56 protein-coding genes, 14 tRNA genes, 1 riboswitch and 1 other annotated feature (1 of these 72 only partly in view) are annotated in these 49433 nt (G+C 42.1%); of the genes, 21 read left to right on the forward strand and 49 right to left on the reverse strand.

Annotated features, from left to right (window positions below; translation table 11 throughout):
* Both leuS and C6347_RS17840 read right to left on the reverse strand, forming a co-directional pair.
* Nucleotides 1-1578 carry the 5' portion of a leucine--tRNA ligase gene (gene leuS, locus C6347_RS17835; protein WP_034665405.1) on the reverse strand. 837 nt of this gene lie to the left of the window's left edge, so 1578 of the gene's 2415 nt are visible here — the first part of the coding sequence; it begins with the start codon at nt 1576-1578; its stop codon lies off the left edge, out of view.
* A gap of 97 nt (nt 1579-1675) precedes the next feature.
* Nucleotides 1676-1897, reverse strand: a binding site (T-box leader).
* A 103-nt stretch (nt 1898-2000) separates the two neighbouring features.
* The gene (locus C6347_RS17840) at nt 2001-2330 is read right to left on the reverse strand and encodes a DUF4257 domain-containing protein (RefSeq protein ID WP_223249904.1); all 330 of its coding nucleotides are present in this window, start codon (nt 2328-2330) and stop codon (nt 2001-2003) included.
* Nucleotides 2331-2756: 426 nt separating this feature from the next.
* Between C6347_RS17840 and ytvA the strand changes: the two genes are divergently transcribed.
* Together ytvA and C6347_RS17850 are read left to right on the forward strand one after the other, a co-directional pair.
* Complete coding sequence (gene ytvA / locus C6347_RS17845) at nt 2757-3560, forward strand: YtvA family blue-light photoreceptor (protein ID WP_060597051.1); 804 nt, start codon at nt 2757-2759, stop codon at nt 3558-3560.
* Between the two features lie 84 nt (nt 3561-3644).
* Nucleotides 3645-4346: a coiled-coil domain-containing protein gene (locus tag C6347_RS17850; RefSeq protein ID WP_106048480.1), complete on the forward strand. Its 702-nt coding sequence runs from the start codon at nt 3645-3647 to the stop codon at nt 4344-4346.
* Between the two features lie 62 nt (nt 4347-4408).
* Here the strand turns inward: C6347_RS17850 and C6347_RS17855 are convergent, their stop codons facing one another.
* From C6347_RS17855 to C6347_RS17885, 7 genes are all read right to left on the reverse strand, one after another.
* On the reverse strand, nt 4409-5719 hold the full coding sequence (locus C6347_RS17855) for an ABC transporter permease (protein WP_060597052.1): 1311 nt from the start codon (nt 5717-5719) through the stop codon (nt 4409-4411).
* A complete protein-coding gene (locus C6347_RS17860; RefSeq protein ID WP_106071948.1) occupies nt 5709-6407 on the reverse strand; it encodes an ABC transporter ATP-binding protein in 699 nt (232 codons plus the stop codon). Before C6347_RS17860 ends, C6347_RS17855 begins: the two co-directional genes overlap by 11 nt.
* A 20-nt stretch (nt 6408-6427) precedes the next feature.
* The gene (locus C6347_RS17865) at nt 6428-7414 is read right to left on the reverse strand and encodes an ABC transporter permease subunit (RefSeq protein ID WP_106036990.1); all 987 of its coding nucleotides are present in this window, start codon (nt 7412-7414) and stop codon (nt 6428-6430) included.
* Nucleotides 7408-8286, reverse strand: coding sequence for an ATP-binding cassette domain-containing protein (locus tag C6347_RS17870; RefSeq protein WP_060597055.1), 879 nt, complete (start codon nt 8284-8286; stop codon nt 7408-7410). The genes C6347_RS17865 and C6347_RS17870 overlap by 7 nt, the downstream gene beginning before the upstream one ends.
* Nucleotides 8279-8671: a GntR family transcriptional regulator gene (locus C6347_RS17875; RefSeq protein ID WP_034665384.1), complete on the reverse strand. Its 393-nt coding sequence runs from the start codon at nt 8669-8671 to the stop codon at nt 8279-8281. The genes C6347_RS17870 and C6347_RS17875 overlap by 8 nt, the downstream gene beginning before the upstream one ends.
* 17 nt (nt 8672-8688) lie before the next feature.
* Nucleotides 8689-8868 (reverse strand): hypothetical protein, encoded by a 180-nt coding sequence (locus C6347_RS17880; protein WP_034665379.1) that lies wholly within the window; start codon nt 8866-8868, stop codon nt 8689-8691.
* Nucleotides 8869-9010: 142 nt separating this feature from the next.
* Entirely contained in the window at nt 9011-9286 is a 276-nt protein-coding gene (locus C6347_RS17885; RefSeq protein ID WP_034665376.1) for a YtzC family protein, read from the reverse strand.
* A gap of 152 nt (nt 9287-9438) precedes the next feature.
* Between C6347_RS17885 and mnmL the strand changes: the two genes are divergently transcribed.
* A complete protein-coding gene (gene mnmL / locus C6347_RS17890; protein ID WP_003217704.1) occupies nt 9439-10404 on the forward strand; it encodes a tRNA modification radical SAM protein MnmL/YtqA in 966 nt (321 codons plus the stop codon).
* Complete coding sequence (gene mnmM / locus C6347_RS17895; protein ID WP_060597056.1) at nt 10401-10976, forward strand: tRNA 5-(aminomethyl)-2-thiouridylate-methyltransferase MnmM; 576 nt, start codon at nt 10401-10403, stop codon at nt 10974-10976. The genes mnmL and mnmM overlap by 4 nt, the downstream gene beginning before the upstream one ends.
* Before the next feature lie 215 nt (nt 10977-11191).
* On the opposite strand, the gene C6347_RS17900 is transcribed toward mnmM, so the two are convergent.
* Nucleotides 11192-12271, reverse strand: coding sequence for a tetraprenyl-beta-curcumene synthase family protein (locus tag C6347_RS17900; RefSeq protein WP_060597057.1), 1080 nt, complete (start codon nt 12269-12271; stop codon nt 11192-11194).
* A gap of 30 nt (nt 12272-12301) precedes the next feature.
* The gene (locus tag C6347_RS17905) at nt 12302-13081 is read right to left on the reverse strand and encodes an alpha/beta hydrolase (protein WP_034665364.1); all 780 of its coding nucleotides are present in this window, start codon (nt 13079-13081) and stop codon (nt 12302-12304) included.
* A gap of 45 nt (nt 13082-13126) precedes the next feature.
* On the opposite strand from C6347_RS17905, the gene C6347_RS17910 reads away from it, so the two are divergent.
* On the forward strand, nt 13127-13642 hold the full coding sequence (locus C6347_RS17910) for a gamma carbonic anhydrase (protein WP_106031925.1): 516 nt from the start codon (nt 13127-13129) through the stop codon (nt 13640-13642).
* A gap of 142 nt (nt 13643-13784) precedes the next feature.
* Here C6347_RS17910 and asnB read toward each other — a convergent pair whose 3' ends face one another.
* Both asnB and metK read right to left on the reverse strand, forming a co-directional pair.
* Nucleotides 13785-15683, reverse strand: coding sequence for an asparagine synthase (glutamine-hydrolyzing) (gene asnB / locus C6347_RS17915; protein WP_060597058.1), 1899 nt, complete (start codon nt 15681-15683; stop codon nt 13785-13787).
* A gap of 147 nt (nt 15684-15830) precedes the next feature.
* Nucleotides 15831-17033: a methionine adenosyltransferase gene (gene metK, locus C6347_RS17920; protein WP_034665356.1), complete on the reverse strand. Its 1203-nt coding sequence runs from the start codon at nt 17031-17033 to the stop codon at nt 15831-15833.
* A gap of 195 nt (nt 17034-17228) precedes the next feature.
* Nucleotides 17229-17363: riboswitch (SAM riboswitch) on the reverse strand.
* Between the two features lie 226 nt (nt 17364-17589).
* Here metK and pckA point away from each other — a divergent pair.
* On the forward strand, nt 17590-19176 hold the full coding sequence (gene pckA, locus C6347_RS17925) for a phosphoenolpyruvate carboxykinase (ATP) (RefSeq protein WP_060597059.1): 1587 nt from the start codon (nt 17590-17592) through the stop codon (nt 19174-19176).
* A gap of 45 nt (nt 19177-19221) precedes the next feature.
* Here the strand turns inward: pckA and C6347_RS17930 are convergent, their stop codons facing one another.
* From C6347_RS17930 to C6347_RS17955, 7 genes are read right to left on the reverse strand one after another with little or no spacing between them, the layout of a single operon-like run.
* Nucleotides 19222-19464, reverse strand: coding sequence for a DUF2584 domain-containing protein (locus C6347_RS17930; protein ID WP_003217584.1), 243 nt, complete (start codon nt 19462-19464; stop codon nt 19222-19224).
* A gap of 39 nt (nt 19465-19503) precedes the next feature.
* On the reverse strand, nt 19504-20298 hold the full coding sequence (locus C6347_RS17935) for an alpha/beta hydrolase family protein (RefSeq protein ID WP_060597060.1): 795 nt from the start codon (nt 20296-20298) through the stop codon (nt 19504-19506).
* 31 nt (nt 20299-20329) lie between these two features.
* Nucleotides 20330-21808, reverse strand: a complete 1479-nt coding sequence (locus C6347_RS17940; protein ID WP_106031924.1) for a phytoene desaturase family protein — start codon at nt 21806-21808, stop codon at nt 20330-20332.
* Nucleotides 21805-22227 (reverse strand): hypothetical protein, encoded by a 423-nt coding sequence (locus C6347_RS19525; RefSeq protein ID WP_258182086.1) that lies wholly within the window; start codon nt 22225-22227, stop codon nt 21805-21807. The genes C6347_RS17940 and C6347_RS19525 overlap by 4 nt, the downstream gene beginning before the upstream one ends.
* A gap of 3 nt (nt 22228-22230) precedes the next feature.
* The gene (locus C6347_RS19530) at nt 22231-22932 is read right to left on the reverse strand and encodes a glycosyltransferase family 2 protein (RefSeq protein WP_258182087.1); all 702 of its coding nucleotides are present in this window, start codon (nt 22930-22932) and stop codon (nt 22231-22233) included.
* Complete coding sequence (locus tag C6347_RS17950) at nt 22917-23663, reverse strand: lysophospholipid acyltransferase family protein (RefSeq protein WP_106071949.1); 747 nt, start codon at nt 23661-23663, stop codon at nt 22917-22919. Before C6347_RS17950 ends, C6347_RS19530 begins: the two co-directional genes overlap by 16 nt.
* Nucleotides 23632-24360, reverse strand: a complete 729-nt coding sequence (locus C6347_RS17955; protein ID WP_060597064.1) for a carotenoid biosynthesis protein — start codon at nt 24358-24360, stop codon at nt 23632-23634. The genes C6347_RS17950 and C6347_RS17955 overlap by 32 nt, the downstream gene beginning before the upstream one ends.
* A gap of 173 nt (nt 24361-24533) precedes the next feature.
* On the opposite strand from C6347_RS17955, the gene C6347_RS17960 reads away from it, so the two are divergent.
* The 3 genes from C6347_RS17960 to C6347_RS17970 are packed head-to-tail and all read left to right on the forward strand — an operon-like array spanning nt 24534 to nt 27102.
* Nucleotides 24534-25535 (forward strand): ABC transporter substrate-binding protein, encoded by a 1002-nt coding sequence (locus C6347_RS17960; RefSeq protein ID WP_060597065.1) that lies wholly within the window; start codon nt 24534-24536, stop codon nt 25533-25535.
* Nucleotides 25536-25550: 15 nt separating this feature from the next.
* Nucleotides 25551-26321 (forward strand): ABC transporter ATP-binding protein, encoded by a 771-nt coding sequence (locus C6347_RS17965; RefSeq protein ID WP_034665342.1) that lies wholly within the window; start codon nt 25551-25553, stop codon nt 26319-26321.
* A gap of 34 nt (nt 26322-26355) precedes the next feature.
* Complete coding sequence (locus C6347_RS17970) at nt 26356-27102, forward strand: ABC transporter permease (protein WP_370876318.1); 747 nt, start codon at nt 26356-26358, stop codon at nt 27100-27102.
* 33 nt (nt 27103-27135) lie between these two features.
* Here the strand turns inward: C6347_RS17970 and ytkD are convergent, their stop codons facing one another.
* Complete coding sequence (ytkD, locus tag C6347_RS17975; RefSeq protein WP_034665337.1) at nt 27136-27612, reverse strand: RNA deprotection pyrophosphohydrolase; 477 nt, start codon at nt 27610-27612, stop codon at nt 27136-27138.
* A 249-nt stretch (nt 27613-27861) separates the two neighbouring features.
* On the opposite strand from ytkD, the gene C6347_RS17980 reads away from it, so the two are divergent.
* Together C6347_RS17980 and C6347_RS17985 are read left to right on the forward strand one after the other, a co-directional pair.
* Entirely contained in the window at nt 27862-28515 is a 654-nt protein-coding gene (locus tag C6347_RS17980; protein WP_060597067.1) for a TerD family protein, read from the forward strand.
* A 22-nt stretch (nt 28516-28537) separates the two neighbouring features.
* Nucleotides 28538-29329, forward strand: coding sequence for an AIM24 family protein (locus C6347_RS17985; RefSeq protein WP_034665541.1), 792 nt, complete (start codon nt 28538-28540; stop codon nt 29327-29329).
* A 28-nt stretch (nt 29330-29357) separates the two neighbouring features.
* On the opposite strand, the gene C6347_RS17990 is transcribed toward C6347_RS17985, so the two are convergent.
* The 4 genes from C6347_RS17990 to C6347_RS18005 form a co-directional block, all read right to left on the reverse strand.
* Nucleotides 29358-29666, reverse strand: a complete 309-nt coding sequence (locus tag C6347_RS17990) for a hypothetical protein (RefSeq protein ID WP_034665329.1) — start codon at nt 29664-29666, stop codon at nt 29358-29360.
* Between the two features lie 43 nt (nt 29667-29709).
* On the reverse strand, nt 29710-30114 hold the full coding sequence (locus C6347_RS17995; RefSeq protein WP_060597096.1) for a phage holin family protein: 405 nt from the start codon (nt 30112-30114) through the stop codon (nt 29710-29712).
* 156 nt (nt 30115-30270) lie between these two features.
* On the reverse strand, nt 30271-30462 hold the full coding sequence (locus tag C6347_RS18000) for a hypothetical protein (RefSeq protein ID WP_034665322.1): 192 nt from the start codon (nt 30460-30462) through the stop codon (nt 30271-30273).
* Between the two features lie 121 nt (nt 30463-30583).
* Nucleotides 30584-31021 carry a Dps family protein gene (locus C6347_RS18005; RefSeq protein WP_003217576.1) on the reverse strand — a complete coding sequence of 146 codons (438 nt, stop codon included), beginning with the start codon at nt 31019-31021 and terminating at the stop codon, nt 30584-30586.
* Between the two features lie 133 nt (nt 31022-31154).
* Here C6347_RS18005 and ytzI point away from each other — a divergent pair, with 133 nt between their 5' ends.
* A complete protein-coding gene (ytzI, locus tag C6347_RS18010; protein WP_034665318.1) occupies nt 31155-31301 on the forward strand; it encodes a YtzI protein in 147 nt (48 codons plus the stop codon).
* A gap of 7 nt (nt 31302-31308) precedes the next feature.
* Here the strand turns inward: ytzI and C6347_RS18015 are convergent, their stop codons facing one another.
* Together C6347_RS18015 and C6347_RS18020 are read right to left on the reverse strand one after the other, a co-directional pair.
* Nucleotides 31309-31743 (reverse strand): FixH family protein, encoded by a 435-nt coding sequence (locus tag C6347_RS18015; RefSeq protein WP_060597098.1) that lies wholly within the window; start codon nt 31741-31743, stop codon nt 31309-31311.
* 114 nt (nt 31744-31857) lie between these two features.
* Entirely contained in the window at nt 31858-32331 is a 474-nt protein-coding gene (locus C6347_RS18020) for an S-ribosylhomocysteine lyase (protein ID WP_003217624.1), read from the reverse strand.
* Between the two features lie 126 nt (nt 32332-32457).
* Between C6347_RS18020 and yidD the strand changes: the two genes are divergently transcribed.
* Nucleotides 32458-32682 carry a membrane protein insertion efficiency factor YidD gene (gene yidD, locus C6347_RS18025; protein ID WP_003217666.1) on the forward strand — a complete coding sequence of 75 codons (225 nt, stop codon included), beginning with the start codon at nt 32458-32460 and terminating at the stop codon, nt 32680-32682.
* Nucleotide 32683: 1 nt separating this feature from the next.
* Here the strand turns inward: yidD and C6347_RS18030 are convergent, their stop codons facing one another.
* Nucleotides 32684-33250, reverse strand: coding sequence for a beta-class carbonic anhydrase (locus tag C6347_RS18030; protein WP_034665310.1), 567 nt, complete (start codon nt 33248-33250; stop codon nt 32684-32686).
* Between the two features lie 212 nt (nt 33251-33462).
* Here C6347_RS18030 and C6347_RS18035 point away from each other — a divergent pair, with 212 nt between their 5' ends.
* On the forward strand, nt 33463-34452 hold the full coding sequence (locus tag C6347_RS18035) for a metal ABC transporter substrate-binding protein (protein WP_106036998.1): 990 nt from the start codon (nt 33463-33465) through the stop codon (nt 34450-34452).
* Between the two features lie 72 nt (nt 34453-34524).
* On the opposite strand, the gene C6347_RS18040 is transcribed toward C6347_RS18035, so the two are convergent.
* Complete coding sequence (locus C6347_RS18040; RefSeq protein WP_034665302.1) at nt 34525-34767, reverse strand: type B 50S ribosomal protein L31; 243 nt, start codon at nt 34765-34767, stop codon at nt 34525-34527.
* Nucleotides 34768-34942: 175 nt separating this feature from the next.
* Between C6347_RS18040 and C6347_RS18050 the strand changes: the two genes are divergently transcribed.
* The 4 genes from C6347_RS18050 (at nt 34943) to C6347_RS18065 (ending at nt 37786) form a co-directional block, all read left to right on the forward strand.
* Complete coding sequence (locus C6347_RS18050) at nt 34943-36274, forward strand: cytochrome ubiquinol oxidase subunit I (RefSeq protein WP_066030510.1); 1332 nt, start codon at nt 34943-34945, stop codon at nt 36272-36274.
* A gap of 21 nt (nt 36275-36295) precedes the next feature.
* Nucleotides 36296-37342: a cytochrome d ubiquinol oxidase subunit II gene (locus tag C6347_RS18055; protein WP_181185487.1), complete on the forward strand. Its 1047-nt coding sequence runs from the start codon at nt 36296-36298 to the stop codon at nt 37340-37342.
* 68 nt (nt 37343-37410) lie between these two features.
* A complete protein-coding gene (locus tag C6347_RS18060) occupies nt 37411-37569 on the forward strand; it encodes a DUF1540 domain-containing protein (protein WP_008360682.1) in 159 nt (52 codons plus the stop codon).
* A gap of 25 nt (nt 37570-37594) precedes the next feature.
* Nucleotides 37595-37786, forward strand: a complete 192-nt coding sequence (locus C6347_RS18065; protein WP_034665287.1) for a hypothetical protein — start codon at nt 37595-37597, stop codon at nt 37784-37786.
* Nucleotides 37787-37892: 106 nt separating this feature from the next.
* Here the strand turns inward: C6347_RS18065 and menC are convergent, their stop codons facing one another.
* From menC to C6347_RS18095, 6 genes are all read right to left on the reverse strand, one after another.
* Nucleotides 37893-39017, reverse strand: a complete 1125-nt coding sequence (gene menC, locus C6347_RS18070) for an o-succinylbenzoate synthase (protein ID WP_106071950.1) — start codon at nt 39015-39017, stop codon at nt 37893-37895.
* Entirely contained in the window at nt 39004-40464 is a 1461-nt protein-coding gene (locus C6347_RS18075) for an o-succinylbenzoate--CoA ligase (RefSeq protein WP_106071951.1), read from the reverse strand. Before C6347_RS18075 ends, menC begins: the two co-directional genes overlap by 14 nt.
* A 71-nt stretch (nt 40465-40535) precedes the next feature.
* Nucleotides 40536-41354 (reverse strand): 1,4-dihydroxy-2-naphthoyl-CoA synthase, encoded by an 819-nt coding sequence (gene menB / locus C6347_RS18080; RefSeq protein ID WP_034665273.1) that lies wholly within the window; start codon nt 41352-41354, stop codon nt 40536-40538.
* Between the two features lie 14 nt (nt 41355-41368).
* On the reverse strand, nt 41369-42193 hold the full coding sequence (gene menH / locus C6347_RS18085) for a 2-succinyl-6-hydroxy-2,4-cyclohexadiene-1-carboxylate synthase (protein ID WP_106037001.1): 825 nt from the start codon (nt 42191-42193) through the stop codon (nt 41369-41371).
* A complete protein-coding gene (gene menD / locus C6347_RS18090; RefSeq protein ID WP_106037002.1) occupies nt 42178-43920 on the reverse strand; it encodes a 2-succinyl-5-enolpyruvyl-6-hydroxy-3-cyclohexene-1-carboxylic-acid synthase in 1743 nt (580 codons plus the stop codon). The genes menH and menD overlap by 16 nt, the downstream gene beginning before the upstream one ends.
* Complete coding sequence (locus C6347_RS18095) at nt 43913-45331, reverse strand: isochorismate synthase (RefSeq protein WP_106031912.1); 1419 nt, start codon at nt 45329-45331, stop codon at nt 43913-43915. The genes menD and C6347_RS18095 overlap by 8 nt, the downstream gene beginning before the upstream one ends.
* 382 nt (nt 45332-45713) lie before the next feature.
* Between C6347_RS18095 and C6347_RS18100 the strand changes: the two genes are divergently transcribed.
* The 3 genes from C6347_RS18100 (at nt 45714) to C6347_RS18110 (ending at nt 48067) form a co-directional block, all read left to right on the forward strand.
* A complete protein-coding gene (locus tag C6347_RS18100) occupies nt 45714-46652 on the forward strand; it encodes a 1,4-dihydroxy-2-naphthoate polyprenyltransferase (RefSeq protein ID WP_034665260.1) in 939 nt (312 codons plus the stop codon).
* A 117-nt stretch (nt 46653-46769) separates the two neighbouring features.
* Nucleotides 46770-47504, forward strand: coding sequence for a TraR/DksA C4-type zinc finger protein (locus C6347_RS18105; RefSeq protein ID WP_034665257.1), 735 nt, complete (start codon nt 46770-46772; stop codon nt 47502-47504).
* A gap of 86 nt (nt 47505-47590) precedes the next feature.
* Nucleotides 47591-48067, forward strand: a complete 477-nt coding sequence (locus C6347_RS18110) for a TspO/MBR family protein (RefSeq protein WP_034620862.1) — start codon at nt 47591-47593, stop codon at nt 48065-48067.
* 77 nt (nt 48068-48144) lie between these two features.
* On the opposite strand, the gene C6347_RS18115 is transcribed toward C6347_RS18110, so the two are convergent.
* The 14 genes from C6347_RS18115 to C6347_RS18180 all read right to left on the reverse strand — a co-directional run bounded on the left by C6347_RS18115 (nt 48145) and on the right by C6347_RS18180 (nt 49388).
* Nucleotides 48145-48216 (reverse strand) — tRNA-Glu (locus C6347_RS18115).
* 7 nt (nt 48217-48223) lie between these two features.
* Nucleotides 48224-48314 (reverse strand) — tRNA-Ser (locus tag C6347_RS18120).
* Nucleotides 48315-48317: 3 nt separating this feature from the next.
* Nucleotides 48318-48392: transfer RNA gene (locus C6347_RS18125), tRNA-Asn, on the reverse strand.
* Nucleotides 48393-48398: 6 nt separating this feature from the next.
* Nucleotides 48399-48475 (reverse strand) — tRNA-Ile (locus tag C6347_RS18130).
* A 17-nt stretch (nt 48476-48492) separates the two neighbouring features.
* Nucleotides 48493-48566, reverse strand: a tRNA-Gly gene (locus tag C6347_RS18135).
* Between the two features lie 11 nt (nt 48567-48577).
* Nucleotides 48578-48653, reverse strand: a tRNA-His gene (locus C6347_RS18140).
* Nucleotides 48654-48680: 27 nt separating this feature from the next.
* Nucleotides 48681-48753, reverse strand: a tRNA-Phe gene (locus C6347_RS18145).
* 18 nt (nt 48754-48771) lie between these two features.
* A tRNA-Asp gene (locus C6347_RS18150) sits at nt 48772-48848 on the reverse strand.
* 4 nt (nt 48849-48852) lie between these two features.
* Nucleotides 48853-48929, reverse strand: a tRNA-Met gene (locus C6347_RS18155).
* 22 nt (nt 48930-48951) lie between these two features.
* A tRNA-Ser gene (locus C6347_RS18160) sits at nt 48952-49044 on the reverse strand.
* A gap of 7 nt (nt 49045-49051) precedes the next feature.
* Nucleotides 49052-49128: transfer RNA gene (locus C6347_RS18165), tRNA-Ile, on the reverse strand.
* Between the two features lie 4 nt (nt 49129-49132).
* Nucleotides 49133-49206, reverse strand: a tRNA-Met gene (locus tag C6347_RS18170).
* 25 nt (nt 49207-49231) lie between these two features.
* A tRNA-Ala gene (locus C6347_RS18175) sits at nt 49232-49304 on the reverse strand.
* A 7-nt stretch (nt 49305-49311) separates the two neighbouring features.
* A tRNA-Pro gene (locus C6347_RS18180) sits at nt 49312-49388 on the reverse strand.
* Between the last annotated feature and the right edge of the window lie 45 nt (nt 49389-49433).

A 49433-nucleotide genomic window follows, 5' to 3' on the forward strand; every position in this document is an offset into this window, starting at 1 on the left:
TACATCAACAGGAAGCCATTTCTTTAGCTTCTCAGGAGATGCAAGCTTTTCTGAGTTATGCGGGTCAATATAACGTAAGAAATACCAGCAGCTGCCTGCCCATTGCGGCATTGTATTGGTTTCACGGCGTCCTTTTTTACCTGTTACAGGATCTACAACCTCAACCCACTCTTTGATATTGGCTAAAGGTGATTCACCTGTACCACTTGGCTTAATCTCAGTGGTTTTAGGCAAAATCAGTGGAAGCTCTTCCTCTGAAACGGCTGAAGAAGTTCCGTCCTCCCAATGAATAATTGGAATTGGCTCACCCCAGTAACGCTGGCGGCTAAATAGCCAGTCTCTTAAACGATATGTGACTTTCTTTTCGCCTTTTTGATGTTCTTCAAGCCATGCAATGGCTTTTTCAATCGCTTCTTCTTTTCCTAATCCATTGAGGAAATCAGAGTTAATGTGTTTTCCATCACCTGTGTAAGCTTCTTTTTCAATGTCTCCGCCTTCTACAACTTCCTTGATTGGAAGATCAAATGTTTTGGCGAATTCATAGTCACGCTCATCATGGGCAGGTACCGCCATAATCGCGCCTGTTCCATAAGTAGCCAGCACGTAATCTGCAATCCAGATCGGCATCTTTTCACCATTTAATGGATTGATGGCATAAGCGCCTGTGAAAATACCCGTCTTCGTTTTTGCAAGATCTGTCCGCTCTAAGTCGCTCTTTGATTGAATTTCTTTGATATATGCTTCGACTGCTTCTTTTTGAGCAGCTGTTGTAATTTTTTCAACAAGTGCATGTTCTGGTGCAAGTACCGCATATGTTGCACCAAATAATGTATCCGGACGCGTTGTGAAAACAGTAAACTGTTCGTCATGTCCTTCTACTTCGAAATGAACGTGTGCACCTTCTGAACGTCCGATCCAGTTACGCTGCATATCTTTGATGCTTTCAGGCCAATCAATGTCTTCTAAATCTTCTAACAGCCTGTCCGCATATGCCGTAATCTTCAGCATCCATTGCTTCATCGGACGTCTTTCAACTGGATGCCCTCCGCGTTCACTTTTTCCATCAATGACTTCTTCATTTGCAAGAACTGTACCAAGCGCCGGGCACCAGTTCACTGGTACTTCATCGATATACGCCAATCCCTTTTCGTACAATTTCAAGAAAATCCATTGTGTCCATTTATAATAATTCGGATCAGTCGTGTTGATTTCTCGATCCCAATCATATGAGAATCCTAGTGATTGAATTTGGCGGCGGAAGTTATTGATGTTCTCTTCTGTAAAGACCGCTGGATCATTCCCTGTATCTAGTGCATACTGTTCTGCTGGAAGACCAAATGCGTCCCATCCCATTGGATGAAGAACATCATATCCCTGCATACGTTTCATGCGTGATAAAATATCCGTTGCTGTGTAGCCCTCAGGGTGCCCGACATGAAGCCCTGCTCCTGATGGGTATGGAAACATATCAAGCGCATAGAACTTTGGTTTATCTTCCGAGTCAGATGTGGCGAATGTTTTATGTGTCAGCCAATAATCCTGCCACTTCTTTTCAATTTCCCGATGCTGAAAACTCAATGTGAAAACCTCCTTTAATATGTACGGCTGTATCTGCTCAGATGACCACTGCAAGAATTCAGATTTTTCTAAAATCAACAAAAAACCCTCATCCCTGGAAAGGGACGAGAGATTTTTTGGTTCCCGCGGTACCACCCTTGTTAGCGTCACTTTCTGTTTGTACGCTCACTTAATATCTTTAACGCAGACATGCGACAGAAGCTTTAACGCAACTGCAACTCTGAGGCGAGTTCAGAAGCAGATTTGATTGACTTTCACCAGCCGTCAATTCTCTAAAGACAAATACTGCTTTCCTACTACTCCTCTTCACTGTTCTTATCGTAACCGTCATCTAAGTAGTATTTTATAGAATTATGATCATAAGTGCAAGCAGGTTTGTATACAATGGGAATGTACCCTAGATCAGGGTAAAGTAGAGGATATTATTCGTGTGGAGATCGGTTATGACGGTTGGAGTCTGCATCCTGTGAACGCTGTTCTCTTACAAAATCAAAGCTTCGCAGAACTGCTTCTCCTCCGTAACCTGAAATAATTGATAAGATGACCAAGTGCAGACTAGAATCGGGATTTGAGGATAAGACAAGCAGTGTAGCGGCAATCATCCCAACGAGCCAATCTTCAATAAACCCTAAATAAATAAACTTTTTTGTCATTCTGGGCTTCTCTAGCCTGCCTTTTTTCTTTACGTGACCGAGAATGCCCATGACCCCTCCAATGGCGCAAGCAATAATGACTTGTTGCAGCATTTTCATCACCTTCCTAAAGCCCTTAGAATAGTAAAGCGACTTCAGGCTGTCCAGCCCCCTGTAATGCCATTCTGCTGTTCCGTCATAATCCATGTAAAAGGTCTATTCTCTCTAACGAAGAAAAAAAGCTTGTTTCTTCCATTATATGTGAATGACCCAAAAACAATCTTGATGCATTGGAATCATTTTTACCTAATCCATATTAACTATTTTTGTCATTTTATGAATTATGAGCAATTGATTCCTTCTTTTTCTAAAGAAAAGTCTCCTTACTTAATATATTCTAATGGAGGACAAACTATGATGACAAATTTAACAAAGCCATTGCAATCATTGAAACAGAACATATGTTATGTTACGTTATTAAGGAATACTTTTGGTTGAAAAGACAGCCATTTGATATGTCTGCTAGTAGCAGCAAAGGAGGGTAATATGGTCAGCTCGAACATCTTCGGCTTGCAAAAACAGCTTGAACTCATAAAAAAAGCGCTAGATCATGCGCGGATCGGTGTTGTCATTACAGACCCTTCTTTAGAGGATAACCCTATCGTTTATGTGAACCATGGCTTTACACACATGACTGGATACAAACCAGATGAGATTCTTGGGCGTAATTGTCGATTCCTTCAAGGAAAAGACACAGATCAAGAGCAGCTTGATTTAATACGTCATGGAATACAGAATAAAATACCTATTACCACACAGCTAAAAAATTATAAAAAAGACGGTACTTTTTTTTGGAATGAACTCAATATAGATCCTCTATACATTGAACAAGATGATAAAACATTTTTCATTGGCTTTCAAAAGGATATTACGAAACAGAAAGAATATGAACAACTCCTAGAAGATTCCTTACAGGAAGTCACCTCTCTTTCGACGCCAATCGTCCCAATCAAAAATGGTGTATCTGCTCTACCACTCATTGGAAAACTATCTGAAGAACGCTTTGATGCCATTGTTGCGAAGTTAACTTGTATATTAGATGATTCAAAGGATGATTATTTAATTGTCGATCTTTCTGGCTTAATCGATGTCGATGATTCCGTTGCAGGACGCATTTTCAAGCTGCATCATCTTCTCAGTTTAACTGGAACCGAACTGATCATCACAGGGATCAAACCGCAGCTTGCGATGAAAATGAAAGACTTGGATACAGATTTCCAGGATGCAATCACATATTTGACGGTTAAGGAAGCAATCAAAGGATTACCATTAGCTGAAAACCCTGTGTAAACAGGGCTTTTTTAGTTAAACCGCCCCTAAAAATGGAAAAATGAGGTATGATAGGAGTAAATAGAGATTTAGGGGGGCTTCTAGATGATGATGTTACTCATCATAGGTCTTTTATGTGTTTGTTTCGCCATAGGATATGCCGTCAATTTCTTATTACTCAAACACCAGAACGAGCATATCTTTTCAAAGAAACTATTTTATCCTTTTTTGATCTTGGGTCTCGTCTTTTCCATTATGTCATTACCGTTTGCTGCCACAGATGCACCGAAGGCACAAGCAGATCCATCTTCAGAACAGCTGTTAAAGGATCAAAAGCAGCTCACATCTGACATATCGCGCTTAAAAGCTGATAAAGAGGAGCTTACTGCCTCTTTAGAGGACGCAACTAAGGATAAAGAAAAACTAGCTAAAAAGCTAGAAACCATCACCTCAGAAAAAGAAACAGTCAAAAAGCAAGAAAAGACCATTCAAGCGCTTGAAGAGAAAATAGACAAGCTTGCCTCAAGCAATGAAACACTCAAAAAAGAGAACAAGAAAAGCAGCAGCGATACGAAGTCTTCCACTGTTCAGCGCTCCGCTCCTAAAGATGAAGGAAAAAGTACAGGCGGTCATGAATCGCAGAAGGAAACAAAAAAAGAATCAGCAGCCTGTAACATCAAAGGAAGTGTCAATGGCATTTATCACACACCGAGCAGCAGATACTACTCTAGAACAAAAAATGTAACCGAACTATTCTGCTCCGTAGAAGAGGCAGAACGTGCAGGGTACCGGGCACCTAAGCAATAGCCATGTGTCACAAAAAAAGAACCTCCTGTCAGCCCAATCGGGTGTCTTAGGAGGTTCTTTTTTTAGATTTCTCTTCTTAATGCTGCTAATACATTCGTTTTTGTTGCTTTACGTGCCGGATTAAGCCCTGAAAGGATCGCTACCCCTGCGCTAATCACTGTTGCTGTGATCACAAGGCTGAGCGGAATATAGGAGAAGGTGATCGAGAATTGATCGCTTGACCCTCCCTCTGACATGGACGACAAAATGGCTGGAATGATTAAATTGACGGCGAAACTAATGATATATGAGATGATAATACCGATGATCGACCCAATCACCCCAATATAAGCACTTTCCATGAGGAACATTCGCTTGATAATCGATGGATTCGCACCAATGGCTTTCATAATCCCAATCTCTTGTGTTCGCTCTGTTACTGCCATTGTCATCGTATTAAAAATACCAATTGCAGAAATAATGACTGCGATACAGCCGACAAAAATGAGTCCAATTTTGAAGACAGTAAAGAACATATCCATACCTTCGAGCTGATTCGTCACAGAGATGACTTGGTAGCCCTCATCTGTCAGCTTATTCGTGAGTGCACCGACATTGTCGAATTTATCCGCATAGACAGAGGTCATTTTCTCGACATTTCCTGCTTCAGGAGATAGATCAAGTATTTGACCAAATTCCTTTTCATACGCATTCGGAATGAGAATTTTATGATCCTGCTGCCACTCCAAATTTGGCTTTTTCATGACTCCTACTACACGGAAATCAAATGTTTTTTCTTTGACGACTTCATTTTCTTCGTTGAGTTTTGGTACCTTGATTTGAATCACTTTATTTAAAATATCTTTCGTGTAGCCTTTTGGCTCTTTTGGTTCTTCTTCACCGTTTGACGTTTGATTTAATTCTTTTTCATAGGCTTTGCGCTCTTTATCCGTCCAGAGAAGTTCAGCCATATGATACCCAACCACAATTTCGTTTGCTGATGTTGGGACTTTCCCTCTGTCTAGTTCAAGCCCTGCTTCTTTTTCCTCTTTCATATCGGTCAGAGCAGCCTGCGTTTCACTTGAGCGGTCATCGAGCTCGACGTTTACCGATGGAACGAGAGACGTTCTTGAGACGACAGATTTCACATGGTCATATTTCTTTAAATCATCTACCTTGACGGCACCTTTTTCCTTGCCTAACACTTTCACTTCAGTGATGATTTGCTGTTTCATGATTTCATCTTGCGCCGATTTTTGCAAACCAAAACCGACAGATGCTAGAACGATTAAGAAAGAGCATGCCATTGTCGTCGCAAGAATGGTCATAAACACACGCAATCTATTTTTCTTCATGTTTCTTCTAATGAATTTGACCTGATCTCTAAATTTCAATGGTCTGTTCCCCTTTCTTTAATACACCATCATGAAGCTGGAACGTTGTATCTGCAATTGAAGCGACTTCATCGTCATGTGTAATGATGACAAACGTGATTCCTTTTTCACGATTGAGCTGCTGGATAAAGGCTAGAATTTCTGCTTCGGTTTCTGAATCTAGACTGCCTGTTGGTTCATCCGCTAATATAATAGATGGATTTAAAATCAAGGCTCTTGCAATACTCACACGCTGTTGCTGCCCGCCGGACAACTCATTCGGGTAATGCCCTGTATGATGTTCGAGGCCTACTCGTTTCAGCATTTCTTTTACTTTCGTCTTTCGTTCAGACGGCTTCACACCTTTTAAAGTGAGCGGAAGTTCAACATTTTCATACGTCGTTAAGCTCCCGATCAATTGAAAGCTTTGAAAGATAAAGCCAAAGTGATCTAAGCGGAAGTCCGCCCATTCTTTTTCATTAAAGCCGGTCACATCGGTACCATCAATGACAATTTGTCCGCTCGTTGGCGTAATATATCCTGAAATTAAGTTCAAAAGGGTAGATTTCCCCGAACCACTTCGTCCCACAATACAAGCAATGTCGCCTCTTTTGATGGATAGGTCAATCCCTTTCAGCACAGGAATTTCATTCTCTCTGCCCTTTTTACCAATTTTAAACACATGATCTAACGCTTGAACCTGAATCATCTCTACTCCCTACTCTCTGTTTATCTTTTTCGATATATTAAGAAATAACTTGTTAGTGCACCTACAACGCCGCCTATTAACATGCCAGTGATATAACCAAACATGGAATTATCAGAAGAAAATCCAACCCATCCAAATCCTAGAACACCGAAGACAATGACCATAATCTGAATAGGTCTATCCATTTTTGAGTAAAGGAAGAACCGGCCATTTCGTTCAATCGGATGCTTCATAAAGCTAAGCAAACCAATGAGATAAAATACAATCATCATCACAATGGGTACGATGAATTCTTCACCAGTGAACCAAAGTGGATATTCATGTTGAAAACGTTCAGTGGTGATATAAGTAATTGGAGAAATAGGCGAGATCAAATAATTGAAGATCCGATCCATCCACATTCCACTTGTTTTCATGATAAAATCTAAATGAACGATCGGTAGTCCAATCACTAAAAAGGGTAAAATAGCTGTGCTAAATGCAACGATTGCCTGGGAAATAGCACTTCCTGTTAAAGTACCAGCTGCAAAAAACAAGCTATACATCATCCAAGAGGACAGCAGCGAAAAGAAATAACCGCTGTTAAAGCCAGGTACCTCTAATGGATTAAGGCCTAATATAAGTAAATAAGTGAGAACATATGAGACGGCATGAATAATCGCAATGATTCCAGCGCCTAAGAAGAACTTAGTGTGATAAATCGTACTTCTGCTAAATGGCAAGGATAAGGTAAAATCCATCTGCCCTTTATTTCTCTCAAATCCAAGCTGAATCACAGCAAAGAAAATTCCCATTAACCATGAAAGGGAGAGAAAAGCATCCGTCTTAAAGATATAAGAAAAACGTGGTGAATCCGTAATACAAACTGTATCGTTTATGCACGTTTGAAAAGACGAATATTCCATTAAGAATGCAAAGGGCGTCGCAAGCGCCGCAACCAGCATCACTAAAATAAATGTCAGCTCTGATTGCTTCCACTCCTTATATAATAATTGCCGCTTTACCATCTCCGTTTCCCTCCAAACTTTGCAATGAATACTTCTTCTAAATTCACAGGCAGTTCATGCCATACTTTTGGCTGCAGCGACTTCAAGTACTCTTTAGCCTCTACATCGGTTTTAAGAACAAGCGCTGTATAAAAAATGCCCGCTTGATCTAATATAGCAACGCCATTTTTTCGTATACTCAAGTTCATATCTTCTTCAAAAGCCATCTGAATTTTGACATAATCATTCTTTAATTCATCTAGATCCATGACACTTGTGAGTTCATTTCCTTCTAAAAACCCGATTCGGTTACACATACGCTCAATATCCTCTAATCGGTGCGATGTAATGAGAATCGATGTTTCACGTTCCGCTACCTCGTCAATCATGAGCTGAAGAACATCATTTCTTGTGACGGCATCAATTCCATCTGTCGGTTCATCTAACAAAATCACCGCTGGCTTGATCGCAAAGCTTAAAATTAATGACAGCTGTTTTTTTAACCCTGTCGATAGTTCACGATATTTCACTTTTTCCGGAATTTCATAGCGGTTCACAAGCTCATTGGCATATGTCACGTCAAACTTCGGATAAATATGCTTTAACAGCTGGACAAGCTGTCCGTAATTGTATCTGTCAAAGTAGGGATTGACGACTGGCATATACACAATATTTTGCTTCACTAAAGGATGGTCTTTCACAAGCACGTCTTTAAAATAAATCTCTCCTTCATCTGGAAGAAGAATTTGCTGAATCAAGCGGAGAAGTGTTGTTTTTCCTGAGCCATTCCTGCCTAGCAGACCGAAGATCTCACCTTCGCCTATTTTGAAGGAAACGTTACTGAGTACTTCACGTCCATTTAATGTCTTTGATACATTTCTAACCTCAATCAACTTGTTTTCCTCCCTCAAGACTTGAGCCGATCTCTTCTATCCATTCCTTCAGTTGTTGAATATCAATACCGGCATAATGAGCTTCTATGATGAGTTGTTTTAATTGCTCCTTCATCTCCAACACCTTCCCTTCATTCAGCTTTAACTGAGCCCCTTCTGTTACATACGTACCGCGGCCTCTTAGTGTTTCAATAATCCCTTCCCGCTCAAGCTCTTTATATGCTTTACTGACGGTGTTTGGGTTGGCGATGATAATGGTGGCGAGCTCTCTGACAGAGGGCAGTTTGTCACCAGGTTTCATTACACCTTTTAGACATAAAATTTTCAACTGCTCAATGATTTGTTCATATAATGGCGCAGCGCTTCGTGGATCTATTTGAATCATGATGGCTCCCTCTTTCCTCATTCATGCTTTTGCAGTCCTATCGCTTGTTCATGCCCTTGCATTAAAGGGATTGAATTAGGTATCAAATCTTTTTGAACTTCAAAACCAATGAAAACGAGAACGAAAAAAAATGTACATGCTAACGCAACAGCCAGCACCATCCACTTCAAATTGATTGGTTTTTTTTCTTTTTTCATGGTTGAACACCTTTCTTCACTTTTTAAGTGTCTTTAGTGTATTAGTTGTTGTAGTACACTTAACACAATAAAGACACTCAGCCAAAAAGTCAATAGCCTTTTAAAAAATAAAAAACAGACCCTTAAAAAAAGGATCTGTTCATCATTCGTTGTCGTAAGAAATACCTAAAATCATTTGATTTTGCAAGCTTTGAATTTGAACACGCGCCCTGTCTAATCGCTCTCTTTGCTGGTCATTGGCGACATCTTTTAATTTTTCTAATTCGTTCACCGCATCTTCAAGCATAAGCTGCGCCTTAGAAAATTCGTCCTCATTATAATGCTCTTGGCGTAAGTTCAAATCAAATTGCTCATTTGCAAACTCAAGGGTTTCAGTACTTTTTTGGATAAATTCATCGATCGACTGCCTTGTTGCCATCTTGCATTCCCTCCATTTCATCATTGCTCCCGCCTATTTTGCCCACGTAAAGCTTTTTCACTAAAGAAAATGTTGGACAGATTCAATTGTCCTCCTTCATGATTTTTGTTAAACTTTAAGGATGCCTATTATTACGCAAGGAGGTTACTGACTTGGATCAGCATAACCCTTTTTTATATTCAAACAGCGAAAAACGCTATCACACATGGAACTATCATTTGCGAGAGCACTTTGGTCATAAAGTATTTAAAGTGGCCTTAGACGGCGGCTTTGACTGCCCAAACCGTGATGGTACTGTAGCCCACGGAGGCTGTACATTTTGCAGTGCAGCTGGGTCTGGTGATTTTGCAGGAAACCGGGCTGATGATCTCATCACTCAATTTAACGAAATCAAAGACCGGATGCACACAAAATGGAAAGACGGAAAATATATGGCGTATTTTCAAGCGTATACAAACACACACGCCCCGCTTCCTGTTCTAAAAGAAAAATTTGAAACCGTCATGAATCTGGATGGAGTGGTTGGTTTATCTATTGCGACAAGACCTGACTGCCTGCCAGATGACGTGGTGGAGTATTTAGCCGAATTAAATGAGCGCACTTATCTCTGGGTAGAGCTTGGTCTTCAAACGGTTCATGAACGTACAGCGATGCTCATTAACCGTGCCCATGATTATGAATGCTACGTAGAAGGTGTAGAAAAACTGCGAAAACACGGAATTCGTGTCTGCTCGCATATCATCAACGGACTGCCTCTAGAAAACCGGGACATGATGATGGAAACAGCAAAAGCTGTCGCAGATTTAGATGTGCAAGGAATTAAAATTCATTTACTTCACCTTTTAAAAGGAACCCCAATGGTCAAGCAATACGAAAAAGGCAAATTGGAGTTTCTAAGCCAGGAAGAATATGTTCAGCTTGTTTGTGATCAACTGGAGATCCTGCCGCCAGAAATGATTATTCACCGCATTACAGGGGATGGCCCAATTGAATTAATGGTTGGTCCGATGTGGAGTGTAAACAAGTGGGAAGTACTAAATGCCATTAATGCTGAGCTCGAAAGACGTAACAGCTACCAAGGCAAACGTTTCGTCAGATTGGAAGAAGCAGCCAAATGATTTTGAAACGCATGCTCCCTTTTAGTAAAGAGCTGTTAGAACGGGCTTGTCAAAAAGGCGACATCGTCATTGATGCAACAATGGGAAATGGCCACGATACACGCTATTTAGCTGATCTTGTAGGAAATGATGGACAAGTTTTCGCATTCGACGTACAAGAGGAAGCCCTACAGCAGACGAGAAAAAGGCTTGGCGAGGGATATCCTTACGTTCATCTGATTCACGATGGGCATGAAAAACTGGCTCATCACCTGCCAAAGGATGTTTATGGACATATTTCTGGTGCGGTGTTTAACCTTGGGTACCTGCCCGGAGGCGATAAAGCCGTCACCACTCAGGCTCATACAACCATCGAAGCCATCGAGCAGCTCCTCGACTGGCTTAAACCCGGCGGTCTGATCGTCCTTGTGATTTACCATGGACACTCCGAAGGAAAAAGAGAAAAAGAAGTACTTCTTGACTATTGCAGATCACTTCCTCATGAAGAGGCACAAGTTTTATCATATCAATACATGAATATTCAAAACGACCCGCCTTTTGTGGTCGCCATTGAAAAAAAGCTCAAATCCTAATGATCTGAGCTCAGATTATTGACAAAGGGCTAAAATGATTTTTATTTTAGCCCTTTGTCTTCTTTCAGCGTGATAGAAAACCTTTGCAGTCTAGGAAGAACGAGCACCGGAACGGAGCGAATTTGACATTCGTGAGTACCGGCGCACAGGACTGACAAAGAATGCGAGGGTTTGTCTGCGCGCTGAAGCTCAAATCCTAATGGATTTGAGCTTTTTTATGAGGATTTCATCCAAGGCATTTTCTGATAGGTCCGGTAAGCTCTTCCGTTGATATAGAAAAAGAATGATGTTTTCCCGCTTGATTTGATCAGCCGTTTTGCCAGCTTATTCATCTCTTTTTGGGCTGTCACTTTTTCATCGGACAAATAGACTGCCAGTAACCCTCTGTTAATCAATTTGTGAAAGTTTTCGTGCGGAATGCCTTTCAGCTGCTCATCCGCTTTTTCAATAAAATGCTGAAGTCTATCCATCATCTCATGATGAGAAGCATAGTAGGAGCAAAAGTTCAGATCTCCCCCAAGCCGGTCTTCTTCTTGGTCAATTAAATAATCAAGTAAAATGTGCAGACCTTGGATATAAGGGAAATAGCTTTCGTAAATTTGCTTCGCCTGCTTTTCTGTAAAATCCGGCTGCAGCGCATACGCCACAAGACAGAAAATCCCTAACGTTGATCCTGCACAAGCTGAAAATTCATACCATTCCATCTTAGGCAAATCCTTTTCATACTGGCGAAACCACGATTCTAGCCGCGGGACCCGCTCATGAGGAACGACGTGTTTATGTACTTGCAAATCACTGTAGTAATCACACAGCGTGTGTAAATATGGCTGAATGATTGGATAATGCTCAAGGCGCGTAAGCACGTCTTGACATGTGCGGACAAGCGCATGTAAATACCCATGATCCTCTTGATCATCACGGAATTGATAGTAAGGCTTGAGCTCAGCATGAATATCAAGCGCATCTCTCATCGCTTGATGCAGCATATGAAAATCTTTTGGATCCAGCGACGTGCTGCGGTCACATAGGTTATCTAAGTAATCACTGATGGTTTGATACGCCACAATGAATTCAATACACGTTTCTTTCGCCTCACCTGCTAGAAGAGATAAAATGCCTCCGCCTTCACAGTGAAAGGTTTTACTGGATATGCTCGCTAGTGCCTGCGTTCGCAGTTCTTCATTTTCAATCATTTCTGCATGAGCCCGCCACTTTTTCAGCTCCTGATGAACAAGCGGAAAAATATCTTTATACACCTTTGTCATCAGTGCAAAAGGACGCTCTGGTACTGACAAATCAATCCACCCCCAACTTAAAGCTCACCATCAAATATATTGATCTGTAAAGGCTCTTGCTGCCTTAAACACATCTTCTCTTTCCGGTTCATTAAAAATTTCGTGATACAGTTCTTCCCATTCACGGTATGATTTATTGGTTGATTCAATGCCATTGAACCATTTGATCACCCTCGTTTTATCCACGATCTTATCATCGCCCGCCTGCATTAAAAGGAGCGGAATCGATTTAAAGACATTCGTTGGCTGCATGGCCGCATCAATATTTTTGATCAGCTCTCGGTACCAGCGAACCGACACCTTTGTTACGTAAAGAGAATCATTTGAGTCTGCCTCAATCACAGCCTGATTCCGTGTGGCTAGTTCAATCGACAGCCCTGACTCGACTTTAAAGGACGGTGCCAGCACATTTAGACCTTTTGATGCAAAATCCATTAGCTTCTTCGGTTTAAATTGCAGACCTAAACAAGGTGATGATAAAATAAGGCCATCAATCTTCGTATGGGTATACTGCTTGATCCACTCAATTGAAATGAGTCCACCCATACTGTGTCCAAGTAAAAAAGTAGGAAGCCTGAATGATTTCGCATGTTCGATCCATTCATCTATTGTATCAATGTATTCCTGAAACGAGCGAATGTGGCCGCGCGCACGTGTCGATGTCCCTTGCCCAGGGAGGTCACCCATAACGACGTGATAGCCTGCATTTCGCCACATTTCGATCAGCCATTTATATCGGCCGTGATATTCACTCGCACCATGTACAATTACAATTGTACCAACTGGTCTTTCAGCATGCCAAGTCCACAAAGTAAACACCTCACAAATGTTGTATTAAGAAAGGAAGTCGAAAAAGTGATTTATCCATATCATCAGTTTACACCTGAGATTCATGAATCGGTCTTTGTCGCAGATAACGTCACCATTACTGGTGATGTCACGATTGGAGAATATTCGAGCGTGTGGTTTCAAACCGTCATCAGAGGCGATGTCGCTCCTGTGAGAATTGGAAAAAACGTCAATATTCAAGATTTATCCTGTCTGCATCAAAGTCCTGGAAAAACACTTCTTATAGAAGATGGTGCTACCATTGGACACCAAGTCACATTACATAGCTCAATCATTCGAAAAAATGCCCTCATTGGTATGGGGTCCATCATTCTCGATGGTGCAGAAATTGGCGAAGGTGCCTTTATCGGTGCAGGTAGTCTTGTCCCTCAAGGAAAGGTTATTCCAAAAGGATCACTCGCTTTTGGCCGTCCAGCCAAGGTCGTCCGTCAGTTAACAGATGAAGATATCCAAGACATGGACAGAATCCGTAGAGAATATGTAGAAAAAGGACAATACTATCGTTCCCTTTTATCCCGTTAACATCATACGTGTATCTTCACTTTATCATGTTTTTTTCAGGATATTAAGCAATAACTATGAACCGCTTGTTATTTTACCCTTTTCCACTGCTTTCTATCATGACAAAAAAGGTTTTCAGCACAAAGCTGAAAACCTTTTTTCATTAACTAAAGATGACTTCTTTCGGTTGATGATTCAACTGCTCTGGATCAATGCTGCGCTCCACATAAATGCTGTGCCAAATCATAAAGATGAGGACGGTCCAAATCTTACGGCTATGATCTGCTTTGCCAGCACAATGCTCATTTAATAAATCAAGCACATATTGCTTGTTAATGTATTCATCTGTTTGACTGTTTTTGATGATGTCTTTCGCCCAAGCATTCATCTCATTTTTCAGCCAATGACGAATTGGCACAGGGAAACCAAGCTTTTTACGGTTTAACACATGGTCAGGCACAATGCCCTCTGCTGCTTTACGCAATAAATATTTCGTTGTGCCATCTTTTGTTTTCAGCTCTTCTGGAATTTTAGAAGCCGCTTCAAAAACGACCTTATCAAGGAATGGAACACGAAGCTCAAGAGAATTCGCCATCGTCATCTTGTCTGCTTTCAGTAAGATGTCTCCGCGCATCCACGTATGAATATCAACATATTGCATTTTGTTAATATCACTGTAGCCTGCGCTTTCCTCGAAGTATGTCTTCGTTACGTCACGATACGTGATGCTTGGATCATAATGTTTTAAGAGATTTTTCTTCACTGGCTCTTCAAAGATTTTCGCATTACCGATATAACGTTCCTCTAATGGCGTACAGCCGCGAACGATAAAGCTCTTCCCTTTCATTCCTTCTGGCATTAATCGCGCCAGACGAAGAAGAAGCTTTTTCAGCATAGATGGTACAGATTCAAATGGTTTAAGAGAAAGAGGCTCACGGTAAATATTATATCCGCCGAACAGCTCGTCCGCTCCCTCACCTGAAAGAACAACCGTCACTTGTTTCTTCGCTTCTTTTGCCACAAAATACAATGGAATCGCCGCCGGATCAGCTAAAGGATCGTCTAAATGCCAGACAATCTTCGGAAGCTCGTTCATATATTCCTCTGGAGAAATGACGGCACTGAAGTTTTGTAAGCCTAGCTTATCAGCTGTTTCCTTCGCGACATCGACTTCACTAAAGCCATCCTGCTGGAAGCCAACAGAGAATGTCTTCAGCTCAGGGTGTAATTCCTTTGCGACAGACACGATGAAGGAAGAATCAATACCACCTGATAGGAATGAACCAACAGGTACATCACTTCTCATGTGAACTTTCACAGAATCATAGATTGCATCGCGTACTTCTTCTATTAATTTCTCTTCTTGTGTTTGTTCAGGCTTGAATTGAACCTTCCAGTATGTCTTAAATTCGATCTCCTGTCCTGGGCGTAAAATAAACTGATGACCAGGCTCAACTTTGTGCACCTTTTGATCAAGTGTATTTGGCTCAGGAACGAACTGGAACGACATGTACTGCTGCAATGAAGTCTCATCAAATAAGATGTTCTCGTTCACAGCCATCAAGCTTTTGCGTTCAGACGCAAAGTACACTTGCTCATCCATTTGTGTAAAATAAAGCGGTTTGATGCCAAAAGGATCTCTCGCGCCATATAATTGCTGCGCTTCTTTATCCCAAATTAAAAATGCAAACATGCCGCGAAGTTTAGAAGCCGCCTCTTCTTTATAATGACGGTATGTGGCAAGCAGTACTTCCGTATCAGAATCTGTGCTGAACGTATAGCCCTTTTTCACAAGCTCTTCCTTCAGCTCCACATAGTTATAAATTTCTCCGTTGAAAATAATCCAATACTTTTCATCTTCATAAGAAAGCGGCTGCTTTCCGTGCTCAACATCTATAATACTTAAACGTCTAAATCCAAATCCTACATGCTCGTCATGAAAGTAACCCTCATCATCGGGACCACGGTGAACGATGAGACGATTCATTTGTTTAATTAACTCTTCCTGCTCAGTAGTTTCGGACAATGGACGGTGATTAAATACACCAACAAACCCACACATATTATTGCCTCCACGTTATGTTATTTCTTAAAAGTAGACCTATAATTAGACAGTATTTTGTCCGATTTTGTTTCACATTTTTTCACTTTTTGTAGAATTTTTTTAATCAAAAGGAAAACCGCTTAAAATAAGCGGTTTTCTATGTTGTTATTGTCCTAATGCTTCTTTACGAAGCGTATCGGCTTTATCCGTTTTTTCCCACGGAAGATCTAAATCATGACGGCCGAAATGTCCGTATGCAGCTGTTTGTTTATAGATCGGACGACGCAGGTCAAGCATTTTAATAATGCCAGCTGGACGAAGATCAAAGTTCGCACGAACCACTTCAATTAATTTTTCTTCAGAAGCTTTTCCTGTTCCGAATGTATCAATTGAAATCGATACAGGCTGTGCAACACCAATTGCATAAGCAAGTTGTACTTCACAAGAATCTGCAAGACCGGCAGCTACGATGTTTTTCGCTACGTAACGAGCGGCGTATGCCGCAGAACGGTCAACCTTTGTTGCGTCCTTCCCAGAGAAAGCACCGCCGCCATGACGAGCGTACCCGCCATACGTATCAACGATGATTTTACGTCCAGTTAAACCAGCATCTCCTTGAGGTCCACCGATGACGAAACGGCCTGTTGGGTTAATAAAGTATTTTGTCTCTTCGTCAATGAGTTCGCTTGGAACCACAGGGCGGATGACATGCTCTTTTAAGTCGCTTTGAATTTGTTCAAGCGTCACTTCTGGTGCATGCTGCGTAGAAATAACCACTGTGTCAATACGAACAGGTTTATTTTGCTCATCATATTCTACTGTTACTTGTGTTTTTCCGTCTGGACGAAGATAGGCAAGTGTTTGATCCTTGCGCACTTCTGTTAAACGCAGAGATAATTTATGCGCTAGTGAAATCGGCAGCGGCATGAGCTCTTCGGTTTCGTTGTTGGCAAAACCAAACATCAATCCTTGGTCACCTGCACCGATCGCATCAATTTCTTCTTCAGTCATTGTTCCTTCACGTGCTTCAAGCGCTTTGTCTACACCTTGCGCAATATCAGCAGACTGTTCATCAATGGATGTGAGCACTGCACATGTTTCCGCATCAAAACCATATTTCGCACGTGTGTAGCCAATTTCCTTAATCGTGTCACGCACCGTCTTTGGAATATCGACATAAGTAGACGTTGTAATTTCACCGCTTACTAATACGAGACCCGTTGTAACAGAAGTTTCACAGGCAACACGTGCATTTGGATCTTTCTTTAAAATTTCATCCAAAATGCTGTCTGAAATTTGATCACAGATTTTATCCGGATGTCCTTCTGTTACTGATTCTGAAGTAAATAAACGACGATTTTGACTCATAATGGCTATTTCCTCCTGTACAAGACCACATCATCCCAAGATGAGGCCTCCAATATGATACGGAACTCGTTCCCTCTTATATTTGAAAACGTTTCTATTAGAGATGTTATTGGCAATTTGTTCATATGATATCCCAAAAATAAAAAAACCATTTCCTTCATTGCGAGGAAAGGGTCTGAGATCGCATGCCTTTCACTCTTATCGCTCAAGGTGTTCTTGTACCTTGCATCAGGTTAGCACCTTGGTTTCTCAGCATATTCATGCCTTTTTCACAAGAAACCGGTTGCTGGGCTTCATCGGGCCTGTCCCTCCACCAACTCGGGATAAGAGTATCCGTTCAATAAGATATCTTATCTCAAACCCTTGCATCATGTCAATGCTTCATCAGAATTATCTCCCCTCTTTTTTACCTCACCCTTAGCATCACCAAAAAGCATATTTTCATAGCAGAAATGAAAAAACACACACAAAAATATTTAAATAGTATAGACTATTATTATCAATGTGTTATACTAATCGAAACAAACAAATTCAACGGTAAAGGAAGGGTTTTTTTATGAACTCAGTGGATTTAAAAGAAGATTTGCAGTCATTGTTCTCATTAGAAAATACGCACCAAAATTTATCTGTTCCGAAACTTGTTGAAAAGATTTTGGCACGTGATGAAGGCGTCTTAACATCAACAGGAGCTGTCCGCGCTACAACTGGTGCCTACACAGGACGTTCGCCTAAAGATAAATTTATCGTCAAAGAAGAAAGCTCTGAACATAAAATTGATTGGGGTCAAGTCAACCAGCCGATCTCTAAAGAAGCATTTGACCGTTTATATACAAAGGTTGTGTCATACTTAAAAGAACGTGATGAACTATTCGTCTTTGAAGGATTTGCCGGCGCTGATGAAAGATACCGTATGCCAATTACAGTGGTAAACGAATTTGCATGGCACAATCTCTTTGCAAAGCAGCTGTTCATCAGACCTGACGGATCCACACCTTCTTCAAACGAAAAACCGTTCACCATCTTATCTGCACCGCACTTTAAAGCAGATCCTGAAACAGATGGCACAAACTCTGAAACGTTTATTATCGTTTCTTTTGAAAAACGCACCATTCTGATCGGTGGTACAGAATATGCAGGAGAGATGAAAAAGTCCATTTTCTCTGTCATGAATTACCTGCTTCCTGAGCAAGATATTTTATCCATGCACTGCTCAGCAAACGTCGGTCAAGAAGGCGATGTCGCATTATTCTTCGGCCTTTCAGGTACTGGGAAAACGACGCTTTCTGCAAGTGCAAGCCGCAAGCTGATCGGTGACGATGAACACGGCTGGTCTGGCTCAGGAGTCTTCAATATTGAGGGCGGATGCTATGCGAAATGTGTGAACTTAAGCGAAGAAAAAGAACCGCAAATCTACAAAGCCATCAGCTTCGGATCAGTTCTTGAAAATGTTGTGCTTGATGAAGAAACACGTGAAGCGGATTATGATGACACATTCTTCACTGAAAACACACGCGCTGCTTACCCAATCGAAATGATTGATAACATCGTGAAGCCAAGTATCGCAGGACATCCTTCTGCCATTGTCTTCTTAACAGCTGATGCATTTGGCGTTTTACCTCCAATCAGCCGTTTAACAAAAGAACAGGCGATGTACCATTTCTTGAGCGGTTACACAAGTAAATTAGCAGGAACTGAACGCGGTGTCACATCACCAGAAACGACATTCTCTACTTGCTTCGGTTCACCGTTCTTGCCGCTTCCAGCTCACGTCTATGCTGAAATGCTTGGCAAAAAAATTGATGAGCACGGCGCAAAAGTATTCCTTGTGAATACAGGCTGGACTGGCGGAGGCTATGGTACAGGCAAACGTATGAACCTAGCGCATACAAGAGCAATGGTGCAGGCAGCGATCGAAGGTGACCTCGACAACGCCGAAATGATCACTGATGACATCTTTGGATTACACATCCCGCTTCATATTCCTGGCGTACCAGATGAAGTGCTTCAACCTTCTAAAACATGGGATGACCAAGAGGCTTATCAAGAAAAAGCACACTTCCTTGCCAATGAATTTAAAAAGAACTTCCAAAAATTCAGCCACGCAGCAAGTGACATTGAAGCCAAAGGCGGACCACGCGTATAATCAAATGGCAAAAGCTGAGGGGAATCATTCCCTCAGCTTTTTTTGTTAGTTCGTTGAATGTAATGACACGAGACGGTAAGTAACCTTTGTCACATTGTCTGTCAGCTCCAGCTTTTCAACGTGTGCTGTCCCTGTTTTTTCTCCGTCTTTCGTTTTACGCACCTCAAGCGGAATATTTAATGGATAAATGCGGTACCCTTCCTTCATGAGCTCAAATACATTTTCTTCAATTCTTGTCTCTTTTCCCTTCGTGACAATCATTGTATTAAATTCAACAGGCATTCCCATATTGAAAATCCCCCTACTTTCTAAATTTCGTTATACTGCTTATTTTACCACATTTCCGCTTTTCCGGCTGTGCATCCATGTCGTCAGCCTTCTGACAATTTCCCGATTATGCTGCGGTGGGAAATAATGGTTGTATCCGTGAAAATACCAAGTCTCCACTGACTTTCCGTGCTGGCGCAGCGCATCTTCTAATAAATACGCATGCTCAATCGATACATTCTGATCCTCTTCTCCGTGGATGATGAGAACAGGCGCTTCAATTTTGTCCACATCATTTAAAGGCGTTCTGTCCTCATAGGCCTCTGGCACCTTGTGCGGGGGACCGCCAATCACACGCTTCATCATTCTTCTCATATCCACACGCTCTTCGTAGGTGAGCTTCATATCACTGACGCCTCCCCATGTCACAAAGGAAGCCGCCTCTTGTTTCATTTCAACAGCGGTCCAAATGCCCATAATCCCTCCGCGCGAAAAACCAAAGATATGAATACGATCCTGCTTCACCTTTTTGTGGTGCTTTAACAATTGAAAGGCAGCAAAAGCATCTTTCCGGTCCTCACCGGCAAAATCTTCGTTCCCTTCGCCTCCCTGATTTCCTCGGTAAAAGGGAGCAAATACGACAAAGCCCTGCGCTGCAAATTGCACAATCCGGCCTGGTCTCACCATCCCCACATTTTTAATGCCGCCTCGTAAATACAAAAAGCCGTCATAGAAACCTTCTCCGGCCGGTTCAGCGAGCAGCCCTTTGATCCGAAGCCCATCTGCCTCATAGGTCACTGTAAATAAGTGAATATGCGGATGGGGGGACGGAAACCTTCTTTTTTCCACAATCACTTGATTTCTCTCCTTTTCATCTGTTCTTACGTCAAGTGCTTAAAATGATCGCTTCTGCGACGAGCTGGCCTGATTTTGTCACCATCGGCGTGCCGCCGCCTGGATGAGTTGTTCCTCCAACAAACCAAAGCCCTTCAATGTCCTTTGACTGATTATTGATTCGGAAGAACGCCTGCTTGAACGAGTTGGAAGACATGCCATAAATGGCGCCATGATATGCTCCTGTTTTCTGCTGCAGATCAAGCGGAGTTTGAACCGCTTCATATTCGGCAACCTCATCCATATCAAAGAGACCCTTTTCCTTTAATTTTGTTTTCAAATGCTGCCGATACGTCTCCTTTAGCATGCCCCAATCTTGCTCTTTTGTCACATAAGGCGCATTCGTCAGTACAAAAAGGTTGCTTCTTCCCTGTCCTCCGCTTAAAGCTGGTTCTGAATGACCTGAATAACATATGTAAAGCGTTGGATCCTGAGGCAGTTGTTTTTTCTGAAAAATATCTTTGAATTCTTGCTCATAATTCTCTGGGAAAAACACATTGTGATGGGACAGCTGTTCATAGACTTTAGGTACACCTAATAAGAGAACAAAGCCAGATAATGACGGTTCAATATTAGCCAGCTTTTGATTTAAAAAGCTTGGGCGGTCTTTTTCATCAATCAGATGGCGGTAAACAGTCAGCGCGTCCGCCCCTGCAATGACTTGATCTGCTTCATACATCTGCTGAGCCGTCTCTACTCCTTTGATTCGCCGGTCCTTCACATGAATCTTGTTGACTTGTTCATTGAGGTGAATCTGTACGCCTAATTCCTTTGCCAAAGTCTCAAATGCTTCAACTAAACGATATGTACCGCCCTTTATTCCATAAATCCCTTTCTCCCCTTCTAAATACGCCATCATATTAAAAATAGCCGGTGCCTCATAGGGAGAAGAGCCGATGTATGTAGCATACCGTCCAAACATCGCCAATGTATGCGGATGACGGAAATATTGACGCAGCAGGCGTTGAACGGTTGTAAACGGTTTGACAGAGAGAAGTGCTTTCATGAGCTTTACATCCGCCTTATCCTTCCACGTCAATAACAAACGATTTAAAAACTGCTCCTCAGCCTTTTGAAAAAGCATCTTTGATTCCTGTAAAAATGCACGGTATTGCTTCGCATCTTCAGGACTGAATGCTGCAATTTGAGATTCCATTTGCTCAAAATTGGGCGTAAATTCGACCGTATGTCCATCTGAAAAAACGTTTTTGGTCAGAGGAGAAATCGGATAAAATGTGACATAATCCTCCATCCGTCTATGACAGGAAGCAAACACTTCCTCAAAGTATGACTTCATTGTAATGGTACTCGGTCCTAGATCAAAAGAGTAGCCAGCTCCCTGATGGCGCTGCAATTTCCCGCCTAAAGCCGCTTCTTTTTCTAATATGGTGACCTGAACCCCGCGTGACTGTAAGCGGATCGCTGCTGATAATCCGCCAAGCCCGCCTCCAATGATGATCACTTTTTTCATTCGTACCTTCTCCCTTTCCATTCATACCCTTCTTTTTTCAGCCCGATTTTCATAGAAGCAAAGCCTATGGCGATCAAACTTAATATGCTGACCGGCAATAAAAAGGCCATTGCAGATGTTCTCCCGTTCTCGATATCAATTGCCGCTTTGATCGACACACCCAGCCCGTAGCAAAGAATGGCTATGCATATACTCAGCACATCTAGCTGCAGCAAAGCAATCATCACACAAATGACAGGAGCCAAATAAAGCATGGTGTATAAACAAAAGACGCTGCTTAACAAAGCAATGCTTCGATTGACACCTGGGAATAAATTTTTCCGGTAGCCTTTCCAAACCTCTTGTCCACTCTCATACATTCTCATATACACAAATGGATGAATGCTTGCAAGTGTGAACGGAAAGCCTTTTTCCTTCACTCGTCAAGCCAAGGCCATATCATCCACTAGCGAATTCTTAATCGCTTCATGCCCGCCGATGTCGTGATAGCAATTCTTTTCAATGGCAATAAAGCCTCCATGTGCTGCGGCAAAAGCGGGGTTCCTTGAATTCCTTACCCACTTCACTGGCAGATGACAGCCTATGATAAACATCATCATGGGAACCACAAGATGCTCAAAGAATGTACCTGTTTTTTGTTCTGGGAAGCCTGACAGCATGCCCGTATTTTGCGTGCATACCTGCTGATACACTGCTTCAATTGCCCCTCTTTTTAACCGGACATCCGCATCTAAAAATAGCAGCCAATCAGAAGCTGCTGCCTCAGCGAGCTGAGAACAGGCAAATGATTTACCTAGCCAGCCTTGCTTTAACGCTTGGCCTGACTGGACACGAATCCACGGATACGCTTCTGCAAAGCGCTCCACAATCGCTCTTGTCTGATCTGTCGAATGATCATCAAGAACAATGAGCTCTTTCGGATAAAGACGTTGATCAACGATCGACTGAAGACAGGCTTCTATCCGCTTCTCCTCATTTCTAGCCGGAATCAGTATCGATAACGAAATGGGTTCATCTGGCGAAAAAGAAGCGGGCTTTATCACGGGAAACTGCTTCATATTCCATATGGTGAACATAAACTGACAAAGCAGCAGCACACTGATCACGGTTAAGAAGAGCGCCATGTTTTCACCCACTTTTTAAAAGAATCAAACGCATCACTTGTTGACTGACTTGTCCTTGTCATCTGTTTAAATTCTTCGTTTAATGAAAGATTAGGATCAGCGATGACCTGCGCTTGATGTCGGTTTAACTGCGTTTCAAGCAGATCTCCAAGCATACGCGTCACGTCCTTGCTTCGTAGTGCCCCGCCAGATACTAAGGCATCTTCGCCGAACACAACAGAAACTGTCGGCTTTTGAAATTGATTAAATGTATACTGCAAGGTCACAGGCTTCACCACGACCTGCTCAAATTGCTTCACTAAAAAAGAAGCCCCTCCTTCCAGTTCAAGCGGCCGCATATCCTGATGCATAATTTTCCCCTGTGGAAAAAGCCATACAGCCCCGCCAGCCTGCATGTTCTCTCTTGCTGTCATCAATGCTTGTTTGACACTTTTCAGGTTCTCTTTATGAACCGGAAACGCTCCAAGCTTACGGAAAAAAGCATATTGCTTCAGCTGCTTCTCTTCCATCATCATGTAGTGATCAAGTTCAGACGCTTTTTCTGTTAAAAGAAAAATGATCAGTCCATCCCACCATGAGCTATGATTGGCGAGATAAAGAACAGGCAGCTTCTCCTTCGGGTCCACCGAGCCTTTCATCATCACACAGCGGAAATGCTTATGGAGTAAATACCGCTCAAGATAAAGTAAAAATATACGTCTAAACGATCGGCTTTTGTCGCTTTCTTTCAAATCGAACCCTTCCTTCACACAAAATGACAATGATCAGTGCTAAATAAAAAATGACATCGAGTCCGCCCTTTAATGCCAAAAGACCAAAAAAGAACACCATCGCCTGATAAATACGGCTCGTCCAGCTGAGTGCCTTTTGATCAATTGAAACAAGCGGGAAAAGAAATGAAAGTCCTGCTCCAATCATACCCCAGCTCATAAAATTCTCAAAAGGAATACCATAAAACCCACCGCCGTCATACCACACCCAAAACTTCCGCTCAGCTGCTACTGGATCTAATATGAGGTCAAGCAAGACAATCCATATCCCCGTTTCGACGGCTCGTCTCCACTTTGACTGCTGACTGGATAAAAAAAGGCTGTTTAAAAACACGCCAACCCATGCAAACGCAATGGTTAAGGGCACCCCTGCCACTAGAAAACCTAATGTCGGATAATAGTCATAGGCCCCGAATGGAAACCCCGTTGTGATACCTACCCACTCAACCGTAAATGTAAGCACCCCGACAATGGCTGCCCTTTTGATCACAAGCCCCCATGAGCCATAAATATGTCGCCCAATCTCTATGACGCAGCAGGCATACAGTACAAGAAAGATTCCGTTTGCAAACTGAAGCCACGCTGGCACTTCAAAAAAGACCATTAAGATAAGACCTACTAAATACCATCCAACAAATACCCAACTCACTTTATACACGAAACCGCTCCTTTATTTCTGCCAAATTCAAGAAAGCATTCATTCCCCTAGTATAGAAAAAAAGACGCGTTCTATAAATAAACAATGCGCTTCTTATTTTCATCTAGGCACTCACCAAAAATCCCTTTTCACATACTTTAATAGTGATCTAGAACAAAGGAGGCGAATTACTCTTGAATCGTTCCATCAAAGTCAGACTGGCATTCATCGTCGTGGTCCTGCTCTTTATTCCATTTGTCGCCTGTAAAAAAGAACAAGAGCAGACCGTACAAGTAGCCGAGGTGACCCATTCGGTCTTTTATGCTCCGCTATATGTCGCCTTATCAGAGGATTTCTTCAAAGAAGAAGGCTTGGAGGTTGAACTGAAAACCACTTGGGGCGGTGATAAAACGATGACAGCTCTCTTATCAGGCGGTGCTGATATCGCCCTGACCGGGTCTGAATCCTCTATCTATGTAGAGGCTCAAGACACAAAGGACTCTGTCATGAACTTTGCACAGCTGACACAAACAGACGGCACATTTCTTGTTTCAAGGGAGGAAATAAACCAATTCTCTTGGGATCAATTAAAAGGGAAAGACTTCTTAGGACAGCGGAAAGGCGGCATGCCGCAAATGGTCGGTGAATATGTCTTGAAAAAGGAAGGCATTGATTTAAAAAAGGATCTTCGCATGATTCAAAATATTGATTTTGCCAATATTTCAGGTGCGTTCTCCTCTGGAACTGGCGATTTTGTGCAGTTATTCGAACCGACCGCTTCCTTACTTGAAAAAGAAGGTAAAGGGTACATTACCGCCTCCTTTGGAGAAGCTTCTGGCAAAGTGCCATATACTACCTTCATGGCAAAGAAGAGTTACTTAGAGGAAAACAAAGAGACAGCTGAAGCCTTCACCCGAGCCATTTACAAAGCGCAGAAATGGGTAGAAGCCAAGCAGCCTGAGGAGATCGCAAAGGCCATTCAATCTCATTTTCCTGATACAGATCTTGATGTCTTATCAACTGCCATCAAACGCTACAAACAGCAAGATTCCTATGCAACAGATCCCCTTCTGAATGAAGAGGAATGGAACAAATTGCAGGAAATCATGAAGGAGAGCGGTGAATTGCCGGAATTTATCCCGTACAAACAACTTGTCGATTCATCCATTGCAAAGAAGGTCACAGATCACAAATAGAATAGGAGGTAGCACATGTCTTTCCTTCAAATTGACCATGTGACCCACACGTACTTCTCTTTAAAAGAAAAAACAACGGCTATACAGCACATCAATATGGAGATAGACCAAGGTGAATTCATCTCATTTATTGGTCCCAGCGGCTGCGGAAAAACCACCTTGCTGTCTATCATCGCAGGCATTACGCCGCCCTCTGAAGGTCGAATTTTAATCGAAGGAAAAGAACCAAATCAAAAGGAGCATCAAATCGGCTATATGCTCCAGCAAGATTATTTGTTTCCTTGGAAAACCATCAAGGAAAATGTGATTCTCGGGTTAAAAATTGCGAAACAAGATTCACATGAGGCCACCTCAGCTGCCCTTGATTTACTGCCAAAGTTTGGACTGCATGAAGTAGAGGAAAAATATCCGAAGGAGCTGTCTGGCGGAATGAGGCAGCGTGCGGCTCTCGCCCGAACGCTTGCAGTTGATCCCGGTCTGCTTTTACTAGATGAGCCATTTTCAGCGCTAGACTACCAAACCAAACTGACATTAGAAGATCTCGTCTTTCACACATTAAAAAACTATCAAAAAACAGCAGTCCTTGTGACACATGACATCGGCGAAGCCATTGCGATGAGTGACCGCATTTTCTTATTCTCAAAGCATCCAGGCTCTATCCAGCGAATCTTTACCGTACCAGACGATATAAGGGCTCTCTCTCCTTTCGAAGCGAGACAGACCCCGCGTTTCCAAGAGCTCTTTCAAACGATTTGGAAGGAGCTGAAAACAGTTGAAACACAGTGACCTTTTACATGAAGCCTATCGCAAAAAATACCGAATGGAAAAACGTATCACACGTATCTATCAGTTCATCATATTCGCCAGCTTCTTTTCGCTTTGGGAGCTTGCCAGTCATTTCAGGCTCATCGATCCGCTGATTTTCAGTTCACCATCTGCGGTCTGCCAATTATTTGTGCAAAAAATATCAGATGGTTCTTTAGTAAATCATATGAGTATTACGTTATTTGAAACGGTGCTCGGTTTTCTACTTGGTACCTTTTGCGGCATTTTGCTCGCTGCCGCCTTATGGTGGTCCACCCGATTAGCAAACGTTCTTGATCCTTATTTAGTCATTTTAAATGCCATGCCAAAAGTTGCCCTCGCCCCCATTTTAATTGTTGCCCTTGGTCCTGGCATGATCAGCATCGTCGCGATGGGTGCGATCATTAGTGTGATTATTACAACGATCGTCATTTACACTGCCTTTCAAGAGGTCGATGAGAATTATTTAAAGGTGATGAAAACCTTTGGCGCGAAAAAAGGCGTCGTCTTTCGTGAGGTCATGTTGCCAGCCAGTATTCCAACGATGATTTCTGCCATTAAAGTCAATGTCGGTCTTTCTTGGGTTGGGGTCATTGTAGGGGAATTTCTTGTATCCTCAAAAGGGCTCGGCTACATGATTATTTACGGCTTTCAAGTCTTCAACTTTACACTCGTGTTCTTAAGTCTTTTCATTATTGCTGTGTTTGCTACCATCATGTACCAGCTTGTGGAATGGCTCGAACGCCGTTTTCTCCAAAAATAAAAAAAGCACAGGGATGGTCTCCCTGCGCTTTTTTTAACGAATCAAACCGTTCTTTTCTAAATAAGCAAGACTTTGTCTTAGCACATCATCTTTCATAATAAAACTGAAATTCTTATTTTTTGCGATAGATCTTGGCAAGTCTGCGAAAAGAACAGGTCCTTTCGTTTCAAAATACGTGTCCTGCTTCACTAGCCTTTCAATATCAGCGAAATAAATATTCTTTACGATGACCTTTTCTCTGCCTAGCACCTGATATTGGCCAATATACGTTAATTCACGAACAACAGCACCCGTCTCTTCTTGAATCTCACGTATAGCGGCTTGGTCTGCTTCTTCATTTGGCTCAACTTTCCCTCCTGGAAACTCATAGCCCCGATCCTCATGTTCAGTGAGCAGCCATTTTCCCTGGTAGCGGCAGATGGCCCAAACATGCTTTGGATGACTTGAAAAAGGCTTCTCTTCAAAGGAGAGCTTGACCGTATTATGATAATAGTCTTTAAATACATGCATGTGAAATCCCTCATATCCTGTCCTTGCTTCTTGTAAAACATCATACCACAGATCACATTTCTCTGAAGAATTTTTATCAAAAGTGAAACAAACGAGTGGTTTCATCTCGTCTGTATTTAAAATGAGGTTATTGTTGCTAAAACCTTTTTATCATCTCCAACTTCATCCAATTTTAATCATGAAACCTTTTATCCCTTGATGACGTAAATCAATAAGGGTTTGTCCTATCACGACGAGGAGGAAAACAGCATGAGTATAACAAATGGGTCAAAACAAGAGAAAGATCAAGCGCTTCCGCTCAGGAAAAATGAGAAAGAAGACGCACCTCATGAGGTGATCAAGAAACACCTCATCAAAGGACAAAAGCTAGATTTAACAAAAGACAATCCAAATATCGACCAAATTCATATCGGGCTTGGCTGGGATCTGGCTGGCCAGCCAATTGATTTAGATACGCAAGTGTTTCTCTTAAATGAAGAGGACAAGCTGTTGTCTCCAAGCCATCTGATCTATTATCATCAGCAGCAAAGCTTAGACGGGGCTGTTCGTCATCTTGGTGATCATCAATTTGGCGGCGGGTATCGAGACAATGAAATGATCATTATGCAATTAAGCAGAGTCTCACCTGATATTCATAAAATCGTCGTAACAGCCACAATACATGATGCACACGAGCGCAAGCATCATTTTGGACAAGTGACCAACGCCTACGTGCATCTTACTGATCAAATCTCGCAACAAGAGATTTGTACCTTTCAATTAACAGAAGATTATTCGTATTGTACCTCCATCATTTGCGCTGAACTCATAAGAGATGAGGACGAATGGGAAATTATCGCGACTGGGCAAGGAACTACGTTAGATTTAAATGACTTATGCCGCATCTACGGATTCACATCTTGACGCAGGAAAGGAGCCGGCACCAATGGGATTTCATTTCAACACGATAGAAGAACTCACTTTACAAGCAGAAGGCAGCGGAATCTTTTTTGCGAAAAAAGGCGCAATGATTGCCGATCAAGGAACGTTTCAATACCGCAAACGACTACTCGGGACAAATAAAGGAAATATGGTCAGTCAAGTATTTAACCACATCAGCAGAAAATTGACAGGTGAAAACCTTGAGGTGATGGAAGTGAGTGGACAAGGTACTTGTTATTTAGCTGATTCCAGCGAGCACGTGACAGTGATTAATCTTGAGCCGAGCGGTCCTTGGCAGCATGTAAGTGTAGAAAGTGAAGATCTACTTGCCTTTACTGAGGAGTGTCATTACGGCGTGACACCAGTAGGCGTTGGTATTTTATCACAGAAAGGACTGTTTACATCAAAGCTCTCCTATCAAGGCCACGGAGCGCAGGTCGCCATTAAAACGAATGGAAACCCGCTCATTTTAAAAGCCCCCTGCCGTGTAGATCCTGACGCCATTGTCGCTTGGACAGGCAAAGCACCGAAGGTCAAATTAGATGTGAACTGGAAAACCTTCATTGGACAAACATCTGGTGAATCCTACTTATTTGAGTTTCAAGAACAAGACCAAATTGTCATTATCCAGCCATCTGAGCGCACATCTGGCTTACGGGTTGGTTTAGATGATAACCGCTACAAGCCTCAAAGCCAGAGCTCTTCTCATGATTTCACTAATTCACAGACATCACAGCAAGAGAATAAAGGCGGGCTTAGTGACCTGATCGGAGGCATCTTACAACCGCGAAAATAAAGCATGTAGAAAATCTCTACATGCTTTTTCAATTCATTAATCCATTTGTTTCAATAAAGTTCTTTGTCTCTTCATTCCCGAGCTCATAAATCATTGAGTAAATCTCTTGTCTTTTTCGATCCATTTCATCATTCGGACTGTCATAATGATATTCTAGAAACGGAACATGCGCTCGAAAGAAGCCTTTCCAATCTGTCATATACTGTTCATCGAAATAGTCTCTCAGCTGCAAAATTTGATCATCATCTGCTTCTATTTGAAATTGCCAAGCCGCCGCATCTCTATGCTGCGATATCGACCCATCCTGTACAGATACATAATATGTGTGTCTCGCCATCTGATTCATCCTTTTTCCTTTAGTATGACCAGATATGAAGAAATTACGGCTTTTTGCGTAATTTATTTTTCAACATGTCCAACACATCAATAAACAACTGTGGAATGGGAATTCCGAGGGCATTGGCTGTCGAGACGATTTGGTAAGATTCATAAATAATATAAAAGATGATCGCTAAATCCTTAATCATCCCATTTGTCTTCAGCATGACATCGAAGAAATGCGCCATCGATATTAAGGAGACCGTCACAATCTTTCGAACAAGCCGTGTAAAAAAACGTTTCATTGTGAGCTGCCCAGTCAAAGATTCTCTTAGGCTTGAACAAATTAATTCGATGGCCATGAGTGTCACTAATATCATCAGTAAATATCCTGCTCCACCAAACAGAAAGCCCATCGCTGACAAACTGACTGTAAACAACGAAAAGATGCCTAAATCCTTGCTCACATGGCATCAACATCCTTTCAAAGTGGAACTCCTTACCTCAATAGTATATGCCGGATCCTCGCAATAGCTTGGACGACAAAAAATAAAGGCGTCGTCTTTTAAATCAGACAGAGTGATGACAAGAAAAAAAGCCGCCTTGTGCGGCGGCTTCCATTCTTAGACTCTGACATCAATAAAGCGAGCGTCTGAATCCTTTGGCTGAACAGCTTGAGGCTGCTGCTGAACTTGATCCAGCATGACCATGGCTTGTGCTGTATTCGTAGCAAGCTGTGAATTCAACAAACTAATATTGAGTGTTCTTTGAATGCTCGCGACTTGCTGACTCATCATTCCTGCAATGGAAGACATCTTCTCCCCTCCCTTCTCTTTTCTCTTCGGCTGAAAGCCCTATGATTTCAATGGGCTGTCTGTCACAAATCCATCAAAAAAGAATGCCGATCTTATGATCGACATTCCTTTCACATTCGTATTATCCTAAAAATGCTTTAAGCATCCAGTTGTGTTTCTCAATAGATTGATGTATCGCAAGCAGCATATCACCTGTTGTTTCATCGCCAACTTCTCCAGCCAGCTCCATTCCTTGCTTTAATTCCTCTGCGATATTGGAGAAATCATCATATAGATTTTTCACCATTTGCTCCGCTGATTCATTGCCTTCAGCTTCTTGAATGCTAGAAATTTCTAAGCATTCTTTCATTGTCGCAACAGGCTGTCCATTTAACGCAAGCATACGCTCAGCCAAATCATCAATGTATGTCGCTGTTTCTGTATAAAGTTCCTCAAATTTCTCATGGAGTGTAAAGAAGTCTTTTCCCTTTACGTACCAATGATAGTTATGTAATTTCACGTAAAGCACAGTCCAATCAGCTACTTGTTTATTGACGACGTTTAATAATTTTTCAGACATGTTCATTCCTCCTTATGTAATTGCGTTTATAGTATGAGAATACCCTTTTCCTATTATACTGAAACCTACCATGAATTTCTTCTATTTTGACTGCATGAAATATATGTTAATATGGAAATAAGGAGGGAGTTAGATGCTGTTACTTGGGATTATCAGCTTTATCATTATCTCAATCGTTGTCTTTTTATCACTGTGGACAACATCGAAGGCTTATGAATATAAGCATAAAATCGATTCACCACAGGATGCTGAACCAAACCAACGTCCTAACCCTAAATAAATCGCACTTAATGATGTGAGGTTTCTGCTTCAGTAGATGAACTCTCTTTTTTCACATCACCTACGTGGATGTTCGTCTTCGGCATATTATGCTGCTGTTTAGCTGTCACATGGACTTGTATGATATAAAGGCCATCTTTTTTAAAGGCTGTATGCAATTCATATACACCTTTGTTCTCTTTCTTTGGCTGAATCATCTTGCTGTTATCTTTGTCACCATCTTTCCACACTTCAAATTGAACATCGTCTGCATCATCAACAGGGGTATCACCATATGTGACAGCTGCTTTTACTATAACGCTTTCATTTTTTTCCACTTGCTCAGGTCCTGTAATCTTCACTTCTAATAGCTCAGGCACCTCCCCTTTGCCGCTATTTGCTGCAGAGTTCCCACATGCACTTAGTAACATGAGCATCAAAATCATTCCCAACATTTTTCGCATCCCGAGTTTCCCCCTTCTTTTACTGACATGTCCATTTTAACAAATATCCCCTATTTTGACATCTCATAATCGAATTCAAAAAACCGGACATCAACATGTCCGGTTTATGATCTATTAACCAAATACTTTTAGGAGCTCTTCTTGATCTTGAGAAAGCCAGAAACGCATCAAACGTTTTGCCCCTTCAAGGTCATGAAGCTTCGCTTGGCCGCATTGCTCTTCGTTTGCAGCAGGAATCTCTGTTACCTCAACTGCATCCTTGAATGTTGCATCAAGAAGTTCAACGATCTCTTTTGGAGTAGGTGCACCACTGACCACTAAATAGTAGCCTGTCTGGCAGCCCATTGGAGAAATATCAATGATATCAAAATGATCGTATTTCTCTGAGTGTGTTCTAATGTTAAACGCAAGTAAATGCTCTAATGTATGAATCGTATCAGGTTTCATCGCCTGCTTGTTAGGCTGACAAAAACGAATATCAAATTTATTTACTTCCCCATCTGATCCCACTTTATGAACGCCGCAATGACGAACGTATGGCGCTTTTACAGCATTATGATCAAGTTCAAAGCTTTCAACTGAAGGCATAATCACCACTCCTATAATTGCAATTTCCTATATTATAACATATTTCTCCGACCAGCTTAGTTTATAAAACTTTCCTTCCTTGTCCTTTTTTCTTATACTGTGAAAGACAGACAAGGAGGAACCTCTATGAAACAAATTTTTATCGGCATCATACGCTTTTATCAAAAATGTATTTCCCCTCTTACACCGCCTAGCTGCCGGTTTTACCCAACATGCTCAAACTATGGGCTAGAGGCGATCAAAACGCATGGCGCTTTAAAAGGCGGCTGGCTCACCATCAAACGGATTTTAAAATGTCATCCGCTCCACCCTGGCGGCATCGATCCTGTCCCGCCGAAAAAGGAAAAATAACTTATTTTTCTTCATATCCGTTGACGACTAAGTCAAGCTTGCCTGTTCCAGGATCAATGACAAGACCGTGCACAGGCACATCTGATGGAAGAAGCGGGTGATTTTTTACAACGGACACACTGTCCTTCACGCTCTCTTCAACAGAACTAAAGCTTTTGAGCCACTGTTTAAAGTCGATTCCTGAGTATTCCAGTACTTCAATACGCTTTTCTGGAATACCACGCTCAATGGCTTTGTTTAAAAGTGTTTGACTGTCTATTTTGCTCATACCGCAATCATGGTGCCCAATGACATAAACCTCGTCAGCATTTAATTCGTAAACAGCCACTAAAATGCTTCGCATAATACTTCCAAATGGATGAGAAACAAGAGCACCAGCACTTTTAACGATCTTGATATCTCCATTTTTCATGTTCATTGCACGCGGAAGCAGCTCGACAAGTCTTGTATCCATACATGACAGAATGACAGCTTTTTTCTGTGGAAACTTCGTTGTTGTAAATTCTTCGTATTTCTTTTCTTCAATAAACTGTTGATTATATTCGATGATTTCATCTAAAAGTTTCATACGTTTGCCCATTCCTTTATCTTTTTTAAAAATAAATATAGCACAATGTGAGAAATTTCGTCACGTTTTGCAGCGCATTTTTTTAAAGGAAACATCTGCTGATGAAATTTTTTTATTTTCCTCTTTTCAAATCGTAATTATTACGATACAATAACTCAGGACATTAAATCGTAATCATTTCTATCTAATAGATTGAGAGGAGACATTTCTACATGAAAAAAATCTTTTATATTTTAACAGCTGCTTTATTTGCGATCGGTCTTGCCGCTTGTTCAAGCAGTACGGGGACAAATGCTTCAAAAGGAAAGGCAGACGGGAAACTAACCATTTACACCACGATCTTCCCGATCCAAGATTTCACTGAAAAAATTGGCGGTTCTCACGTTCATGCACAAAGTGTGTACCCTGCCAATGCAGATGCACACAGCTTTGAACCAAGTTCAAAAACGATGGTTGAAATGGCTGAAGGTGACGCCTTCATCTACAGCGGTACAGGAGCTGAAGCATTCGCTGACAAAACCGCTTCTACGTTAAAAGACCAAGGCGTGAAAACAGTCAAAGCAGCCGAAGGCATCAAATTGTTATCGACAAAAGAAGAGCATGCACATGAAGAAGGCGAAGACCATGATCACGACCATGAAAGTGAAGCTCATGACCATGATGAACACGACCATGGAGATAAAGATCCTCACGCATGGTTAGACCCAGTTTATGCACAGCAAATGGCGAAAAACATTAAGGACACTCTCGTTTCATTAGATCCAGATCATAAAGACGAATACACAAAAAACTATGAAAAACTAAAAAAGGATTTGCAATCGCTAGATCAAGAGTTCAACACAACGTTATCTAAAGCAAAACATAAAGAAATCCTTGTTTCTCACGCAGCTTACGGTTATTGGGAAAAGCGCTATGGCATTGAGCAAATCAGTGTATTAGGATTATCCGCTTCTGAAGAGCCTTCACAAAAGCAGCTCGAAAGCATTGTACAAAAAGCTGAAAAGCATCACATTCAATATGTGATTTTTGAAAACAACGTCAGCAGCAAAGTATCAGATACAATCCGCAGTGAAATTGGGGCAAAAAGCCTCACACTTAAAAATCTAGAATCTATTACTGAAGATGATGCCAAAAATGGCGAAAGCTACATCAGCTTAATGAAACAAAATCTAAAGACCTTAAAAACCGCTTTAAATGATTAATTACTAGAACCTCGGGTGATCATCCGGGGTTTTTTGCTGCAAAAAAGCACACCATTGTAGGTGTGCTTTTTATTACATTTGATATTTTTTCTTAAACAACTCGGCTCTTCCGCCTTTTTCTCCGAATTTTTGTCGTCCTGTATAAAAAGGATGCGTATCAGAGCTTGTTTCTACTTTAATCACAGGATACGTTTTCCCATCTTCCCATTCTACTGTCTCATTGGATGTCTTTGTCGATTTACTCAAGAAGCGGTAACCGCTGTTTACGTCCATAAATACAACTTCATGTGAGGTTGGATGAATATCTCTTTTCAATGTCAAAACTCCTTTCGTTATCAAAACGTAATGATTACGCTTTATATTTATATTTTACTCCCTCTTTTACAACTTGTCAAAAATCAAGCTTTCTTAGTCAGGAAGAATAATCTAAAAATGGTGGAGAATAATAACATCATGAAAAAGAGAAGCGATAAGAAAGGCGGAGAAAAAATTGACTGATCTCGTTTTAGCTAGAAGCCTGTTCGGCACAACCATGGGCTTTCATATTATTTATGCCTCGCTTGGCGTCGGCATCCCGCTAATGATTTTGTTAGCTGAACTCATCTTCCAAAAAACGAAGGATCCTCACTATGCTGTCATGGCCAAACGGTGGACGAAAGCGCAGGCTGTCTTGTTAGGTGTCGCCATTCCAACAGGCACGATTGCTGGTACCCAGCTCGCTCTTCTATGGCCAGGTTTTATGGAGGTCATCGGAAAGGTCATGTCACTGCCATTTCAGATTGAAATTTATGCGTTCTTTATTGAAGCATTATTTATGTCTATTTATGTGTACGCAGCGGATCGCCTATCACCTGCTATGCGCATCATTACCGTTATTTTTGTCGTGATTGGCGCAGCCGCTTCAGCGATTCTGATCACAAACGTACATGCGTTTGAAGGAACACCTGCTGGCTTTCAAATGGTCAATGGAGAGATTACAAATATCGAGCCTTGGAAGGCCTTTTTCAATCCAAGCTTTGTGGTGACTGCGACACATGTCGTGCTGTCTGCTTTTACAACAGGTGCTTTTGTAATTGCTTCGGTGGCCGCTTTTAAAATGCTCAAAACAAGAAAGAATGAGAAACTCTATACTTTTCATCGAAAAGCCCTTTTTCTTGGACTTATTGTAGGAGGCCTTTTCTCATTTCTTACGGCCTTAAATGGTCATGAGTCTGCTCAGCTTCTGTATAAATATCAGCCTGAAAAGTTAGCCGGTGCTGAAGGTTTATTTGAAACACAATCACATGCGCCTCTTGCAATAGGTGGTTTTACTGATGCCGATTCACAGGAAATTAAAGGAGCAATTGAAATCCCTTGGGCGCTTAGTTTTCTGGCAGGAAATAGCTTTGATACGGTGGTCAAAGGCTTAAATGATTTCCCTCGTGACGAGTGGCCGCCTTTATTTATTCACACATTATTTAACGGCATGGTTATCATTGGCTCAGTCCTCATTTTGTTTGCAGTGTTAGCACTGCTTTACCGTAAAATTTTAAAACGCGAACATTATCCGAAGTGGCTCCTTTTTCTTTACTTATTCGGCGGGCCCCTTAGTCTTTTGGCCATTGAGTTCGGCTGGATCTTTGCATGTACAGGCCGTCAGCCATGGGTCATTTATCGAATGCTCAAAACCTCAGAGGTCGTCACATCATCCGGTTCAATCGGTACGCTCTTTATCCTTTTTGCCATTGTCTATCTCATCTTAGGCATAGCAACCGTTATTGTACTGACGTACTACTTTAGAAAACATTCGATTGAAGAAGACCTACGGTTAACAGAATCTTAAAAAGGAGCGATCTAGATGCAAATGGATGTTACAACTGATGCGCTCATTGCAATCACCATCTTATGGGGATTCGTTTTTATCTATGCAGTGATGGCATCAATGGATTTCGGCGCAGGATTTTGGTCGATGATTTATATGAATAGAGAACAAACAAAGGCCGCTAATATTGCAAATAAATATCTTTCTCCAACATGGGAAGTGACAAACGTCTTCATTGTGGCGATTGTTGTCGCATTGTTTAGCTTGTTTCCAGGTGCGACCTTTGTACTTGGTACCGTTTTATTAATACCCGGCAGCATCATATTGTTACTTCTTGCACTGCGAAGCGGGTTTCTCGTGTTTTCTCATTCACTCCCTAAAAAATACCGAAAAGCGGTTACTTACATTTCAGGGATAAGCGGCTTTATCATTCCGTCCATCCTGATCATGGTTCTTCCGATTACTCATGGTGGATTTATCTTTCAGGAGAACAACGTCTACTCATTAGATCTTGGACTGGTCTTTACGAGTGCAAATGTCTATTCTTTTGTCGGCTTTGCCATTTTCAGCACCCTTTTTCTTTCGTCTTTGCTTTTAGCTGATTTCTCGAATGTGGCTGATGAAGATGAAGCTTACAGCATTTATAGAAGAGGGGCTCTCATTACGGGTCCGCTTTCACTCTTGATGGCCTTTTTTATCATGCTGACATTAAGAAGCGAGGCCAATTGGCTGTTCACAAAAATGATGCAGAACATTCCTATTCTTCTTGTATCACTCCTGATGTTTTTGCTAGCAGGACTGGCTCTATTTTTACCAAACAGCCGGTTTAAGCAGCGGAAAGGCCGGCCCCGTTTAGCTGTCATTGCGATTACCATTCAATATTTTTTAGCAAGCTACGTGTACGGACGTGCCCATTTGCCTTATATGGCCTATCCAGATATTACAATCATGTCTGGATTTACAGACCCTGTCACATTTAGAGCATTGTTTATCACCTATATAGTAGGTTTTATCATCTTATTCCCTGGGTTCTATTTCTTCTGGAAATTGTTTATGAAGGATAAGCGCTATATTCGTCAGGAAGATTAACATGAATGGACGAGGTTCATTTCGGTTACATTATAGAAGAAAGACATACTCAAAAGGAGGTCATCTGTATGAGTCAAAAAATCCTTTGTGAAGTCAATAACTGTTCCTATTGGAATGCTGGAAACCGCTGTGGGGCAGATGCAATCTATGTCGTCAGCCACACAGGAAATACGGCTGAAAAAAGTGAAGAAACGGATTGTAAAACGTTTAAACCACAAGATCTTTAAGTCTCATTAAAGGAGGCGCTTCACATTGAAACACGATCGGCTGCTTCAAACGTTTTTTGACGAAATTCATGACGCGGACGAAGCCGCATTTTATCAGGCTGCTCACTCCTTTTTAAACCTTTGGGATTATGAATATGGCCATGCAGCAGACATGCCCAATGAAATGAATCACTATATCGGACAGCTTGCTTACGACAGCGAGCTTGTAGAAGAGTAAGAAAGAGCGGATCACCGCTCTTTCTTTCTTGATGAGACAGGAAGGAAAAACTTTCTCTCACTATACATAGATTTTATTGGATGTGCAAAAGGTGATTCACTCGTTTTCACATCACAAAATCATGTTTTGTAAACACGTCAATTTTATCTGAAAAAGAACGAAGCGCTTGATAATCCACTTCTACGCCCATTCCTGGGGAACAAGGTACCTCAATAAAACCATTCTCAACCTTGATTTCAGGAAAAATGATATCTTGCTCCCAATATTTTGATGAAGCTGAAATATCACCTGGGATTGTAAATTGAGGAAGGGAAGCAAGTGCCACGTTCTGCGCGCGGGAAATGCCTGTTTCAATCATCCCTCCGCACCATAATGGAATTTGATGCTCCTTACTGAATGTATGGATTTTAAGGGCTTCTGTCAGCCCCCCAACTCGTGAAGGCTTCACATTAATAATTTGACAGCTGCCAAGCTCTACAGCTTTTCTAGCATCATCTAAAGAACAAATACTTTCATCCAAACATATCGGTGTTTTTAAATGCTTTTGCAAATGGCGATGATCCACGATATCATCTGCAGCTAATGGTTGTTCAATCATTAATAAACGAAAGTCATCGAGCTGCTTGAGCTTGCTAATATCCTTTAATTCATAAGCAGAGTTTGCATCCGCCATTAATGGAAGGTTAGGGAAAGACTCTCTAATTTTTTTAAGAAGTCCAATATCCTGTCCCGGCTTAATTTTCACCTTCACACGCTGATAGCCTTGGTCAACATATTGCTGAATTTGCTTCAGCATGTCGTCAATGGGTCCTAACCCCGCCACAACACCAGAAGGTATTCTCTCTTTGGTGCCGCCTAATACATCGCGTAACGACTTATTCTCACGCTTCGCATAAATATCCCAAACAGCCGCTTCGATTCCCGCTTTCGCCATCCTATTACCTTTAAATTGGTACAGGCTGTCTGGTATTTCTGAAGGGTGTGTAAAGGTGCGTGTCAGTACATTCGGTATAAAGAAAGCTCTCAGCATATGATAGCAAGTCTCAATGGTTTCTTCTGTATACCATGGAGAAGAAAAGGCTGACACCTCTCCCCATCCAGTCAATCCTGTTTGATCTTTTACCTCGACAATAATAAACTCACGCTCTGAGATGGTTCCAAGACTTGTTGTAAATGGCTGCTTGAGCTTCATCGTGACATGATATAAAATCACTCGTTCAATTTGAATCATCTAAAAACCCCTTTGATTTGAGTCTGTGCCTCTGCAATTTATTCGACGCATTTCTTGGCAGCTCGTCCACAAAGTGAAAAGCGGCGGGCCATTTATATTTTGCTAAATGCGACTCACATAAAGCATAGAGCTCATTCTCCGGTATCTTATGGTCTGTGACAAGAAAGGCAGCCGGTACCTCTCCCCATCTATCATCATACATACCCGTCACTCCGGCTTCTTTTACATGCGGATGTGTTAACAGAACCGCTTCAATTTCAGCAGGATAAATATTCTCACCGCCAGAAATAATTAAATCTGAACGGCGGTCAAGCACAAATAAGAACCCTTCCTCATCCACATAGCCAATATCACCCGTTTTCAGCCAGCCTTGATCAAAGGCAGCTGTGGTTGCTTCTTCACGGTAAAGGTACCCTTTCATGACATTTGCCCCTTTCACCATAATTTCGCCATGCTCAAAAGGACGACAAGTGCGTGTACCATCTTGAATTTTCAGCTCACACCCAAAAAGGGGTTTTCCCGCTGATCCAAGCTTCTCTACACTAAATTCAGGCGCAAGGGTCACAATTTGTGAACAGGTTTCCGTCATACCGTACGATTGAAACACAGGGAAGCCTTTCTCTTTGCTTTCTTGAAGTATCGCAAAAGGCGCAGGTCCTCCGCCTAATAAAAGACAGCGCAAAGAAGACGGGCATTCTTCCAGTCTGCTTAATAAACGGGATAACATCGTTTGAACAACAGATATCATCGTCACACGATGCTGTTCAATAGAATCCTTTACTTCATCGACATCAAACTTCTCATGAAGTACGACAGTCATCCCATAGATCACAGACTTAAATAAAGCGGATAACCCGCTAATATGAAAAAGAGGCAGTGCAATAAGCCAGCGGTCATCCTCTCTGATGCCCATATTTAGTGCAGAGGAAATGGCACTATGAAAATGATTGCCAAACGTTTGCTCCACGCCTTTTGGGCGTCCTGTTGTGCCAGATGTATACATGATGGTCGCTGTTTCATTCAAATCAAATTCGCTCTCGATTTTCTTTTCATTATCTTGACCTGCTTCAGGTAAAGTCTCCATTGTATAAACGGGGAGATCACCTTTATGATCACTGGCATAAACAGGTTCAGTTAATAAAGCGGCTGCTTTTGCATCTTCAAGCTGATAGCGCCTCTCAGCTTTTGTTAACTTATTGTTCAATAGCACGATTTTTAATCCTAATGAAAAACAAGCATGAACAAGCATCACCATTTGAGGCTGATTGTTCATCAAAAGCCCAACCGTTTCCCCTTTTTTCAATGATGCATCTGCAAGTCTATTAGAAAGCTCATTTACTTCATCAGCTAAATCGCGAAATGTCCACTTTTTATCCTGATAAATGAGCGCGACTCTTTCTGGCGTTAAATAAGCACGGTACAGCAGCCAATTAGGTTGCTTCATCATGACACCTCCTCTTCTTAAAAGAAAACAGCTTAGTCTGATGCACTAAGCTGTTTTTCATCGATATGATTGAATCAAGGGAAACGCGGGAACTGACCGAAGTCCGGCTTGCGTTTTTCCTTAAAGGAATCGCGTCCTTCTTTTGCTTCATCTGTTGTGTAATAAAGAAGTGTCGCATCTCCTGCAAATTGTTGAATTCCAGCTAATCCATCCGTATCTGCATTAAATGCAGCCTTCAAGAATCGTAAAGCAGTCGGGCTCTTTTCTAGCATCTCCTCACACCACTTCACAGTTTCTTCTTCAAGCTGCTCTAATGGTACAACTGTATTGACAAGTCCCATATCAAGCGCTTCTTGTGCATTGTATTGACGGCATAAGTACCAGATTTCTCTCGCTTTCTTATGACCAACAATACGTGCAAGGTAGCCTGAACCATAACCAGCATCAAAGCTGCCTACTTTTGGACCAGTTTGTCCAAAAATCGCATTATCTGCTGCAATTGTCAGGTCACATACAACGTGAAGAACGTGCCCGCCGCCGATTGCATAACCAGCAACCATTGCAATCACCGGTTTTGGAATCACACGAATCAAACGCTGTAAGTCTAATACATTTAGACGCGGAATTTGATCGTCTCCTACATAGCCGCCATGGCCGCGTACTTTTTGATCTCCACCAGAACAGAATGCTTTGCCGCCAGCTCCTGCAAGTACGATTACACCAACATTTGAATTATCACGAGCACGTGAAAATGCATCAATTAATTCACTCACAGTCTTTGGTGTAAACGCGTTATGTACATGTGGACGATTAATCGTGATCTTTGCGATCCCATTGTACGTTTCATATAAAATTTCGTCATACTGACGCTCAGTTTGCCATTCAATAGCCATCAATAGTTCCTCCTCTAATCTTGCGTAATAAACTCACTTACTATTTTACCAAAAAAATGTGGTTGTTCCACATGAACTGTATGCCCAGCCTGCTCAGCCAATATGAATTGACTGCCTTCAAGCTCCTGCTGCATACGTTTGGCGATATTGCAGAACTTTTCATCAAGCGCTCCGCAAATCAACAAAACAGGTAAATTCATATGCTTTAAAGCCTTCCAAACAGAGGGCTGCGAACCTGTTCCTAGGCCTTCTAAGCTGCGAGCCAGTCCAAGTGGATTGGCTTTCAGCCTTCCCTCTCTCAGTTGAGCCTGCGTTTCAGCTGATAAAGTTTTCTGCGAAGCAAACAGTGGAATACTCTCCCAAAAATCCACAAACTTCACTAAACCTTCATGTCTAAGTTTCTGAGCGAGCTGATGATCGTGTTTGAGTCTTGCCATCCGCTCTTTAAAAGTGCGAAGCCCTGGAGAGGTACTCTCAAGGACCAATTTGTTGACTTGATCTGGATAACGAGAGGCAAATGATAAAGCAATACGTCCTCCCATAGAATATCCGAGAATATTCACTTTGTGAAGCTTTAATTGGTTTAAAATCTCTGCAAGATCTGCCAGCTGATGCGACATCGCATATCTTCTCATACTTTCTGGTGAGTCCGTGCGGCCATGTCCAAGCAAGCTGACTTGAATCAATCTTGTATTCACCATATAACCATTCAAGAACGTCCAAGAAGCCGCGCTTCCAGTGAAGCCATGTAAGCATAGCGTGGCATTCTCAGCCAATGGATTCTGATCCACCACCTCGTACGCCACACCATCACGCATCCGTATTATGAAAGAAGACATTCTTTTTTCACTTCTTCCAATATGTCATCCATCATTTGACGATGCTTGCCTACACGGGAATGCCGATCAGTTTCAATTTCAATTAAATGAAGTCCAGGCTCTTCTATATGCGCCATGTAGACATCATGTAATTCTTGTTTCGTTGACGGTTTCGAATAGGTTCCCCCATACAGCTTCGAAGCATACTCAAAATTCAGTCCAGTCGGCGTTCCGAAGAGTTTTTCATAATACGGTTCATCAGACGCCTGTGGAAGGAAAGAAAAGATGCCTCCCCCATCATTGTTTAACAACACAACCGTCAGCGGAATGTCCAGCAGCTTAGCTGCAAGCAAACCGTTCATATCATGATAAAATGATAAATCTCCAATCACTAAGGTGACTGGCTGTTTCAAAGCCGCATACGTGCCAAGTGCTGTAGACACAACGCCATCAATGCCATTGGCTCCTCGATTCGCCATCATCCGAAAAGGCTTCGATTGCGTTTCAAAAAATGTATCCACATCACGAATCGGCATACTGTTTCCGATAAAAAGGACACTCTCCTTCGGCAAGAGATGCTGAAGCTGACGGTACACATTCCCCTCAAATGACAGATTCTCATCAGAATAATGGGATGCATGCGTTCTGAATGAAGAATTAACATTCTGCCAGCGTTTTAGAAAACTTGTATCCTCACGTTGATCCGCTCTCTTGAATACTTCATCTACAAAAGTTGCCACATCACTTTCAATGACGTATGAAGCACTCAATCCAGGATCTCGAAAACCTCCGGCAGCATCAACGACAATCTGATTCACTTCCAAATGTTTTTCCAGCCACTTGAATAAAGGTTTGGACACAGGCATCGGTCCAAAACGAATGACCATATCCGGCAATAGATGCTGCTGCAATGCTTCATCTTTCAATAATGAATCATACGCATCAATAATAAGATCTGCATGTTCATGACCATTTCGCAAATGAGAAAGCGGGTCCGCTAAAATCGGAATATGCAAGGCTTTCGAAAGACGTAACACTGCCTCTTTCTCTTCCTGCGTATGAAGTTCACCACACACAATCAGTCCCTTTTTGGAATGGTTCATGACCGTCACGATTTCAGACATCACATCATCATTTGGGAAAGCCTGTCCTGCAGCTATGACCTTTTTTCGGCCTGTTTCTTCTCGCTCAAAAGGATCAATAGACAAATCAGGAAGCAATGGTTCTCTCAGAGGGACATTGATCTGAACAGGTCCCTTCGGCTCTTGCATTGACATATGATTTGCTCTTGCCGCAGCCGTCTGAACATAGCGTAACATCGTCTGACTTTCTTCCGGCAATGCTAAGTCTGTGAACCATTTAACAAACTTACCGAATAAGAATTGCTGATCAATCGCTTGAGGTGCCCCAACTTCCCTCAATTCGTGCGGCCGATCAGCAGTTAAAACAATAAGTGGTACACGGGAATAATGTGCCTCTACAATGGCTGGGTAAAAGTTAGCAGCTGCCGTACCTGATGTACAAATAAGCAGCACCGGTGCTTGACTTGCTTTTGCAAGACCAAGCGCATAAAAAGCAGCAGACCGTTCATCCACTAATACATGAACATTGATGTCTTGATGGGCAAGAGCCAGCATCGCAAGCGGGGTTGAACGGGAACCAGGACAGACAACCGCTTCCTTCACACCACCTTGTACAAATTCATCCATCAATCTGCCAATATATGTTGTCATGATTTGATTATTCAATCGGACGACCTCCAAGAGCAGATAGCATTGGTCTTAATTTCACTTGCGTTTCCTCGTACTCCTGCTTTGCAAGGGAATCCTCTACAATGCCGCAGCCAGCGAATAAACGAACATGGTCTTCCTCAATAAGACCTGACCGAATGGCGACAGCAAATTCTCCATTATCCTGAGAGTCAATCCAGCCCACCGGCGCCGCGTACCAGCCACGCTTCAACGGTTCGATTTCACGAATGACCTCAACCGCTTTTTCCTTCGGATATCCGCCTAATGCTGGCGTCGGATGGAGCTGTTCAATTAATGAAAAGAGGGAACAGCTGCTTTTAATTTCTCCCACAATCGGTGTAAACAAATGCTGAATGTTTTTTGTTTTATAAAGACTAGGTTGATTTGGTTTGTGCACGTGAAGGCAATTGGCCTCAAATGCTTGCTGAATCATATTGACGACAATTTGATGTTCAATCAAATTCTTCTCATCATGCAGCAGTTCCTCGCCTAATGCTCGATCTTCCGCTTCATCTTTTCCTCGAACAATCGAACCTGCTAAACAAGATGAAAAGACCTCGCCGCCGCTTTTTTTTACTAAGCGTTCCGGCGTAGCTCCAACGAATGCTTGTCTTCCTTGTTCAACCGCAAATACATAACTCGTTGTTTGATGCTTTAATAATTCTGCTAACAGTGGAGCAAGTTCAATTTGATTTTTATAGTGAAGCAAGACTTCTCTTGCTAAAACAACCTTTTCATATTCGTTTGCACGAATGCGGTCTGTCGCTTCTTGGATCGCCTTCATCCATTCCTTCACATCTAGTTCTTCCATATGAACAAGTTCAGCTTGTCCATCATGTCTGAGCGGTAATGTTTCGAAATGAGAGGCTTTTTGTTCTAATTCTTGAATGAGCTGATGAACATTCCCGTCCACCTGCTTCCATTCATTGATCGTAAGAAACGTGCCTTCTTTCGAGACAGTGAGCATCATCGATGGCACAAAAAAATGAGCCTCGCCAAAAGCTTCCCAGTGACGCGCCTTCTCTTCATACGGATCAAATGAGAATCCTCCAAATAAAAGCGGACCAACAGCCGCTTGCCTTAAATCCTTCTCATCATGAAAATGGAACATGTGCTGCTTCAGCTGTTCCCATTCTTGATGGACTATATCAAATCGTTCCTTGCCTTGCTCAGTTGATTTAATGACGGCCGCTCTGCCAAGTCCAGAAAATATCATTTGGCTTTCTGGATCAGACCAAAAAAACCGCTCGCCTAAAAAATCCGCTTCGCCGCTTTGGAAAAAGGCAAGAGGATCCAGATCGTCAACTCTTCTGGAGTAGCTTATCAAAACAGCATGGTTGACGTTATTCGCTTCTTCTAATGTCGCAAGCGCTTCCTGCCGGAAAGTACTTTGCACTGTTGTCACCATGATACATTCCTCCAAAATCCATGAAATAACATAAAAAAATAAAACCATAATGAAAAAATACATGAACATTCGAGTATGTCGAATGGCCTGCTTTTCTATTATAAACCTTAACAGATGAACTTAGTAAAGAAAACAGCTTTTAAAACCTCGAATCCTTATTATATCACGCTTTCTAGATTTTTTCGCTCCTGCTTCTTGAAACGAGAGCATCTAAAGGAAAAATGGCAAGTCCTGTTCTAAGATCAAGCTTTCTCTCGATATGGCAACGATTAGCAAACATCTTTTTCCGGTTTCATCGCATCAATATATTGACACCTTTTTGAACTTTGCTAAACTGGAATTTGGACGTGTACGTATTTTTTTATTTAAAGGAGTATATTTTATGCAGCATCAATCGATATCAGATCAGCTTTCACCGATTAAGCCTGATAAGAACTGGCGGATTTGGTGGAATTTACTACGACCGCATACATTAACAGCGGCATTTATTCCCGTTACTTTAGGAACTGTTCTAGCACTTCCAAGTGGTCAAATACATGTTGGGCTATTTTTAGCTATGCTGTTGGCATCTATGTTTATCCAAATCGCAACGAACATGTTTAATGAGTACTTTGATTATGTTCGCGGATTGGACAATGAGAAATCTGTTGGCATCGGTGGAGCCATTGTAAGAAACGGTGTGAAGCCAAAAACAGTCCTCGGCCTCGCTTATGCACTATTTGCGCTTTCTTTACTACTAGGGGTGTATATTTGCATGATGTCTAGCTGGTGGATTGCACTGATAGGACTCATTTGTATGGCAGCAGGCTATTTCTATACCGGCGGCCCTGTACCCATTGCATATACGCCGTTTGGAGAACTTGTGTCAGGTGCTTTTATGGGACTAGGAATCATCTTGATTAGTTTCTATATCCAAACAGGCACACTGACATCTAAAGCTTTTCTCGTTTCACTACCAATTTCTATTTTAGTTGGTGCCATCTTACTATCGAACAATATCCGCGATTTAGACGGCGATAAAGAAAATGGACGAAAAACACTTGCAATCCTTGCTGGGCGAAAAGCTGCAGTGAACATTTTACTTTCCATGTTTTTGGTCTCATATGTACTTATTTTTGTTTATATCTTCACAGATATTGTCGGCCTTTGGAGTCTTCTTGTTTTACTCAGTGTGCCAAAAGCATATACAGCTATCAAAGAATTTAAGCAAAAAGAAAAACCAATTGAATTAATGAATGCCATGAAATCTACAGCTCAAACCAATACATTTTTCGGTTTCCTGCTGACAATCGCTTTGATCTTACAATACTATATTGCGTAACAAAGAACGCCTGCAGCCGCAGGCGTTTTTTCATGAGGAATTGCTTCAAATTGGAACTAGTCTTGCAGACAAAATTGCTCATACTAACATTATGTTTGATATGAAAGGATGATCGCTTTGTTGTCTAAAGACGAATTACATCATTTGAAGCAGCGACTTCTCGATGAAAAGCAAGAACTCGAAGCTAAAAGCCATGACGATGAACAAAAAGTATCATTTCCTTATGATTCGCTCGGAGAACTGTCAGCCTATGATAACCACCCAGGTGATCAAGGGACAGAGCTATTCGAACGCGGGAAAGATATTGCGTTAAACAGTTTGGAACATGAACATTTGTTAGACATCAATGAGGCACTTCAAGCCATCACAGACGGCTCTTATGGCCTGTGCAAGGTCTGTAAGGCCCCTATTCCAAAGGAACGCTTAGAAGCCTTGCCTAGTGCCGTCACATGCACAGAGCATTCAAAAGAACAAACCGTTTCACAAAACCGTCCGATTGAAGAGGATTTATTAAGTCCGCCATCAGGTCAATTTGAAAATGAAGAAAGCGCAGCCTACGATGGAGAGGATGCATATCAAGACGTAGAACGCTATGGAAACTCTGATACCCCGTCCGATATGGAATTCCCTCCATTGACATACGATGATGTGTATACGCAATCAGAAGATGAAGATTATGTGGAGGACTATGAAGGATTCGCAGCAGCTGATATTGAGGGCAAGGCAAGCAAGGTATATCCAAATAAAGCCCACGAAGCCTATGAAGAGGCATTAGACGAAGAAGGTGTCATGACGGTATTTGGTGACTTGAAGCCGTACGAAGAAGAACCTTATACAGAAGAAAATCATTAGTCCCCTCATATTGGGGGCTTTATGTTTATATCATGTAATGATTGGGAAATCACTTTAAGAGTGAATTTGATTGGAGGAGATTCTTAATGGCAAGAAAAAGTATCATTTGGGCAGTGGTTGTCTTCTTTATTACATATGCATTATTCTCTATTGCCGGATTCTTGTTTCCGATTGACAGAGAGTGGTATGATGCACTGAATAAACCGGAATGGACACCAAGTGGTGGTGTAATTGGTGCTGTGTGGGCTGTCTTGTTTGCTCTGATCTCGTTGTCTGCAGCGATCATTTATGGAAAGTACGGATTTCAAAAAATCACTTTACCATTTTGGATTCTTTTTCTTTTAAATTACGTATTTAATCAAGCCTTTAGCTTTTTTCAATTTACACAAAAAGATTTATTTGCCGCTACGATCGACTGCCTGCTTGTAGCACTGACAGCACTTGCACTTGTCATCGTCTCGCGTAAACTAAGCAAAGTCGTTCCAATTTTACTGATCCCTTATGTCTTATGGGGCTTCTTTGCGACATACTTGTCTTATACGATCTATTCCATGAATATGTAAAAAAAGACCGCTATGATGGCGGTCTTTCCTTTTGAAGAAAATAAAAAAGAGATCTTTGACAAGACCTCTTTTAAACATGACCCGTACGGGATTCGAACCCGTGTTACCGCCGTGAAAGGGCGGTGTCTTAACCGCTTGACCAACGGGCCAGATAAATGGCGGAGAAGGAGGGATTTGAACCCTCGCGCCGCTTGCGCGACCTACACCCTTAGCAGGGGCGCCTCTTCAGCCACTTGAGTACTTCTCCATTTGGCTCCGCAGGTAGGACTCGAACCTACGACCGATCGGTTAACAGCCGATAGCTCTACCACTGAGCTACTGCGGAATATCATGGTGGGCCTGAGTGGACTCGAACCACCGACCTCACGCTTATCAGGCGTGCGCTCTAACCAGCTGAGCTACAGGCCCATGAACGGATATACAAATGGAGCGGGTGATGGGAATCGAACCCACGACATCAGCTTGGAAGGCTGAGGTTTTACCACTAAACTACACCCGCAAAAATATGTATGGGGCGATTGATGGGAATCGAACCCACGAGTGCCAGAGCCACAATCTGGTGCGTTAACCACTTCGCCACAACCGCCATACTGTCAATATTTTTTTATAAAAGTGGCTCGGGACGGAATCGAACCGCCGACACACGGATTTTCAGTCCGTTGCTCTACCAACTGAGCTACCGAGCCAAGTATTCTTTTTGAAAATGGCGGTCCGGACGGGACTCGAACCCGCGACCTCCTGCGTGACAGGCAGGCATTCTAACCAACTGAACTACCGGACCATTTTGGTTGCGGGGGCAGGATTTGAACCTGCGACCTTCGGGTTATGAGCCCGACGAGCTACCGAACTGCTCCACCCCGCGATGATATGGGTATTAAAAAATATGGCGGAGGAAGAGGGATTCGAACCCCCGCGGGCTTTGACACCCCTGTCGGTTTTCAAGACCGATCCCTTCAGCCGGACTTGGGTATTCCTCCGTATAGATGGTGGACCTTGTAGGACTCGAACCTACGACCGGACGGTTATGAGCCGTCTGCTCTAACCAACTGAGCTAAAGGTCCTTTATAGCGGCGGAGGGGATCGAACCCCCGACCTCACGGGTATGAACCGTACGCTCTAGCCAGCTGAGCTACACCGCCATGATCAAAATAATCTTTTAAAAAGTGGAGCCTAGCGGGATCGAACCGCTGACCTCCTGCGTGCAAGGCAGGCGCTCTCCCAGCTGAGCTAAGGCCCCATAAAGATGGTCGGGAAGACAGGATTCGAACCTGCGACCCCTTGGTCCCAAACCAAGTGCTCTACCAAGCTGAGCTACTTCCCGATCTTAATGGCGCGCCCGAGAGGAGTCGAACCCCTAACCTTTTGA

Source organism: Bacillus sp. NMTD17, from assembly GCF_002998735.1.
Taxonomy (GTDB): Bacteria; Bacillota; Bacilli; order Bacillales; family Bacillaceae; genus Bacillus.

What these genes read in the sequence shown, in the direction of transcription:
- C6347_RS17840 (WP_223249904.1), bottom strand. Translation starts at nt 2,330, where the DNA reads ATGAAAATGCTGCAACAAGTCATTATTGCTTGCGCCATTGGAGGGGTC.
- ytvA (WP_060597051.1), top strand. Translation starts at nt 2,757, where the DNA reads ATGGTCAGCTCGAACATCTTCGGCTTGCAAAAACAGCTTGAACTCATA.
- C6347_RS17850 (WP_106048480.1), top strand. Translation starts at nt 3,645, where the DNA reads ATGATGATGTTACTCATCATAGGTCTTTTATGTGTTTGTTTCGCCATA.
- C6347_RS17860 (WP_106071948.1), bottom strand. Translation starts at nt 6,407, where the DNA reads ATGATTCAGGTTCAAGCGTTAGATCATGTGTTTAAAATTGGTAAAAAG.
- C6347_RS17865 (WP_106036990.1), bottom strand. Translation starts at nt 7,414, where the DNA reads ATGGTAAAGCGGCAATTATTATATAAGGAGTGGAAGCAATCAGAGCTG.
- C6347_RS17875 (WP_034665384.1), bottom strand. Translation starts at nt 8,671, where the DNA reads ATGATTCAAATAGATCCACGAAGCGCTGCGCCATTATATGAACAAATC.
- C6347_RS17880 (WP_034665379.1), bottom strand. Translation starts at nt 8,868, where the DNA reads ATGAAAAAAGAAAAAAAACCAATCAATTTGAAGTGGATGGTGCTGGCT.
- C6347_RS17885 (WP_034665376.1), bottom strand. Translation starts at nt 9,286, where the DNA reads ATGGCAACAAGGCAGTCGATCGATGAATTTATCCAAAAAAGTACTGAA.
- mnmM (WP_060597056.1), top strand. Translation starts at nt 10,401, where the DNA reads ATGATTTTGAAACGCATGCTCCCTTTTAGTAAAGAGCTGTTAGAACGG.
- asnB (WP_060597058.1), bottom strand. Translation starts at nt 15,683, where the DNA reads ATGTGTGGGTTTGTTGGTGTATTTAATCACCGTCCATTGTCCGAAACT.
- metK (WP_034665356.1), bottom strand. Translation starts at nt 17,033, where the DNA reads ATGAGTCAAAATCGTCGTTTATTTACTTCAGAATCAGTAACAGAAGGA.
- pckA (WP_060597059.1), top strand. Translation starts at nt 17,590, where the DNA reads ATGAACTCAGTGGATTTAAAAGAAGATTTGCAGTCATTGTTCTCATTA.
- C6347_RS17930 (WP_003217584.1), bottom strand. Translation starts at nt 19,464, where the DNA reads ATGGGAATGCCTGTTGAATTTAATACAATGATTGTCACGAAGGGAAAA.
- C6347_RS17940 (WP_106031924.1), bottom strand. Translation starts at nt 21,808, where the DNA reads ATGAAAAAAGTGATCATCATTGGAGGCGGGCTTGGCGGATTATCAGCA.
- C6347_RS19530 (WP_258182087.1), bottom strand. Translation starts at nt 22,932, where the DNA reads ATGGCGCTCTTCTTAACCGTGATCAGTGTGCTGCTGCTTTGTCAGTTT.
- C6347_RS17965 (WP_034665342.1), top strand. Translation starts at nt 25,551, where the DNA reads ATGTCTTTCCTTCAAATTGACCATGTGACCCACACGTACTTCTCTTTA.
- C6347_RS17970 (WP_370876318.1), top strand. Translation starts at nt 26,356, where the DNA reads ATGGAAAAACGTATCACACGTATCTATCAGTTCATCATATTCGCCAGC.
- ytkD (WP_034665337.1), bottom strand. Translation starts at nt 27,612, where the DNA reads ATGCATGTATTTAAAGACTATTATCATAATACGGTCAAGCTCTCCTTT.
- C6347_RS17980 (WP_060597067.1), top strand. Translation starts at nt 27,862, where the DNA reads ATGAGTATAACAAATGGGTCAAAACAAGAGAAAGATCAAGCGCTTCCG.
- C6347_RS17985 (WP_034665541.1), top strand. Translation starts at nt 28,538, where the DNA reads ATGGGATTTCATTTCAACACGATAGAAGAACTCACTTTACAAGCAGAA.
- C6347_RS17990 (WP_034665329.1), bottom strand. Translation starts at nt 29,666, where the DNA reads ATGGCGAGACACACATATTATGTATCTGTACAGGATGGGTCGATATCG.
- C6347_RS18000 (WP_034665322.1), bottom strand. Translation starts at nt 30,462, where the DNA reads ATGTCTTCCATTGCAGGAATGATGAGTCAGCAAGTCGCGAGCATTCAA.
- C6347_RS18005 (WP_003217576.1), bottom strand. Translation starts at nt 31,021, where the DNA reads ATGTCTGAAAAATTATTAAACGTCGTCAATAAACAAGTAGCTGATTGG.
- ytzI (WP_034665318.1), top strand. Translation starts at nt 31,155, where the DNA reads ATGCTGTTACTTGGGATTATCAGCTTTATCATTATCTCAATCGTTGTC.
- C6347_RS18015 (WP_060597098.1), bottom strand. Translation starts at nt 31,743, where the DNA reads ATGCGAAAAATGTTGGGAATGATTTTGATGCTCATGTTACTAAGTGCA.
- C6347_RS18020 (WP_003217624.1), bottom strand. Translation starts at nt 32,331, where the DNA reads ATGCCTTCAGTTGAAAGCTTTGAACTTGATCATAATGCTGTAAAAGCG.
- yidD (WP_003217666.1), top strand. Translation starts at nt 32,458, where the DNA reads ATGAAACAAATTTTTATCGGCATCATACGCTTTTATCAAAAATGTATT.
- C6347_RS18030 (WP_034665310.1), bottom strand. Translation starts at nt 33,250, where the DNA reads ATGAAACTTTTAGATGAAATCATCGAATATAATCAACAGTTTATTGAA.
- C6347_RS18035 (WP_106036998.1), top strand. Translation starts at nt 33,463, where the DNA reads ATGAAAAAAATCTTTTATATTTTAACAGCTGCTTTATTTGCGATCGGT.
- C6347_RS18055 (WP_181185487.1), top strand. Translation starts at nt 36,296, where the DNA reads ATGGATGTTACAACTGATGCGCTCATTGCAATCACCATCTTATGGGGA.
- C6347_RS18060 (WP_008360682.1), top strand. Translation starts at nt 37,411, where the DNA reads ATGAGTCAAAAAATCCTTTGTGAAGTCAATAACTGTTCCTATTGGAAT.
- menC (WP_106071950.1), bottom strand. Translation starts at nt 39,017, where the DNA reads ATGATTCAAATTGAACGAGTGATTTTATATCATGTCACGATGAAGCTC.
- C6347_RS18075 (WP_106071951.1), bottom strand. Translation starts at nt 40,464, where the DNA reads ATGATGAAGCAACCTAATTGGCTGCTGTACCGTGCTTATTTAACGCCA.
- menB (WP_034665273.1), bottom strand. Translation starts at nt 41,354, where the DNA reads ATGGCTATTGAATGGCAAACTGAGCGTCAGTATGACGAAATTTTATAT.
- menH (WP_106037001.1), bottom strand. Translation starts at nt 42,193, where the DNA reads ATGTCTTCTTTCATAATACGGATGCGTGATGGTGTGGCGTACGAGGTG.
- C6347_RS18095 (WP_106031912.1), bottom strand. Translation starts at nt 45,331, where the DNA reads ATGGTGACAACAGTGCAAAGTACTTTCCGGCAGGAAGCGCTTGCGACA.
- C6347_RS18100 (WP_034665260.1), top strand. Translation starts at nt 45,714, where the DNA reads ATGCAGCATCAATCGATATCAGATCAGCTTTCACCGATTAAGCCTGAT.
- C6347_RS18110 (WP_034620862.1), top strand. Translation starts at nt 47,591, where the DNA reads ATGGCAAGAAAAAGTATCATTTGGGCAGTGGTTGTCTTCTTTATTACA.